The organism is Acinetobacter soli, assembly GCF_000760595.1.
Taxonomy (GTDB): domain Bacteria; phylum Pseudomonadota; class Gammaproteobacteria; order Pseudomonadales; family Moraxellaceae; genus Acinetobacter; species Acinetobacter soli.
In genome coordinates, this window is record NZ_BBNM01000001.1 from 115,344 (window position 1) to 173,014 (window position 57,671).

The 57,671-nt window shown below is 42.3% G+C and carries 48 protein-coding genes (2 of these 48 cut by a window edge); 23 read left to right on the forward strand and 25 right to left on the reverse strand.

Translation table 11 applies throughout. The features are described 5' to 3' along the window. The 3 genes in view from miaA to tsaE are tightly spaced (at most 6 nt apart) and all read right to left on the reverse strand, a layout consistent with a single transcriptional unit that may run on beyond the window. A protein-coding gene (gene miaA / locus Aso01_RS00605; protein ID WP_004938765.1) for a tRNA (adenosine(37)-N6)-dimethylallyltransferase MiaA crosses the window boundary here: on the reverse strand, positions 1-602 show its 5' portion. It extends 343 nt beyond the left edge of the window; only the first 602 of its 945 coding nucleotides appear in the window; its start codon is at positions 600-602; its stop codon lies beyond the left edge, outside the window. A 6-nt stretch (positions 603-608) separates the two neighbouring features. Further along, positions 609-2,573, reverse strand: a complete 1,965-nt coding sequence (gene mutL / locus Aso01_RS00610) for a DNA mismatch repair endonuclease MutL (protein ID WP_004938767.1) — start codon at positions 2,571-2,573, stop codon at positions 609-611. Position 2,574: 1 nt separating this feature from the next. Beyond that, the gene (gene tsaE / locus Aso01_RS00615; protein WP_004938768.1) at positions 2,575-3,042 is read right to left on the reverse strand and encodes a tRNA (adenosine(37)-N6)-threonylcarbamoyltransferase complex ATPase subunit type 1 TsaE; all 468 of its coding nucleotides are present in this window, start codon (positions 3,040-3,042) and stop codon (positions 2,575-2,577) included. A 121-nt stretch (positions 3,043-3,163) separates the two neighbouring features. Here tsaE and Aso01_RS00620 point away from each other — a divergent pair, with 121 nt between their 5' ends. The 3 genes from Aso01_RS00620 (at position 3,164) to Aso01_RS00630 (ending at position 5,070) form a co-directional block, all read left to right on the forward strand. Beyond that, complete coding sequence (locus tag Aso01_RS00620; RefSeq protein WP_004938771.1) at positions 3,164-4,117, forward strand: pseudouridine synthase; 954 nt, start codon at positions 3,164-3,166, stop codon at positions 4,115-4,117. 74 nt (positions 4,118-4,191) lie between these two features. Then, on the forward strand, positions 4,192-4,533 hold the full coding sequence (locus Aso01_RS00625) for a type II toxin-antitoxin system RelB/DinJ family antitoxin (protein ID WP_004938774.1): 342 nt from the start codon (positions 4,192-4,194) through the stop codon (positions 4,531-4,533). A 93-nt stretch (positions 4,534-4,626) separates the two neighbouring features. Then, the gene (locus Aso01_RS00630; protein ID WP_004938777.1) at positions 4,627-5,070 is read left to right on the forward strand and encodes a GNAT family N-acetyltransferase; all 444 of its coding nucleotides are present in this window, start codon (positions 4,627-4,629) and stop codon (positions 5,068-5,070) included. Here the strand turns inward: Aso01_RS00630 and Aso01_RS00635 are convergent. Further along, entirely contained in the window at positions 5,063-5,767 is a 705-nt protein-coding gene (locus Aso01_RS00635; protein ID WP_004938780.1) for a pseudouridine synthase, read from the reverse strand. The two genes, Aso01_RS00630 and Aso01_RS00635, sit on opposite strands and share 8 nt — an antisense overlap. 203 nt (positions 5,768-5,970) lie before the next feature. Between Aso01_RS00635 and Aso01_RS00640 the strand changes: the two genes are divergently transcribed. After that, positions 5,971-6,423, forward strand: coding sequence for a DUF441 domain-containing protein (locus Aso01_RS00640; protein ID WP_004948191.1), 453 nt, complete (start codon positions 5,971-5,973; stop codon positions 6,421-6,423). A 115-nt stretch (positions 6,424-6,538) separates the two neighbouring features. Here the strand turns inward: Aso01_RS00640 and Aso01_RS00645 are convergent, their stop codons facing one another. Continuing rightward, positions 6,539-7,459: a LysR family transcriptional regulator gene (locus Aso01_RS00645; protein WP_004938788.1), complete on the reverse strand. Its 921-nt coding sequence runs from the start codon at positions 7,457-7,459 to the stop codon at positions 6,539-6,541. A 423-nt stretch (positions 7,460-7,882) separates the two neighbouring features. Between Aso01_RS00645 and Aso01_RS00650 the strand changes: the two genes are divergently transcribed. Further along, positions 7,883-9,088, forward strand: a complete 1,206-nt coding sequence (locus Aso01_RS00650; protein ID WP_004938790.1) for an MFS transporter — start codon at positions 7,883-7,885, stop codon at positions 9,086-9,088. 31 nt (positions 9,089-9,119) lie between these two features. Here Aso01_RS00650 and Aso01_RS00655 read toward each other — a convergent pair whose 3' ends face one another. The 4 genes from Aso01_RS00655 to Aso01_RS00670 all read right to left on the reverse strand — a co-directional run bounded on the left by Aso01_RS00655 (position 9,120) and on the right by Aso01_RS00670 (position 13,387). Next, positions 9,120-10,067 (reverse strand): nucleoside hydrolase, encoded by a 948-nt coding sequence (locus Aso01_RS00655; RefSeq protein WP_004938794.1) that lies wholly within the window; start codon positions 10,065-10,067, stop codon positions 9,120-9,122. A gap of 74 nt (positions 10,068-10,141) precedes the next feature. Beyond that, positions 10,142-10,993: a 2OG-Fe(II) oxygenase family protein gene (locus Aso01_RS00660; RefSeq protein ID WP_004938797.1), complete on the reverse strand. Its 852-nt coding sequence runs from the start codon at positions 10,991-10,993 to the stop codon at positions 10,142-10,144. Between the two features lie 124 nt (positions 10,994-11,117). Beyond that, positions 11,118-12,368, reverse strand: coding sequence for a NupC/NupG family nucleoside CNT transporter (locus tag Aso01_RS00665; protein ID WP_004938801.1), 1,251 nt, complete (start codon positions 12,366-12,368; stop codon positions 11,118-11,120). 671 nt (positions 12,369-13,039) lie between these two features. After that, positions 13,040-13,387 (reverse strand): hypothetical protein, encoded by a 348-nt coding sequence (locus Aso01_RS00670; protein ID WP_004938807.1) that lies wholly within the window; start codon positions 13,385-13,387, stop codon positions 13,040-13,042. 266 nt (positions 13,388-13,653) lie between these two features. Between Aso01_RS00670 and rbsK the strand changes: the two genes are divergently transcribed. Together rbsK and Aso01_RS00680 are read left to right on the forward strand one after the other, a co-directional pair. Next, the gene (gene rbsK, locus Aso01_RS00675; RefSeq protein WP_004938810.1) at positions 13,654-14,583 is read left to right on the forward strand and encodes a ribokinase; all 930 of its coding nucleotides are present in this window, start codon (positions 13,654-13,656) and stop codon (positions 14,581-14,583) included. A gap of 273 nt (positions 14,584-14,856) precedes the next feature. Continuing rightward, complete coding sequence (locus Aso01_RS00680; RefSeq protein ID WP_004938816.1) at positions 14,857-15,342, forward strand: Lrp/AsnC family transcriptional regulator; 486 nt, start codon at positions 14,857-14,859, stop codon at positions 15,340-15,342. Between the two features lie 125 nt (positions 15,343-15,467). Here the strand turns inward: Aso01_RS00680 and Aso01_RS00685 are convergent, their stop codons facing one another. From Aso01_RS00685 to Aso01_RS00700, 4 genes are all read right to left on the reverse strand, one after another. Further along, positions 15,468-16,193, reverse strand: a complete 726-nt coding sequence (locus tag Aso01_RS00685; protein WP_004938821.1) for a hypothetical protein — start codon at positions 16,191-16,193, stop codon at positions 15,468-15,470. A 71-nt stretch (positions 16,194-16,264) separates the two neighbouring features. Further along, positions 16,265-18,904 carry a bifunctional aconitate hydratase 2/2-methylisocitrate dehydratase gene (locus Aso01_RS00690; protein ID WP_004938822.1) on the reverse strand — a complete coding sequence of 880 codons (2,640 nt, stop codon included), beginning with the start codon at positions 18,902-18,904 and terminating at the stop codon, positions 16,265-16,267. A gap of 579 nt (positions 18,905-19,483) precedes the next feature. Beyond that, positions 19,484-19,843 (reverse strand): hypothetical protein, encoded by a 360-nt coding sequence (locus Aso01_RS00695; protein WP_004938825.1) that lies wholly within the window; start codon positions 19,841-19,843, stop codon positions 19,484-19,486. A 92-nt stretch (positions 19,844-19,935) separates the two neighbouring features. Continuing rightward, positions 19,936-20,322, reverse strand: coding sequence for a metal-sensitive transcriptional regulator (locus Aso01_RS00700; RefSeq protein WP_004938826.1), 387 nt, complete (start codon positions 20,320-20,322; stop codon positions 19,936-19,938). A gap of 65 nt (positions 20,323-20,387) precedes the next feature. On the opposite strand from Aso01_RS00700, the gene Aso01_RS00705 reads away from it, so the two are divergent. After that, the gene (locus Aso01_RS00705; protein WP_004938829.1) at positions 20,388-22,781 is read left to right on the forward strand and encodes a heavy metal translocating P-type ATPase; all 2,394 of its coding nucleotides are present in this window, start codon (positions 20,388-20,390) and stop codon (positions 22,779-22,781) included. Positions 22,782-22,788: 7 nt separating this feature from the next. Next, positions 22,789-23,001, forward strand: coding sequence for a heavy-metal-associated domain-containing protein (locus Aso01_RS00710; protein ID WP_004938831.1), 213 nt, complete (start codon positions 22,789-22,791; stop codon positions 22,999-23,001). Between the two features lie 54 nt (positions 23,002-23,055). Here Aso01_RS00710 and Aso01_RS00715 read toward each other — a convergent pair whose 3' ends face one another. Beyond that, complete coding sequence (locus tag Aso01_RS00715) at positions 23,056-27,552, reverse strand: translocation/assembly module TamB domain-containing protein (protein WP_004938834.1); 4,497 nt, start codon at positions 27,550-27,552, stop codon at positions 23,056-23,058. 24 nt (positions 27,553-27,576) lie between these two features. Next, a complete protein-coding gene (locus Aso01_RS00720; RefSeq protein ID WP_004938837.1) occupies positions 27,577-30,255 on the reverse strand; it encodes an autotransporter assembly complex protein TamA in 2,679 nt (892 codons plus the stop codon). A 169-nt stretch (positions 30,256-30,424) separates the two neighbouring features. On the opposite strand from Aso01_RS00720, the gene Aso01_RS00725 reads away from it, so the two are divergent. Next, positions 30,425-31,747 (forward strand): MFS transporter, encoded by a 1,323-nt coding sequence (locus Aso01_RS00725; protein WP_004938840.1) that lies wholly within the window; start codon positions 30,425-30,427, stop codon positions 31,745-31,747. 4 nt (positions 31,748-31,751) lie between these two features. Beyond that, positions 31,752-32,387, forward strand: coding sequence for a 2-polyprenyl-3-methyl-6-methoxy-1,4-benzoquinone monooxygenase (gene coq7 / locus Aso01_RS00730; RefSeq protein WP_004938843.1), 636 nt, complete (start codon positions 31,752-31,754; stop codon positions 32,385-32,387). A 140-nt stretch (positions 32,388-32,527) separates the two neighbouring features. Here coq7 and Aso01_RS00735 read toward each other — a convergent pair whose 3' ends face one another. The 4 genes from Aso01_RS00735 to Aso01_RS00750 are packed head-to-tail and all read right to left on the reverse strand — an operon-like array spanning position 32,528 to position 35,475. Further along, the gene (locus tag Aso01_RS00735) at positions 32,528-32,989 is read right to left on the reverse strand and encodes a 2-amino-4-hydroxy-6-hydroxymethyldihydropteridine diphosphokinase (RefSeq protein ID WP_004938846.1); all 462 of its coding nucleotides are present in this window, start codon (positions 32,987-32,989) and stop codon (positions 32,528-32,530) included. After that, a complete protein-coding gene (folB, locus tag Aso01_RS00740) occupies positions 32,946-33,326 on the reverse strand; it encodes a dihydroneopterin aldolase (RefSeq protein ID WP_004938848.1) in 381 nt (126 codons plus the stop codon). The genes Aso01_RS00735 and folB overlap by 44 nt, the downstream gene beginning before the upstream one ends. 18 nt (positions 33,327-33,344) lie before the next feature. Further along, a complete protein-coding gene (locus Aso01_RS00745) occupies positions 33,345-34,643 on the reverse strand; it encodes an ABC1 kinase family protein (protein ID WP_004938851.1) in 1,299 nt (432 codons plus the stop codon). Positions 34,644-34,689: 46 nt separating this feature from the next. Continuing rightward, positions 34,690-35,475 carry a HesA/MoeB/ThiF family protein gene (locus tag Aso01_RS00750; protein ID WP_004938853.1) on the reverse strand — a complete coding sequence of 262 codons (786 nt, stop codon included), beginning with the start codon at positions 35,473-35,475 and terminating at the stop codon, positions 34,690-34,692. Between the two features lie 539 nt (positions 35,476-36,014). On the opposite strand from Aso01_RS00750, the gene mprF reads away from it, so the two are divergent. Together mprF and Aso01_RS00760 are read left to right on the forward strand one after the other, a co-directional pair. Then, positions 36,015-38,585 (forward strand): bifunctional lysylphosphatidylglycerol flippase/synthetase MprF, encoded by a 2,571-nt coding sequence (gene mprF / locus Aso01_RS00755; protein ID WP_004938855.1) that lies wholly within the window; start codon positions 36,015-36,017, stop codon positions 38,583-38,585. Positions 38,586-38,615: 30 nt separating this feature from the next. Continuing rightward, positions 38,616-39,197, forward strand: a complete 582-nt coding sequence (locus Aso01_RS00760) for a flavin reductase family protein (RefSeq protein ID WP_004938858.1) — start codon at positions 38,616-38,618, stop codon at positions 39,195-39,197. Positions 39,198-39,244: 47 nt separating this feature from the next. Here the strand turns inward: Aso01_RS00760 and Aso01_RS00765 are convergent, their stop codons facing one another. After that, complete coding sequence (locus Aso01_RS00765; protein WP_004938860.1) at positions 39,245-40,891, reverse strand: AMP-binding protein; 1,647 nt, start codon at positions 40,889-40,891, stop codon at positions 39,245-39,247. A gap of 141 nt (positions 40,892-41,032) precedes the next feature. Further along, complete coding sequence (locus tag Aso01_RS00770) at positions 41,033-41,803, reverse strand: 3-hydroxyacyl-CoA dehydrogenase (protein ID WP_004938864.1); 771 nt, start codon at positions 41,801-41,803, stop codon at positions 41,033-41,035. A gap of 166 nt (positions 41,804-41,969) precedes the next feature. Here Aso01_RS00770 and Aso01_RS00775 point away from each other — a divergent pair, with 166 nt between their 5' ends. Further along, positions 41,970-42,983: an AraC family transcriptional regulator gene (locus Aso01_RS00775; RefSeq protein WP_171063763.1), complete on the forward strand. Its 1,014-nt coding sequence runs from the start codon at positions 41,970-41,972 to the stop codon at positions 42,981-42,983. On the opposite strand, the gene prmC is transcribed toward Aso01_RS00775, so the two are convergent. Both prmC and prfA read right to left on the reverse strand, forming a co-directional pair. Then, positions 42,968-43,786: a peptide chain release factor N(5)-glutamine methyltransferase gene (gene prmC, locus Aso01_RS00780; RefSeq protein WP_004938869.1), complete on the reverse strand. Its 819-nt coding sequence runs from the start codon at positions 43,784-43,786 to the stop codon at positions 42,968-42,970. The genes Aso01_RS00775 and prmC overlap by 16 nt on opposite strands. Beyond that, a complete protein-coding gene (prfA, locus tag Aso01_RS00785) occupies positions 43,786-44,874 on the reverse strand; it encodes a peptide chain release factor 1 (protein ID WP_004938871.1) in 1,089 nt (362 codons plus the stop codon). Before prfA ends, prmC begins: the two co-directional genes overlap by 1 nt. A gap of 516 nt (positions 44,875-45,390) precedes the next feature. Between prfA and Aso01_RS00790 the strand changes: the two genes are divergently transcribed. Both Aso01_RS00790 and Aso01_RS00795 read left to right on the forward strand, forming a co-directional pair. Continuing rightward, a complete protein-coding gene (locus Aso01_RS00790) occupies positions 45,391-45,837 on the forward strand; it encodes a glycine zipper domain-containing protein (RefSeq protein WP_004938874.1) in 447 nt (148 codons plus the stop codon). 149 nt (positions 45,838-45,986) lie between these two features. Continuing rightward, the gene (locus Aso01_RS00795; RefSeq protein WP_039910090.1) at positions 45,987-46,988 is read left to right on the forward strand and encodes an LLM class flavin-dependent oxidoreductase; all 1,002 of its coding nucleotides are present in this window, start codon (positions 45,987-45,989) and stop codon (positions 46,986-46,988) included. A 46-nt stretch (positions 46,989-47,034) separates the two neighbouring features. Here Aso01_RS00795 and Aso01_RS00800 read toward each other — a convergent pair whose 3' ends face one another. Together Aso01_RS00800 and ppsR are read right to left on the reverse strand one after the other, a co-directional pair. Continuing rightward, positions 47,035-48,477 (reverse strand): putative bifunctional diguanylate cyclase/phosphodiesterase, encoded by a 1,443-nt coding sequence (locus tag Aso01_RS00800; RefSeq protein WP_004938880.1) that lies wholly within the window; start codon positions 48,475-48,477, stop codon positions 47,035-47,037. A 213-nt stretch (positions 48,478-48,690) separates the two neighbouring features. Next, positions 48,691-49,527: a posphoenolpyruvate synthetase regulatory kinase/phosphorylase PpsR gene (ppsR, locus tag Aso01_RS00805; protein WP_004938884.1), complete on the reverse strand. Its 837-nt coding sequence runs from the start codon at positions 49,525-49,527 to the stop codon at positions 48,691-48,693. A gap of 104 nt (positions 49,528-49,631) precedes the next feature. On the opposite strand from ppsR, the gene ppsA reads away from it, so the two are divergent. The 7 genes from ppsA to cyoE form a co-directional block, all read left to right on the forward strand. Continuing rightward, complete coding sequence (gene ppsA, locus Aso01_RS00810; protein ID WP_004938888.1) at positions 49,632-52,061, forward strand: phosphoenolpyruvate synthase; 2,430 nt, start codon at positions 49,632-49,634, stop codon at positions 52,059-52,061. A gap of 64 nt (positions 52,062-52,125) precedes the next feature. Continuing rightward, the gene (locus Aso01_RS00815; RefSeq protein ID WP_004938891.1) at positions 52,126-52,893 is read left to right on the forward strand and encodes an RDD family protein; all 768 of its coding nucleotides are present in this window, start codon (positions 52,126-52,128) and stop codon (positions 52,891-52,893) included. Positions 52,894-53,189: 296 nt separating this feature from the next. Beyond that, positions 53,190-54,242 (forward strand): ubiquinol oxidase subunit II, encoded by a 1,053-nt coding sequence (gene cyoA, locus Aso01_RS00820; protein WP_004938892.1) that lies wholly within the window; start codon positions 53,190-53,192, stop codon positions 54,240-54,242. A 3-nt stretch (positions 54,243-54,245) separates the two neighbouring features. Continuing rightward, entirely contained in the window at positions 54,246-56,237 is a 1,992-nt protein-coding gene (cyoB, locus tag Aso01_RS00825) for a cytochrome o ubiquinol oxidase subunit I (RefSeq protein WP_004938895.1), read from the forward strand. Between the two features lie 4 nt (positions 56,238-56,241). Next, positions 56,242-56,862, forward strand: coding sequence for a cytochrome o ubiquinol oxidase subunit III (gene cyoC / locus Aso01_RS00830; RefSeq protein ID WP_004938897.1), 621 nt, complete (start codon positions 56,242-56,244; stop codon positions 56,860-56,862). After that, positions 56,862-57,188: a cytochrome o ubiquinol oxidase subunit IV gene (locus Aso01_RS00835; protein ID WP_004938898.1), complete on the forward strand. Its 327-nt coding sequence runs from the start codon at positions 56,862-56,864 to the stop codon at positions 57,186-57,188. Before cyoC ends, Aso01_RS00835 begins: the two co-directional genes overlap by 1 nt. Before the next feature lie 10 nt (positions 57,189-57,198). Beyond that, positions 57,199-57,671, forward strand: the 5' portion of a protein-coding gene (gene cyoE / locus Aso01_RS00840; RefSeq protein ID WP_004938900.1) for a heme o synthase. The gene runs 406 nt beyond the window's last position; 473 of the gene's 879 nt are visible here — the first part of the coding sequence; its start codon is at positions 57,199-57,201; its stop codon lies off the right edge, out of view.

Sequence of the window (57,671 nt, forward strand, 5' to 3'; positions counted from 1 at the left end):
AGCAAAGCATAGTTATGAAATGTGTAACGATATGGTAAATTTTTCGGTTGCTCCATTTGTAATTGCGTAATCGGTATACCAGTCAATCGATAGACTTCTAGTGCGCGAATAATACGCTGGCGATCAGATACATTAAACTTTTCACCTGCGGTCGGATCCACTTTGCGCAATTGTTCATGCACAGCTTCCCACCCTTCAAGCGCAGCCTGCTGTTCAATTTCTGCCCGAATATCAGCATTTGCACTTGGAAGATTGCTTGACAGTCCTTCAAGTAAGGCCTTGAAGTACAGCATGGTTCCACCAACTAAAATAGGCGTTTTGCCTTGCTGGTGGCACTGGTCGATCAAGCGCGTGGCATCATCGACAAATTGCGCAGCAGAATACACTTCTAGTGGCGTAATAATATCAATTAAATGATGCGGATATTGTGCCTGCTCTTCTTTGGTGGGCTTTGCTGTACCGATATCCATATCTTGATAAATCAATGCAGAATCTACAGAAATCAGTTCAAATTGACCCTGCTCATACAGTTCACATGCCAAGGCTGTTTTACCGCTTGCGGTCGGCCCCATCAAATTGATTACGGGCAAAGAAGTTGACATGAAAAACTATTCTCCTCGAGCAAAAAGCTTGTCAAGTTGATGAAGTGGAAATGCGCGCCATGTTGGACGGCCATGATTACACTGACTGGCGAATTCTGTCTGCTCCATTTGACGTAACAAAGCATTCATTTCAGACAGACTCAGCATGCGATGTGCACGAACTGCACCGTGACATGCCATGCCAGCCAAAATGGCATCACGCTTATGCATAAGCGCCTGTGCCTGATCATTTGGATCCAGATCATGCAAAAGCTCAGGAATCAGTTTCTCAAAATTAGCTTTATGCAAAATGGCCGGAACTCCGCGCACAATCGCTTGATCATCACCATATTGATCAATATCCAGACCCAATCGCGCCAGCTGATCTTTTAGATCTTCAATCCGTGCCGCTTGCATACGTGTAATTGAAACCACTTTAGGAATGAGCAATTGCTGTGAAATCCAAAACTCGGGCTTATCCCACGCAGATTTCATCTGTTGTAATAAAATACGCTCATGTGCAGCATGCATATCAACAATAATCAAGCCTTCGGTATTTTGCGCCAGAATATAAATACCGTGCAATTGTGCTATGGCAATTCCCAGCGGAAACTCATCTACTTCGGACTCTGCTTGACGTTCTGCCGTATTTTCTACCGCTTCTGTTTGCTCACGCAATGGAGCTAGATAACTTTTAAGGGCATTGTTGAGCCGCTCTGGATCACTCACAGGTTGTGGACGTCGCGAATAATCGACAGAATTGGGCCGACTGGCATTAAATTCGGTTAACAGTTCTGTTGATACGGCTGTAGTTGCCGCATGTGTGTGATCGGCCTCATGCGGTGCTTGAGTTGATGCTGTTTCAGCGCGGTGCAAACTAAATTGTTCTTGATAGTTCGGCTGCGGCATGCGCTCAATAGACAATTGTTCAGGTTTCATGGCCTGAGACAACTCGGCCGCTGCGGTCTGAAATTGTGAGAGTGTTTCTTTGGCATAATGCCGTACAAACTCATGCACTTCACGCTGGTTTAAAAAGCGAATCTCATGCTTGGTGGGATGTACATTGACATCAATTTGTTCTGGATCAACCTCTAAAAACAGTAAATAAGCCGAATACTGATGACCATGCAAAATTCCATCGTAAGCCATGCGCAGTGCATGTGAAATGGTTTTATCTTTGACTATACGGCCATTCACATAGACATATTGCAAATCGGCTTGTGGGCGCGCGTCGGAGGGATGACCCAACCAGCCCGACAATCGCATGGAAATACTTTGCGTATCGAGCCAATAGGCATTTTGAGTAAACTGATGCCCAAGCAGTTGCTGAACACGCTGAAAACGCAGTTGCCCGCTGTCTGCTACAGGTAAATTCAAACGAACCTGATTGTTGTGCTCTAACATAAATCGAATATCAAAATGCGTCAGTGCCAGACGTCTGACAATTTCTTCGATATGTCCAAATTCGGTACTTGGTTTTTTTAAAAATTTACGCCGCGCAGGAACATTAAAAAATAAGTCCTGTACACGAATGTGTGTGCCCTTTCTGAGCGCAACAGGTTGAATCGCTTGATGATCAAAGGCTGTACCATTGACTTCAACCTGATACCCGACGCCATCGTCAGATTGACTACTCATTAGCGTTAAGCGAGATACGGCGGCAATCGATGCCAAGGCTTCGCCTCGAAATCCCAAACTTACGATGGCATGCAAATCGTCGGAAGTCTTGATCTTACTTGTGGCATGACGCATTACCGCCAACGGTAAATCGTCACTATGAATCCCCTGACCGTTGTCGATGATTTCAATGAGCGTAGCGCCACCTTGCTCGACGCGAATGATCAATTCGGTTGCGCCTGCATCAATTGCATTTTCAAGCAATTCCTTCACAACCGATGCAGGCCGCTCAATTACTTCACCTGCCGCAATCTGGTTGGCCAGCGCAGGATCGAGAGTATGAATACGTCGCAGATCGCGGGATTCTTGCAGCATGTTAAATGAGGTCCTTTAATTGTGCGTATTGCTGAGCATCATTCAATTCAATCGTCACATATCGTTCAAGATCATCTTCAGATTTTTCAATTTGAATGATGATATCTGGCTCTGGAATCTCGTTTTCTCCCTTCGATGGCCATTCAAATAAAAACAAAGCATGCGGAACATCCAGATAATCCCGAATTCCCATTAATTCAAGCTCATAGGGATCGTTAAGGCGATACAAGTCGAAATGAAATATCTCTTTTTGCTGGATACGATACGGCTCGACCAAGGTATAGGTTGGACTTTTTACTGCCCCCTGATGACCCAGTGCTTGCAGAAAATGACGAGTAAACGTGGTTTTGCCTGCGCCTAAATCGCCAATTAAATACACCACACCTTCTTGGATCACACCAGAGAGTGCTGTTGCCAGTTTTTGTGTGTCGAGTTCATCCGCCAGGGTTAAACGAAGGGAATACTGCATTACGCTCATACATGATTCAATCGGACTGTGTATAATACCATCCTGAATGTTTAAAAGCCTATGATCAAGTAAAAAGCTGCTTGCTTTTCAAACAGCCTGACTCTCTAGCGATATCTCCAAAATGGCCAACATGACCGCACACGAATTTATCCCTCCTACTCGTCAAGGCGTAAGTGCCAGCAAAGTATTTTTACCCACCATGCATGGCAAACCACCTGAAACAACTTTTGCTTACCTGTGTGCGCATTTTCCTCATATATTAGCCTCAGAATGGCAACAGCGCTTCGATGATGGACTAATTATCGATGCTCAAGGCCAAACGCTGAGTGTAGCTAGCCCCTATTTATCCAACCAGCATATTTTTTATTATCGTTTTTTATCGCATGAAGTTGCAGTGCCATTTCAGCATGAGATTTTATTTGAAAATGAACATCTACTGGTGGTCGATAAACCACATTTTTTAACCATGACACCCACCGGCAAGTATGTACAAGAAACACTGCTGGTTCGCTTAAAACAAAGTGGCCAAACTCCCGATCTAACTCCAATCCATCGTCTTGATCGTGAAACGGCGGGTGTGGTGATGTTTTGTAAAAAACCTGAATCCCGCGGTGTGTATCAATCTTTATTCGCAGCGCGCGATGTGCAAAAAACCTATCATGCCATCGCCCCTTATTATCACACGCTTCAGTTTCCTCGCACAGTTCGACTCAACATGAGCAAAGGTGAGCCGTTTTACACCATGAAAGTCAATCCAGACGCCGAGCCGAACAGTGAAACCTGGATTGAATGCCTAGAGTATTCAAATCATTGGGCAAAATATCGTTTAAGCCCCAAAACCGGAAAACAGCATCAACTTCGTGTGCATTTGGCTCACTTGGGGCTTGCTATCCAGAACGATCCGCTTTATCCATTTTTGGCACACAAAGCCGACGATGACTTTTCCAACCCCTTACAGCTTTTGGCAAAAGAATTAGAGTTTGTCGACCCCATTACACAAACTGAAATGTACTTTTGCTCAAGACAGTCACTTTCTTTGTCATTTGATCGTAATGACAACCACGCTATTTTTTAGTTTTAAGATTGAAATTACAAATTCTTGCTTTAGAATAAGCCATTAAAAATTAAAAAATCGTTTGGTTTTTATTCATGCGAAAAACAGAAGTTTATCAGGTTCGACTTGATTCACACGAAAAGAAGCAGGCCTTTGCTGTTTTCAAACAATTGGGGATTACACCGGCACAAGCCGTGCGTCTTTTTTTCAAGCAGGTGGTTTTAACCAAATCCATCCCCTTTGCAATTGAAAATCAAAACATCGATATGGAACAGCTCCTCAAATTGCGTAAAATCAAGTCGCAATCTGCCGCTGTTACGCCACGTGAAAATGATCAAGCCGATAGCGATCTACTCATGGATGATCATATGGATGATCATGAAGCACTTTTTGATGAGCTGAATGCCTTACTCGGTGAGAGTGATCAAACGCCATAATGTTGCAGTTTTAAACAAGTTTTAACGTTCTTCGTATTTGATTTTGGTTATGCTTCTTCTCTATGACACATAATAATAAAGCTGGAGAATCGCATGATCGTTCGACGAGCCACTGTAGAAGATTTAAATCAACTCGCGGTATTGTTTGATGAATACCGTCAGTTTTATGGCGCATCATCCAACTTAACGCAATCCTATGATTTTTTAAAACAACGCTTTGAAAACAAACAGAGTGTCATTTTTATTCATGTCAAAAATGATGTTTTTACTGGTTTTATTCTACTTTATTTGGGCTTTTCATCTGTCGCCTGCTCGACCTATTATATTTTAGATGATGTGTATGTTACGCCACTTTATCGCCGTCAAGGCTCTGCAAAGCAACTCATCGATACTGCCATTTTGTTTGCACGCCATGAAAATGCGCTCAGAATCTCGTTGGAAACCCAAAAAAACAATATCGAATCAATGCGTTTATATCAAAAAATGGGTTTTGTGCTGGATCAGGAATTTCAAACCTATCACTGTTTTCTTAGGTAGACTGCCTGGCTAAATGAATCTGTGCATCAGACAAATAGATCCAATCCCCTTGTGCTAATTCAGGTAAAACCAACTGCCCGATTTGCTGACGGTGCAGCGATTCAACCTTATTTCCAACCGCAGCGATCATGCGTTTGACCTGATGATATACCCCTTGATGAATCGTCAAGCTTAAATGATATTCATCAAGCTGTTGAACCGCGGTCGCAGCGAAAAGCCCTGTTTCATTACGTAGTTCCACCCCTTGCTCAAGCTGACTCAGCTGAACTTCAGTAATCGGATCTGCCGTGTGTACATGATATACCTTAGGGACATGTTTTTTAGGATGAGTTAAGGCATGCAGAAATTGCCCGTCATCGGTCAACAGCAGTAGTCCAGTGGTATCTTGATCGAGCCGTCCAACTGCTGCTATTCCACGATCGATCAGAATATCTGGCAGCAAGCTGAATACACTCTGATGATGCTGAGGTTGATGCGAACATTCAAAACCTTGTGGTTTATTGAGCGCGATATACACCTTTTCACGATAGATATACGATTCACCAAATACACGGAACTGCAAGTGCTCAGTCTGAACGCGCAACTTTAAATCGGTAACGGTATCCTCGCCTATAGACACATGCCCATTTTTAATTAGCTGCTGGCAATGTTTACGTGAACCGAAGCCTTGTGATTGCAACATTTTTTCTAGAAGCATTGCCGAAATTTACCTGATATATTTTCGGCATAGTCTAACGGATTAGCTAAAAAAGTGAATGCCTTGAATGAGGTTATCACTCAAAATGCAGACGTTAAGGTTTGTTTTAAGTACACCAGCTTTTTTAAATCAAGCGTTTATTTTTATCTTATGATCAAAGCGCGCTACACTATAGCTCCCGCTTAGATAAAAAGATGTTGATGATGTTGTCTCAGCTTGATGTCAATTTAATTGTATTACTGGTATTGCTAGCCTGTGGAATTTTTAGCCAAAATACAGCTGTGACCATTGCTGTAGGCGTTTTAATTTTATTTAAACTCACCCCGCTTAATACTTTCTTCCCCTATTTACAGCAACATGGATTAAACATTGGCATTATTATTTTGACCATTGGTGTACTGACTCCAATTGCAAGCGGTCAGCTCAGTGGCGAAAGTATTTTAAAGTCCTTTTTTAGCTATAAATCTTTGCTCGCCATCGGCGTTGGCTTACTGGTGGCATGGCTAGGCGGTCGAGGCGTCAAGCTCATGAGTAGCCAGCCCGATATTATTGCAGGGTTATTAATTGGTACCATTGCAGGTGTAGCGCTGCTAAGAGGCGTTCCGGTGGGGCCACTGATTGCGGCAGGATTACTCTCATTAGTGTTGTGGAATTAATAAGGCTTGACAGTAAAACTTGCTGCAAATACATCTATATATGACATATTGAATCATCATGGCCTTATACAAAAATCCATGATGATTCAATAAATTCTATCTAGCACTTGAATATTTAGGCAGCATAATAATTGGTGCGTTTTTGCGAAAATTTAGCTAACTGCTTTAAAAACCCTTCAAAATAACTTTTTTCTTTTTCCTCAGTTCTAAAGCCTGCATACAAGGTACGGCGCAACCCTTGCTCTGCCACACACTCCAGACGTCGACTCGTCACCCAGCCCTTTTGCTCGTACTCATTCACCACCCAGTCTGGTAATGCCGAAATACCCCGACCACTTGCAACCAACTGAATCAGCATTTGAGTCAGATCGGTGGTACGGATTTCTTTAGGTTGAATATTTGCAGGCAGAAACAGATGCGCCATGATGTCAAGTCGATGCTTATCGACCGGATAGGTAATCAGTGTTTCCTCTGCTAAATCCTGCACAGTGACTTTTTCAGCACGCACCAGATGATGTGTATTTGACAAGACCAAACGTGACTCATATTCAAAAATAGGAAAATACTCAACCCCTTTGAGAGCAATCGGATCTGCGGTAATGAGCAAATCAAATTCGGCATTTTGCAATAGCTCATGTGGATTGGCTTCAAAGCCCGAGGCAAAATCCAGATCAACATCAGGATATTGCTGGCGATACTGATTCAGTAATGGCATCAACCAATCAAAACAACTATGACACTCAGAAGAAAAAATAATCCGACCGGTTTGTCCATGCACAATACGGGTGATATCACTTTGTGCAATCTGAATTTGCGGCAGAATATCATCTGCAAGTTTCAGCAAACGCTGTCCAACATTTGAAAAGGTGACTGGACGACTGCGCCGATTAACCACCTCGACCCCATACCAATGATCGAGTTCTTTTAATTGATGAGAAATAGCAGATGGTGTCAAACATAAATCATTTGCAGCAGCAACCAATGACCCATGCTCACGTAGTGCTAACAAAGTTTTAAGATGTCGAATTTCGAGCATGAAAATAACCTATATATGACCAACCGTAAGGGAAAACATCTTGTGAACGTTAGCTCCCGACTCAGCATCTCATCTAAATGAAACCGCTTGGATGACAAACAGCCCATGATGATTCTTTAATTCTAAACAGCTAATTTTAAATGTATTTTGATTTATACATCCAGCATTATTTAATGCAATAAAATCGAACAACGCTAAGGCAATAAAAAAACCGAATTATGAATAATACTCATCTTATCATGGATGGCTTGAACCGACCTCAATTCAGCAAGCGTATTTGCACGCACAATAAAGTCAATCAAACACTTCATGCTTAAATTTAAGTTGATATTCGCACTAGCCTCTTGCCCGAGTTCGCTTCGCTTTTATGTTCTTTTTCCATTATAATTTTCACTGTTTTTTCTCCCATTTTGTCTTTTTATTATGTCTTTAAAACCGAACACTTCTGTTCGATCAGCCCGACAATTTTCATTATTCTGGGTCATTCTCGCTTTAGCCAGTGGGGGTTTTTGTATTGGAACCACTGAATTTGTCGCGATGGGTCTGATACAGGAAATTGCGTCTGATCTACAGATTACTGTGCCACAAGCGGGTCATTTTATTAGTGCTTACGCACTTGGTGTGGTAATTGGTGCACCAGTCATTGCAATTTTGGGTGCACGTGTACCACGTAAAACTTTACTGCTTGGCCTGATGCTATTTTACGGCATTGCAAATGCACTGACTGCACTGGCAAAAACACCGGATATGATTTTAGTCTCGCGATTTATCGCAGGCTTTCCGCACGGCGCATACTTTGGTGTGGGCGCTTTAGTGGCGGCAGAGCTGGCAGGGCCAAATCGTCGTGCATCTGCAGTGGCGCAAATGATGATGGGCTTAACCGTTGCAACCGTACTTGGCGTACCGCTGGCAACTTGGGTAGGCCAGCAGTTTGGCTGGCGCTCAGGATTTGAATTTTCAGCGCTCATTGCCCTTGTTACCTTAGTGTCTGTTGCAGTTTTTGTACCTCAAATACAAGTCCGTAGCACGGCCAGTATACGAAGTGAGCTATCCGGTTTAAAAAATATCAACATGTGGCTGACCCTTGCAGTTGGTGCAATTGGCTTTGGCGGCATGTTTTCGGTATATAGCTATGTATCGCCAATTTTGACTGAATATACTAAAGTTAGTATTCAGATTGTGCCGATTGCCTTGGCAATCTGGGGCATTGGTATGGTGATTGGCGGCTTGGTGGCAGGTTGGCTGGCCGATAAAAATCTCAATAGAACCATTATTGGCGTTCTCATCAGTGCGTCACTGGCTTTTATTGCTGCCAGCTTCATGATGCACAACGTATACACCGCCATTGCTGGCTTGTTTATGATTGGTATTACGGTGATGGGTTTGGGTGGTGGATTACAAATGCGCCTGATGGATGTAGCCGGAGATGCACAAGGCTTGGCAGCATCGCTGAATCACTCTGCCTTCAATATAGCCAATGCACTAGGTGCCTATTTGGGTGGTTGGGTATTGAGCCATAATATGGGCTGGATTGCACCTATCTGGGTGGGATTTGTACTCAGCCTAGGTGGGCTGATTATTTTATTGATTGCCTTTGCAGTTGAGAAAAAAACCCGAGCAGTACACTGATCGGGTTTAATCATAGCTGATACAACTTCAATTACGCGTAAGTCGCCAGTCGCTCTGACAGTAATTGAAAGAAGGCATCTCGGTCAATGCTACGTAAAAACTCGGCATTGGCCTTACGCCCAGTCACATTCCACCAATCGGCAACCGTTGCACCCACAGTCAGCGGGCTATCTGTTTCAATTTCAACGTTAATCCAACGGCCTGTAAATAACGCTGGATTAATCATGTAGCCAATCACACATGGATCATGTAATGGCGCACCTTCCGAGCCATATTTTTCCATATCGTAACGCTCAAAGAAGTCAGTCCATGCTGCAACAGCCGGTCCAACCTTATTGTTCATTTTACGCAGACCATCCACCCACTCTTTTGAGGTTAATGCCTGATGAGTCACATCTAATGGAATGACGGTGAGTGGAATGCCCGCTGCAAACACAACTTTTGCTGCATCAGGATCGACAAACATATTAAATTCAGCTGATGGTGTAATATTTCCGCCTTCAAAGAAACCACCACCCATGAGGACAATTCGCTCAATACGCGTGGCGATATCAGGGGCTTTGAGCAGTGCCTGAGCCGTGTTGGTCATTGGGCCTAACGAGCAAATCGTAATCGATTTTTCTGGTGCACGGCGAAAGGTTTCAATCAGAAAGTCGACTGAATGCTCAGGACGAAGCGGCATTTTCGGTTCAGGTAATTCAATTCCATCTAAACCCGTTTTGCCATGCACATTTTCTGCAGTAATTAATGGACGTTTGAGCGGACGATCACATCCTGCAAATACAGGAATGTCTGGACGACCAGCCAATTCACACACTTTTCTGGCATTTACGCTGGTCAAACTTAAAGGTACATTTCCAGCAACTGTCGTAATTGCCAAAACATCAAGTTCCGGGCTGGCCAGCGCCAGTAAGATCGCAACTGCATCGTCTTGCCCTGGATCTGTATCAATAATAATTTGACGAGGTGTATTAGTCATTCCACTACCTTTTTTTTAAAAACAGCCTGAACTCGTGCTCAAGCCTAAACGCAATATATAAATCGATCTAAACGTTATAGCAAAATTTTGCCATCTTGGATTACTTTGAGTTCGCGCATTCGCTCTGCATGATATTCACCGGCGGTATAGCGTGACGAGAGCACCACATCACCGCGTGGTTGTAAAAAGAATGGCATCGAAATTCGTTCTTGCTGTGCATCTTGATCTTTGAATTTCACCACACGATGGGTGGTCGACGGGTAAAAGAACTGGGACGCTTCTTGAAGCATATCGCCAATATTAATAACCAGTGAATTCGGCTCGACAGGCACATCGTACCACTCACCTGCTGCATTTTTTACCTGAAGCCCCGGTGCTGTCGCAGCGGGCAAAATGGTAATGAGATTAATATCTTCATGCGCAGCAGCACGAACATAATCTTGATCTGTCGCTACAGGTGTATAACGTAATACGCGCAATAAACCCTCCGCACCCTCAATCATACTTGGCAACGGCTCACTATAGGCAGCGCGAATATGCTCGGGTGTAAATTCTTGAATCCATTGTAAAAGATGTTTAGCCAAGCCGAATGCTTGTTGATAATAATTTAAACTCAGCGCTGATAATTCGGAAGGAAATACACCAGAAGGGAAAATATGAAAAAATTCTTTTAAATCTTTGACCGTTTCACCTTTGGCTGTTTCGGATAAGTCGGTTGGAAAAAATCCGCCTTTTTGTTCGGGGCGAACACGGTAATTGTTTTTATACTCAGATTTAAAAAATGTCAGCCACTCGGTGTAGATCGACTGGATTAATGACCAGTCCAGCGGATGATTGATAATCACAGCAAAACCAGTTTCACGTAACGACTGTGCGAATGCAGCCCCTGCTTCGGGATGCGTATAATCAATGGTTGCAATGTGCATAAGAACTCCATGTTATTGTGTTTATGGAAGCAAAAAATAAGCCGTATTTATAGAATGAAATACGGCTATTTTTGTCAGTATTTGGTCAAAACTGAATGCATTAAAACTATCTGCGACAACGCAATTAGAGCGCAAAGCCTAGACAAATACCGGCAATTGTTGCGCTCATCAAGTTTGACAAAGTCGCGGCCAACAACGCACGGATGGCAAGCTTAGATAATACGGGCGTCAGTTTTGGTTCTACCATACCAAAAGCACCGAGTACTACACCAATCGAGCTGAAGTTGGCAAAACCACACAACCCAAAAGAAATAATGGCTGCGGTATGTGCCGAAATGGTCTGATCTGCCAGATGCGGCGCTAAGTTTAGGTAAGCAACAAACTCATTAATGACCAGCTTTTGCCCAAGCAAAGAACCTGCTAACTGCGCTTCATTCCAGTCTACACCCATCACATAAGCTAAAGGAGAAAGGACATAACCAAAAATGGCATCTAGACTCAAGCCTGAATAGCCAAACCATCCACCCACGAAACCGAAGATACCGTTCACTAGACTGAGCAGGCCAACAAAAACCATAATCACGGTTCCGACACCTGCTGCAATTTTAAGCCCCATCATGGCGCCATTCGCAGCGGCCTCAATGATATTGGATGGACGTTGTTCACCAAATTCAAGATCCGATACTTCAACAGTTGAAGGCTCAGTGGCTGGACTCAATAAACGTGCAAACAGAATACCGCCAGGAATCGCCATCAGCGAAGCCGCCAATAAGTATTCCATGGGTACGCCTAATCCGGCATAGCCAACCAATACCGAACCAGAAACAGCAGCCATACCACTACACATGACGGTAAACAGTTCATTTTTATTCATACGTAACAAAAATGGACGCAACGCGGCTGGTAATTCGTTTTGACCAATAAAGATGGTCGTCACCGCAGCAAAGGACTCAACCTTACTGATACCCAGCGCTTTTTGAAACAAACCACCCAGTACTTTAATAAATACCGTCATGATTTTTAAATAATACAAAATCGAAATCAGGGCAGTAACAAAAATAATGGTTGGCAGTACTTTCAGTGCAAAAATAAAACCTGCGCCATTAAATACTGTGTTCATCTGATCGCCGACCAAGGCACCGAACAAGAAAGCGCTACCTGAATCTGCATAACCAATCACATGGTTTACGCCATTGGCAAGCTGTTCAAAAATGTATTTTCCTAATGGAACATACAAAATGATAATTCCAAGCAGGAACTGCAAGCCCAAAGCCGGTAAAATCGTTCTCACTTTAATCATGCTTCGGTTATTGGAAAAAATATATCCAATCAACAAAAGAATAAAAATACCGATCAATCCACGATATTCAAACATTTTCATCTCCGTAACCTGAGCACACCCCATTCCAGCAACTCATGTCAACATCGTTGTACCTGCTGTATAAACAAACCAAGATGTCGTTACTGATCGCCCTGTACTCGAATTACCTTATCGCGCCATTCAGTGATGCTTCATAATCACTGATTTGTAAAATGAGGAATTGGAGACAATACAAAGATCATGCCATCTCAAAAAACAGCATGAATCTGAAAATTATCTTACCAATCATGATTTTGCCAGCTTTATACAAGGGGCAAATAATGCAAAAAGCCTAAAAATAAGCATTTGTTTTTAAACAAATATTTAATTGGGCTATTTATCGGGCGGTAAATTTAACAAAATTTTGCAGAGATTTCGAATGTTTTTTTTAGACTGCCCGATCAATTTTGATCAAATTAAAAAGCAGTATCGCATTTTTTTATTTTTTTCTTTTTATAATCGTGACTTAATTATATCAAACTCATAATAAAAATTTATAGCATTACAAAATTCTGCTTATGAATACCAGTGATGGTCTAAGACGTTGCCTTTTTTGAACTAACGGTAAAAAACAGTGCGTATTGAATCGTTTTTATACATTTAATTTTATGAATTTAGCGGAGTACAGCACTAAGATTCAAAAAAAACAAGCACGAAATGTGCTTGTTTCATGGAGAATTCATTTGTTATGCCGCCTTTGGATAGGTAATCACTTTACCCTGTGCCAGATGCGCAATTGCGTTACTGTTAAAATCGATAGTTAAAATATGGTTGTCATGGCTGATATGGTAAGATTTCACCAATGGTTCATTTCCATTATTGGTTTCAATCACGTATTCGTCCACGATATTGAGAATACCTTCTAAGTTGGTACTGCTCGAAGCGAAATCATGATCAAAGAGATCATAAATCGTATTTAGGTTGAAGGTTTCTTGCACATGATTTGGATGATGCTTGATGTAGTTTTCTAGGAACAAAACAAGTTTGTGTGCAAAGAAATAGTAGTTCGGCTTATGAGTATAATGCAGATTCATCTCTGACTCCTTCAACAGTCTAGAATATCATTGTTTGTATGCCACTCATTCGTTTTAGGATTTCTATCTTAAATTAGTCTTAAAACACCTCCTTATGCATATCATTCTCACAATACGATAACATTATTAATTTTTGTTACTTTGCTTAAAAAAGCTGAATAACTAATCAGCAATATGGGCCACTTTTTTTAAGCGCTTGTTTGTTAAATTATACATCGCTTAAAATTAAAGGCATAATACGCCGCTTTTTAAATTTAGAGTTTCTAATGAGTTCAACCCGTCCTTTGCTTACTGTAATTGGCAGCATCAATGTTGACCATATCCTTTCTCTTGAACACTTCCCTCATCCGGGACAAACCCTGAATGGTCAGGAGTATCAGGTCGCGTTTGGTGGCAAAGGTGCAAATCAGGCAGTAGCAGCAGGCCGAAGTGGCGCCAATACCAGTTTTATTGCCTGTGTAGGTGGCGATGCCGTGGGCGAACAAATTCGTCACCAGCTCATCAAAGACCACATTGATACTCAGGCAGTACGTGCCGTTGAAGGTTTCACCACAGGTGTCGCACTGATTTTTGTTAATCAGCATGCAGAGAATTTTATTGGTATTCATGCCGGTGCCAATGCTGCGCTAGATATTGCGTATATCGATCAGCATGCAGAGCTAATTCAACGCTCAAGCGCAATTCTTTTACAGCTTGAAACACCGTTAGCGACTATCTTGCACGCTGCAAAGCTTGCCAAAGCTGCTGGCGTAAAAGTGATTTTAAATCCGGCGCCAGCTTGTGAGTTGCCAGAAGAATTACTACGTTTGGTCGATATTATTACGCCCAACGAAACTGAAGCTTTGAGCCTTACTAATGTGATTGTGCATGATGATCACGACGCTGCCGAAGCGGCAAATGTGTTGCATCAAAAAGGCATTAAAACTGTAGTCATTACTATGGGCTCTCGTGGTGTTTGGCTGAGTGAATACGGTCAGGGCAAACTGATTGAAGGGTTTAAAGTAAATGCAATCGATACCATTGCCGCAGGCGATACCTTTAACGGTGCATTTGTGACGGCACTTCTTGAAGGAAAAACCGCACAAGACGCTGCACGCTTTGCCAATGCAGCCGCCGCTATTGCCGTTACCCGATCTGGTGCCCAGCCGTCTGTGCCATGGCGTCAAGAAATTGATGACTTTTTGGCATCTCGATAAATGTATTTTGCATAAAAAAACGCAGATATTTCTGCGTTTTTTTATGCTTATTTTACTATTTCAGCGCGTGAAGCAAGCCTATTGAAAAGCACCCTTCTTTTCAATAGACTCGCTGCACATCAAAATCACTACCCATATGACTTTGATTGAATAAAAACATCTTAACTTGAACGCTCTCAAAAATTTTTCCGAATATTCAATTTTTTTTAGTTTTAACAGCATAAAATTTATGTATATTGAAAATATACAGCATAATTTTCTTTGGTTTAAATTTTGAACAGCACAGAATACACATTAGACCGTACAGATCGGAAAATTTTATCTGCCCTTCGTGGTAATGGCCGACTCACGATTGCACAACTCTCCGAAGAGGTCGGTTTATCATCCTCACCCTGCTGGACACGACTAAAGCGGCTTGAATCACTTAAAATTATCGATGGTTATACTGCTAACATTAATCCCAAAGCCATTGGAATTAATGAATTATTTTTTATTGAAATTACACTCGAACGGCATGACGATGAAATGCTCGAAAACTTTAGCGAAGCACTTGCAGAAATTCCAGAAGTGATTGAGGCGCATTTGGTTACCGGAGAATATGATTATCTTGTAAAAGTTGCGGTGAAGGATTCAGAACACTATGAGCGGTTTTTAAGAAAGAAACTTTATTCCATTAAAGGAATTCGGCATACACGTTCGACTTTTGCACTACGCCCATTAAAATTGGCGCATACCGCAGATTTTATGCTGATTGAATAATGTTGAAGATAGTTGCTGCAACTGACAGCTAAATATGATTTAATACGCGCAGTTTGAGATGAGCCTCATACAGTATACGACTTGATTCGTATACGACTAGCCCCGCTAATATGCGGGGCTTTTTATTATTTTATAGGTAACAATTCAAGCAACTTAACACGAGCTGCTTTAGCTAAACTCTTTCCACGAATGGTAGATGGGTGTTGTATTTTATAGCATATAATTTTCTTCTTGTAGATAAATTGATAAAGCTGATTTTTACTGATGCCCTGATCAGCATAATGCTTTCCCTCTGAGTAAAAACATGGATTAAATAATTCTCTTCGATAAACTGTATTTTGACTACCATTTGCAAAAATAATAATATGAGGTTCAAAATAATTTATCTGCGCATTTAAAAGCTCGAAAGAGAGATCTTTAATGAAAGAAAAGTATTTAGAGTTTATTGGACTTTTTTCTTTCCAAGAAAAGCAAAATAAGTTGCAATAAACTAGCCCATCACTCCCCGAATGATCTGCAATAGATCTAGTAAAGTCATGGAAAGTGATTTTTTTACTTCTAGGCTCACTCAACATTTTTTTAAAAAAATTTTTATTCTTTTTTATTGATTCTGATAAATATTCATTCAGGGAATAATCTTGCTGTAAGTTAATATTCCATGCTCTAGTCTCTGCACCTATTATCATAATTTTATTTTTAGCATTCCAATAGTTATCTGGTTCACTAGCTAGAAATAAACCCGATAAACCTTCTGTCACTTTACTATTTTCATGATTTGTATTGAAGAAAGATTCATCTATTTTTCTTAATATATCCAGATATTCTTGTCTTAAACAATCGAAATTTTTCATTTTTTCTAAAATAATAAGGGCTGATTTATCAGCCCTTATTATTAACTCATTTAAACTCAATCATCAATCGATTAAGTTAACTGAGCCGCAGCAATTTTCTTGGTATCTACTTGATCAGCAGCATTGGTATATTCGCCCATTTGGTCGAAATTCAAATACTTGTAGATATCGGCAGACATACTGTCGATTTGTGCTGCATATTGTTGGTACTCTTCTGGCGTTGGTAATTTACCAAGTACAGCAGCAACAGATGCAAGCTCGGCAGATGCCAAGTATACGTTAGAGCCTTGACCCAAACGGTTCGGGAAGTTACGTGTAGAAGTCGATACAACTGTAGTATTTGGTGCAACACGTGCTTGGTTACCCATACATAGTGAGCAACCTGGCATTTCAGTACGCGCACCAGCACGACCATAAGTATTGTAAAAACCTTCTTCCATTAACTGATGTTCGTCCATACGTGTTGGTGGTGCCAACCATAAACGAGTTGTTAATGAACCACTTGGTACTTTCTCAAGCAACTGACCCGCTGCACGGAAGTGACCAATGTTGGTCATACAAGAACCGATGAACACTTCATCAATTTTGTCGCCTTGAACGTCAGAAAGAAGTTTCGCATCGTCTGGGTCGTTCGGGCAGCAAAGAATCGGCTCTTTGATGTCTGCAAGATCAATTTCATACACTTTGGTGTATTCAGCATCCGCATCCGCTTTAAGAAGTGATGGATTAGCCAACCATTTTTCCATGTTTTCAACACGGCGCGCCATTGTACGTGCATCGCCATAGCCTTGTGAAATCATCCATTTCAACATGGTAATGTTTGAACGCAAGTACTCAGCTACTTTCTCTTCAGAAAGAGTGATTGCACAACCCGCTGCCGAACGTTCAGCAGACGCATCAGACAATTCAAATGCTTGCTCAACGGTCAAGTCTGTTTCCATTTCCGACAAGTCGATTTCTAAGATACGACCAGAGAAAATGTTTTTCTTACCTTTCTTCTCGACAGTCAAATCGCCTTCTTTAATTGCGTAGTAAGGAATTGCATGTACAAGGTCACGTAGCGTGATACCAGGCTGCATTTTACCTTTAAACTTCACAAGTACAGATTCAGGCATATCAAGTGGCATAACCCCAGTCGCTGCCGCGAACGCAACAAGGCCAGAACCCGCTGGGAACGAAATACCAATTGGGAAACGTGTATGTGAGTCACCACCAGTACCGACTGTATCTGGAAGCAACATACGGTTCAACCAAGAGTGGATAATACCGTCACCTGGACGAAGCGACACACCACCACGGTTCATGATGAAGTCTGGCAATGTGTGTTGCATTTGTACGTCGACTGGCTTTGGATAAGCAGCAGTGTGACAGAACGATTGCATAACCAAGTCAGCAGAGAAGCCCAAGCAAGCCAAATCTTTTAACTCGTCACGTGTCATTGGACCAGTGGTATCTTGAGAACCAACAGTCGTCATCTTAGGTTCACAGTAAGTACCCGGAATAACGCCTTGACCTTCTGGAAGACCACAAGCGCGACCCACCATTTTCTGAGCCAAAGTAAAACCTTTGCCTGTTGCAGCAGGTTGTACTGGCGTACGGAATAATGTAGATGGCTCAAGACCTAAAGCTTCACGCGCTTTCGCAGTTAAACCACGACCTACGATCAAGTTAATACGACCACCCGCACGTACTTCGTCTAGAAGTACTGGCGTTTTAAGTTCAGATTCAGCAATTTGCTCGCCGTTTTTGAACGCAGTGACTTTCGCCGCTGCATGATCAATCTTAAGAACGATTTCGTCGCCCATGTTCATGTTGGCAACATCAATCTCTACAGGTAACGCACCAGCATCTTCCATGGTGTTGAAGAAAATCGGCGCGATTTTAGAACCTAAGCAGTAACCACCGTCTTTCTTGTTTGGAATGTGCGCGATTTCGTCACCGAAGAACCAAAGCACAGAGTTTGTTGCAGATTTACGAGATGAACCTGTACCCACAACATCACCAACATAAGCAACTTGATTGCCTTTCGCAATAAGTTCTTTAATTTGGCTTAGTGGACCAATTTCACCTTGTTTTTCAGGGTTGATGCCATCACGCTCGTTTTTCAACATTGCATTTGCGTGTAATGGGATATCCGGACGGCTCCAAGCATCTTGCGCTGGAGACAAGTCGTCAGTGTTGGTTTCACCCGTCACTTTAAATACGGTTAATTTGATTTCTTCTGGTACGTCTTTGCGGCTGGTAAACCACTCAGCATCTGCCCAAGATTGCAAAACTGCTTTCGCGTTAGTGTTACCCGCTTTTGCTTTGTCTGCCACATCATGGAATGCATCAAATACAAGAAGTGTTTTTTTCAGTGCATCTGCTGCTAAAGCACCGAGTTGGGCATCATCCAGTAGCTCAACCAATGGTGCAACGTTGTAACCACCAAGCATGGTGCCAAGTAAATACACTGCACGTTCTTTCGAAACGAGTGGAGAGGTCGCTTCACCTTTTGCCAAGGCTGCCAAGAAAGCAGCTTTAACATATGCCGCTTGGTCGACACCTGCTGGAACGCGATTTTCAAGCAAGTCGACGAGGAACGCTTCTTCACCTGCTGGCGGGTTTTTAAGTAATTCGACTAAGTCAGCAGTTTGAGCATCATCAAGTGGCTTCGGTGGTACACCGAGTGCGGCACGCTCTTCAACGTGTTGGCGGTAAGCTTCTAGCACAGTGTTATTCCTCTTTTTAAAAATTTACTTGTGAATTCCTGCTTATTAAAGCTTCACAAGTAATATGGACAGCAAAATTTTACTAAAAATCAAGTGAAAAGTTAATGCAAGGACCGTATTTCTCCGTGATTCTCGTTATTTTATAGCGAAATAGTAGTACACCCTAAACAGCGCTTAAAACCATTCAAAATACTTTTTGTTCTTGCAATTGCTTCCTGATTTTTTGCTCCCTTTTGCATTCATCAAAATGCAGATGCATCATGCATGATTTAATCATGAAATGCGATATCCACCTTGCAGATCCTTTAAAAGAAATCATCTATTTATCTACACGAGTGTGCCAATAAAAAGAGTGAATTTTTAGCAAACACAATGTCAAATATGAGGAAAGCCGTGTTAGACATGATGCAATAATCAAAATTGTTTTAAACTGTAGAATTGTCAGGCCCAGTGATCTGAATTAATCAGAATTCCAATCGATCATGTGGTTGCTTTATTTTATTCAAAGACGATTCGCCAACATGGGCGAATCAATCATATGGCATTATTTTATAAAGTAATTAAGCTTATCTCTTAAAATTAGAACTGCTTGTAATTTGGCACTTTATCGTGTGGAGTTACCAAACATTTTTGCGTCACTTCAGTTCGGATCTGCTCACGGATTGCATCTGGCTTATCCGTCACTTGCTGTTGTGGCAGTGCATACACCTGTTCAACAATACTTAAAATAAAAGTTTTGGTGAACGGCTCTTCAATTTTATTGGCATGTTCAACGGCTTGTGTTTTCTGAATGCCATTTTGACGATCGAGCAAAATTGAACGCGCCGCATTGCCCATGCTGGTACAGTAGCCATGCCACTGTTCTTCAGGGGTAAGTGGTTTTTTTTCGCCACAGCCAACCAGTGCAACCAAGACAGTCAACGGTAGAAATTTTTTCATGAACGCTCTCCTTTGCAAATCATGATACTGAAATTTAGTTATTTTCCCAACTAGAACTTGGTTATGTTTTTCATAGCGATACGATCAATTTTCTAGCGCATTTTTTTAATGAGCGTTAAAAGCTCATCCATGACCTCGTCTGTATTGTCATCTAACACCGCACGGCGCACACAGCCTTTAACGTGATCGTCAAGTAATTGCCTAGACACTGCGTCAAGCGCAGATCGAATGGCAGAAATTTGAGTGATGATATCGACACAATAACGATCATTTTCAATCATTTGGCTGACGCCATTGACTTGCCCCTGTACGCGACTCAATCGATTCAGCAATGCTTTTTTATGCGGTTGAATCACCTGCTTCGGACTTTGGCCAGTTTGAGTTTCAGATGTCTCACATTGCATACAAGCTGAAAGCTGAGTACTTGAATCAGCCTCTGATGTGTTGTGCTTCGAGGTGCCGGATTGAGGTTTTGACATATTGAGAGTCCTTCACAAATATACCCCATTGGGGTATTATTGATTTTATTTTACAGGAAATTAAAATGTCAGTACATACACATCAAGTGCGTCACTTTAATCTTCCTGTTCACGGCATGTCGTGCACAGCTTGTGCCATGCGGATTGAAAAAGTCCTGAATCGCTTACCAGATGTTCACGCCGAGGTCAGCTTCGCCAATGAGCGTGCACAAGTACGTTTGCAAGGCAGCGCCAGTTCGATAGAAGACGTGATTCAGGGGATTCAAAAGGCAGGTTTTGCCCTTCATGAAAACACGCTTGAATTAAACATTGAGGGCATGAGTTGTACGGCTTGCAGCCAACGTATCGAGAAAGTTCTCAAACGCCAGCCAATACTGGATGCTCAGGTTAATTTTGCCACCGAAACGGCATCTGTGCGTTATGTAGAGGGCTTGATTACGCCACAAGAGATTATCTCGACCATTGAGAAAGCTGGATTTTCAGCTCAGCAAAAAAAGACAGGTATTGATACCGAAAGTGCCAATCGATCTGCCCAGTTTAAACAACAAAAATGGCTATTTTTAACTGCTGCATTATTTACTCTTCCGTTATTCATTGAAATGCTGGCGATGATGCTGGGCTACCATGAAATTATTCCGCGAGGTATACAGTGGCTACTGGCTACTCCCGTACAGTTTTGGTGTGGTCGTTTTTTTTATAAGCATGCCTTGAATGCAGTACGAGGCGGTTCTGCCAATATGGATGTATTGGTGGTTTTAGGTACCAGTGCCGCGTATTTGTTTAGTAGTGTTGTTTTGTTTTTCAACTTATCAGAGCATGTCTATTTCGAAGCCAGTGCCAGTATTATTACCCTTGTGTTATTAGGTAAATTACTTGAAGCACGTGCCAAAGCCAAAACTGGAGCAGCCATTGAGCAGCTGTTAAATTTACAGCCAAAACAGGCACATCAAGAGATCAATGGTCAAATTATTGATGTGGATGTCGATCAGCTTGCGCTTAATGATATTTTTATTGTTCGTGCTGGAGAAAGCATTCCGGTAGATGGAATAATTATTGAGGGCAATTCTGAAGTAAATGAAGCAATGCTCACGGGTGAAAGCATGCCGGTTTCCAAGCAGCCCGATGATTCACTTTTTGCAGGAACAGTAAACCACCATGGCGTACTGAAAGTTCGTGCCACTGGTATTGGTCAACACACCATGATTGCCCGAATTGTGCACATGGTGGAGCAGGCTCAAGGTTCAAAAGCAGAAATCCAGCGCCTTGCCGATCAAATTTCTTCAATTTTTGTTCCTGCTGTTCTTACTATCAGTGTACTCACCTTTGGCTTTACATGGTGGTTTACAGATACATTTACAACCAGTCTGATCAGTGCAGTTGCTGTTTTGGTGATTGCCTGCCCTTGCGCACTCGGACTCGCAACACCCACAGCGATTATGATGGGCACAGGCCGCGGGGCGCAATCAGGTATCTTGTTTCGTAATGCACAGGCACTTGAGCATGCTCAGCGCATCACCACGCTCGTGCTCGATAAAACAGGTACACTCACGCAAGGTACGCCAGTGGTGGCCAGCACCACCATACAAGCGTCTATTACAACCAAAGTGTTTTGGTCAGTTATCAGCGCGCTTGAAAGTCATTCCGAACATCCTATTGCTCGCGCATTGGTTGATCATGCCCAGCAGCTGAATATCGAATCAAATCCTGTGCAAAATATTGAAATTTTACCGGGTCACGGTATTCAAGCTGAACTTGATTCACAGCGTGTTCTACTCGGATCGCCTCGCTTATTAGCTCACCATGATGTTCAGCTTGATCAAGCATTGATCGAAAAATTTGAAGCGCAAGGGCAAACTGTAATTGGTCTTGCCATAAACGGCCAGATTCAGGGGTATGTCGGATTACACGATTCAATTCGTCCAGATGCAAGATCAACAATTGCCGCACTGAAGGCCCGTGGTATTGACGTCATTATGCTGACTGGTGATACCGCACGTGTTGCACAAGTGGTTGCTGAACAACTTGAGATTCAACATTATATCGCAGGCGTTTTACCTCAAGATAAACTCAGTGAAATCGAGCGTTTGAAGCAACCAGGTAAATGGATTGCAATGGTTGGTGACGGAATTAATGACGCACCAGCACTTGCTACAGCAGATGTTGCTTTTGCAATTGGTGCAGGTTCTGAGATTGCAATTGAAGCGGCCGATGTGGTGCTGATGCGCAATCAACTCAGCGGCTTGATTCACGCAATTGACTTGTCTCAAGCCACCTTATCTAAGGTTAAACAGAATCTTTTCTTTGCCTTTATTTACAACTCGCTTGGTATTCCTCTGGCAGCACTGGGTTTACTAAATCCAGTGCTGGCAGGCGCTGCGATGGCACTCAGTTCGGTTTCGGTATTATCGAACTCTCTGCTTTTGCGTCGCTGGAAACCACGCCCTTTTCCTTCGGAGTGAAGTGATCATGTCGCATTATATTTTTCATGTTGAAGGAATGTCCTGTGGTGGATGTTCAAGTAAGATCAAGTCTGCTCTCTCTGCACTTGAGCACGTTCAAAATGTTGAGGTCGATCTCGCTTTGGCCGAAGTTAAGGTGTATAACGATGCCGCACAGGAACTCAATCGAGATACCCTTGTAAGTACAATTGAAGACTTGGGTTTTGATGTGGTGAGCTAAATGCATCTCAATAAAAAAGGGCAATCCATTGGATTGCCCTTTTTTATTCTGGCTTTAGAAGCGCCAGTTGTAGAAAATATCGAGCGATCGTTCCAGTGCCTGACTCGCTTCAAGGTATAAGCGCTTATTCACCTGATAACGCAAGGTCAGTTTATTGACTGGCGTAAATACGCCTACACCATATCGAATAAATAAATCTGGTGTGATGTAGCCCGTCAGGCTGACTTGGGTATCATCGCCTGTGCCTTGTGCGTCTAGAGCCAAACCGCTCAAACCGAAGGTCCGACCAATCTGATTCGTCAGTGCACGCGTTCCACCCAAGCCCATACTGATCCCTGCTGCTGCAATGGTATTGTTCACATCCGATTTAAAGCCGGCCGTATTGCTTAAACTACTACTTCCTTCATTGATTCGGCCTGTCACCAAGGCATTGAGTGCCTCTTGTTCAGACAACCCTGCATCGTTGTAAATCTGAATATTCGGTACCGAAGCTGTTCCCGTGACACGTACACCGACCGTACTGCCCTGCACGCTCTTATTGGCATCGACATCAAGGGTTGGGTTTGAAACCGGTCCATTAAAACGGGCAATTGCACGATTTAAATCTAGACTCTGCCCATAGGCTTCAATTTTAACTTTCTGACTCACCCCAATTGCCCCTGAGGCATTCATTGCAGTATCTAAACCACGCTGGGTAAGGTTTAAACGACCAACCAATGGTATACGGCTATTAAAACCTTGGAAAATGACTTGATTGCCAATCGAAACGCCAATATCCGCACGAATTTGCCATGGTTTTGCCGCACGCAAAATCGCCAGCTGATCTTGGCCTTCACGCACCACGCGAACATCCGAAGAAACACCAACCACAGGTTCAGTCGCTTCAGGCATCGAAATTAGTGCACGTGGTACATCGACTTTTCCTTGCACCGTTAAGCGCTTACTTACAGGATACGCTTCCATCGAGATGTCCGGTGTCACCAGTGCCGTAATTAATGGCGCCTGACGAACCAGTAAATTTTCACCTTTAAGATTTAACTTGATACGCGGATCATCTTTCCAGTCGATATCTCCGGTAAGGGTGCCCGCACCACGACCACTGTTAAACGCACCGTTAATACTTGCAGAATCTTGGCGAATAGATGAATACAACTGAATGTTAGTGAGATTGACAGGTAGCGAAATCATGCTGATTGCACCGTCTTTTAGTCGCATTTCTCCAGTTATTTGTGGCTGTGTCAGTGTTCCATTAACTTTACCCGCCAACGACAAGGTGCCTGCCATTGAGCGCACATCACTAATAAATGGTTTGAGTACTTTGAGTTGCACATTGTTAAATGCGACCTCACCCGACATCGGCATTGGTGTCTGATACGGATTAATGACAACTTTGGCATAGCCTGTACCGATTGCATCTGTTTGTACATCTAAACGCATCAGCAAACCTTGCGGAACACTTTTGGCAATCACACTTAACTGGTTATAGCTCAACGTCGATGCTGGATCTTGCGGATCAGACGCTGCTAAACCAATTTCACCATTACGCGTAACCAGCTGTGCATCGACTTGAGGCTTGCCGCCGTTGGCCCAATTGGCCTTGGCGTAACCATTGAGCTTACCAGTAATGGCCAGCCCCTCTGGCATAAATGCGGCAAAGTCATTTAAGTCTAAGTTACGAGTTGCAAAGGATACATTACCACGCTGCTGACTCACCCGTAGCGGCTGATCAAAGCATAGCTGGCTTTGCTGGCTGGCCCAGCAATGCTGCCCCACAAATAACTCTTGGCGAGCGCGATTAAAGATTACAGCCGCATTTTGCTGCTGCTTTAATACCGCACGACGAGAATCAAATACACCTTGCTGAATCTGGCCAAACCAGTCATTTGAGGCATTAAAGCCACCCGCCAGTTGTACATAAAACTTAGAATAGTAATTCCAGCCTTGAAGTTGAACCAGATGTGCCTTACGCGTACCAGACAAGGTAATGCCGGCATACTGGATTTGACGCGTGCCACTTTGCAAATCATTTAATGTGGCTTTGAGTGATGTTGGAACGCTCTCAGATGTCGGTAATTCACCTTGAATCAGAATTTTTTTGATGCTGATGGTGTTCAGACCAAAATTATCTACAGCCAGATTCGCCGTCGCTTTAAGCCGTGGCTGCGCCTGTAGATTTAAATAACCGTAAGCACGACCACGCAGCGGTGCATAAATCTCATTGAGTGCAGGTGCATTTACTTTTAAACGTAAATTTTGTGCATTTCCTGAGGCTTGAACTTGGTTCTTCCCATAGGCTAAAAAGAGATTATTGGCTTCAAACTGCTGCGGTAATAAGCCTTTCTGATTTGCATTGATCACCAACGCAAGATTCCCCATTCCACGAACCAGTTTATTATTGATATAGCCCGCGAGATTAAGTTTTTCCAGATTGATACGTTTGCTTTGCTCAGACCACAGCCCTTGCGTCTTTAGATTACCCGATACTTCACCACGAACGCTCGAAACAAAATAATGTGGCTTGAATCGCACCAGAGAAGCATTGATATCCCAAGCAATTGCATTTTTTAGATTCACCAGCCCGCTGGCAAAAATTTTACCTGCGACACCATCGTGCTGAAGCTGTGCGATTTTGATCAATTCAGGCGTACCTGAAATATTAAATTTGAGTAACCCTTTGCCTTGATTCAGCGCATTTAAGCCGCCGTCATATTGAACAGCGAAGCCTTTAAAACCACCACCCGATTTTTCATCGTGAAAAACCATGGCAGCCGTACTGGCACCCGTCAGTTCAATCACATCATTTGGCCCAGAATTTGCCAAGTGTCCTTTTAAATCAATCGCATCAAGCTGAATAATCTGCTGGTTGGGTTTGGCATAGCCATTGGCTTTGACTTGTCCATTCAAACGATCGACAGGCGCAGCAGTCGAGATCGATTGCGGATTGAAGTCTTTTGCCGTTAGAAATGCATTCCATTTAAGCTGACGCTTTTCAGTTGGCAACTCAACTTTCGCTTGTCCACTTAAACTACCAGTTTGCGTGGCTTTGTAAGTAAATGCCGGTATATTTAAAATATTGTCTTTTAAATCTAGTCGTGCATCGTATTGACCGGGAGGCAACGTTGCCTGTTCATGTGCTTTAATGACTGTCGCAACATGAATGTCTTGTTTATTGTCAACCAACGCCAGATTAACTTGCCCGGAATCACTACTGAGCCAACCAATGTATGGCATGGCACGATCAATTTTACTCCATGAGATATCCAGCAATAACGGCTGTGGTTTTGCCTTGGCTTCTGCCTGATTCAGCTTAACCGACCACGCTTCATATTTGTCAAAATCAAGATTGGCAGTGAGTGCCATTCCATTTTCAAGCGTTCCTTTCGAGCTGATATTGGCATCGAGTGAAGGCGGTAGAAAATCTTGAATCGCTTGCGGAATCACTTCATCTTTAGGATTTAATCGATTCAGACGACCATTCACATCCCATGTCACACGATCATGCCATCCCACATAACCGGCTAAATTGACAGACCCTTTCATGAGCTGACCATTGAAATCCTGAATGGTTAATCCATTGACCAAATCCGTTTGCATATTGGCAGTATATTGCCCTTCAGGGATGTTTTCGCCCTTCAAGTCTGTATCAAGCGTAAGGGCCAATGACTGGACATCCCCTTTAAATTTTGCAACGCCGTTTTTGGCAAAAAGCTTTTGCTCGGCCAACAATGGAAGATGATAGTTCTTAAACTGAAGCTCACCAAACATTGGCACATGATCACGCACAGGATGCACCACGACCCATCCTGTAAGTAAATCTGGTGTATTGGTTGCAACACCTGCCTGAATCGTGTCTAAAGTCCCTTTGGCCGCCACTTTAATGGTTTTAATATTCAGGCTATTTAAGGACGGTAAACTTAGATCACCTGTAAGCGACAGCGGATATTTCCCGCTAAAGGTCATTTGGCCTGTGGCATTTTTTACCGCCAGATAGCCCATATCGAATTCTGAATCTTCAAACTTTAACTCTGTGCCCGACCATAATGCATCTTTGAGATAGATATCATTAAAATCAACATGAGTTCCGCTGGTTTGAATGCGCAAGTGATCCACATTGGCTTCATTCACACGCAAAATAAACGGCAGTTTGATTTCGCTAAATTTAAATGGTTCTCCGGTAGGCTTGGCATAGCTGATAATCTGCAAATTTTTCACATCAGCATGGCTTAAATGCACCTCTTTATTGATCAGTGCACGCCAACCCAGCCCAATATCGGCATGATCTATTTTTATATCGAGTTCTTTGAGTTTGACTAAGATATTACGCAGAATAATACCGTTGAGCAGATTTCCACCTTCGTATTCGTAGCGAATAATTTGCTGGCGTTCCATCACCCGATCAAGCAAAAATTTACTCCCACGGTCCGTCGATACCATGATGGTCAAGGCAGACACTAAAAACAGCAGAATAATGCCGAACGTAAATAAAACACTTCTTAAAATACGGCGTTTTTTTTCTGGTTTTTGAGCTGGTTGCTGTTCGAATTCACCCATAATGATCCTAGTACAAATTTTGTTTTAAAGTTGTGGGCCAATAAAGAAATGTAAACGAATCGGATGGTTTGGATCGGAAATCCCCGATGCCACATCGATACGAATTGGTCCAACAGGTGATTTCCAGCGAATCCCCACCCCTACACCATATTCTGTTGGTGTATTAAAATCTTTATCGTAAGCATTACCAAAGTCAGAGAATACCGCAGCTCGCCAACCCTCTTTGAACTGATAATTATATTCAAGTGATCCAACAGCCAAGGCTTGCCCACCCACCTTATAGCCAAATTCGAGTGGTGCAAGGCTCTTATAATCGAAGCCGCGTATGCTTTCATCTCCACCGGCAAAGTAGCGCAAATTGTATGGTACTTTCTCGAAGTCATTGGTGAAGATATAGCCTAAATCTGCTCGTCCGACAAATTGGTGATCGTCATTTTCACCTACTGAATAAATAGCACGCCAAGCGGCAGCTGGCATAATAATATTGGCATCTGAAATCAGGGCATCACTTGCCACCTGAAGCTTATAGGTTTGCTTAAAACCCTTGGTCGGATTGATATTGTTATTGCTACTGGTTTTAGAAACTGAATAGCCAAATAGCAAAGCTTGTTGATTTGGATCGGAACCAGGTACCTTAAATGCATCTGGCAGACTAGATTCATCAACCGTACCACGCTGGTTAAGTGAATCTACGCGATAGCGAACGCCATAGGTTTGTTGCCAACCGCCCAGTGGATTTTTGATAATTCGCTCTGCACCAATCACAGCAGTCTGAGTTTCAAGGGTGACGTTTGGTCCAATATCATTGTCAAGTTCACGCTCAAACCCACCCACAATACTGATGTAATCATTGAGCGGATGTTTATAGGGAATGTTATAACGCACATCGACCGCTTGACGAATTTGCGAGACTTCCATGTTGGCATCGAATGAGTGGCCACGGCTATTTACGATCGCACGGCGATACTGACCACGCACTCGAAATCCCGTATCGGTTCCATAACCAAAACCAGTTTCGATACTGTTTAAACGATCTGCATTGAGTGTCACAATCACAGGAATTTTCTTTTCTTCACGCGCTTTATTTTCAAGCTGATTACGCTCAGACTCTTGTTCTTTTTGCTCGCTACGCTGTAATCGTAATGCTCGATCTTGATTGTCAGACGCTTGTGTGCCAGCAAACTCTGCTTCATCTACAACATTTTGCGTCACTTCATTTGCAGACACAACTTTTTTACCCTGTTGAGGGCTTTGTTGTAACGTTTGTGATTGATTATCTTGATCCACCAAGGCCTGTAAATCTGGCGGCAGCTCTAATGGCTTTTGAATCGGGTCTGGTTTAATTGTATCGACCAAGGTGTAGTTAAAGTAACGGGAGTTGGTCAAGTTGTTGGCCAGTGCATTGACACGCCAGAAAGTGTAGTCGTCTCCCTCTTTCCAAGGTGTCATGCTGAGCAATACATCCATATCGAGGGGAATTTTCTTCGAAGGATCACTCATTCGAAATTCAACATTACCCAACTGATAACGCTCGCCTGTTTCATACTTTAAATTGATGTCGGCTGTATTTTGAGGTTGATTAACACGCACATCATGCAAGCGCCAATAACTATCAAAAAATCCGTTATCTGAGGCCACTGTCGCAATACGTGATTTTGTTTCTTCGTATTTACCGTGATTTAAAATATCGCCCACGTCTTGTTCAGGAACAAGTCGAATCACTTGGAATTGAGGCAGCGATGCACCTGGGCCAGTGAAGTCGATATTTTGCTCTTCAATTTTAACTGGCTCATGCGGTATAACATTGACACGAACTTTGGAGTCGCTCAACTTTTCAAATTTAAACTCGGCGTTGTAATATCCCACCGCCTGCGCAGCCTGATTCGATAAGTTACGAAGTTGCGGTAATGAGCTATTAAAATCTTGAAAAGCTTCTTGAGAATAACTCGATAACTTCGCCTTAATATTTGCAGCCAGCTCAGTTGGAGCACCTTTTACCTCTGCCGTAATACGAGGAATGGATTGTCCGCCAAGGTCTCGCTTTGGCTTAATCTTATCGATAATTCGTTTAAAAAATCCCTTTTTTTCTTCGGGTTGGCTGGCTTGTTGCAGACTGGTTCGTTCAAGCGTTTGACCAGTGGTATTGGCCTGAACATTAATCTGGCTATCCGAGCGGATTTGCTGCATCAGATTATCAACATTAACGGGAGCCTGATTAATCTGTGCCAGATCTTGCGATGGATTGGTCGTGGCAGATGTCGCTGTAGTCGGTGCTCTTGATGCAGTGGCCTGAGCTTCTGCTTTGGCTTGCTCTGCAACACGGTAAATTTCGTTGGCCATTGCCGAATCTACGGTAGTCGATGGTAAATTTTCAAGATCTTCAAACTCTATTGGTTTGAATTCTGCAATTGTTTTTGAAGATTGCGCTTGTTGTTGCAAGATTGCCAAACTATCCTGCTGGTTAGGTGCTGTTGTTAATACATTCGTGGCAACGTTATTAAGATCATTAGAGTCGATTGTAGGCTGAGTCTGCGATGAACTCGATACAGCAACAGATGGGTTTATTTCTTGAGCGTAACTGGTCGACACCGTCAAACCCAATAACATGCTCGTGTAGATGAGTTTATTCAGGTCATGTACATTTAATATAAAACGTACAGACTGGGCAAGCGCGGACTGTTTAAATTTTTTGGTCGCAAGCATGTACAATGAACTCTAAACTTATTTTATTAATGGACTGCACAAATGTACCGATAATACTGATAAATCAATTGATTTTTCACTCGATCAACTACCGAAGTATCATACATGATTTTGAAGCAAACTTAACAAGGCAATGACACTTCTTAATAAAACGCAATGAAATATACACATGATGAAAAACAATGAACATCTCCTGAGCACTCGTCGTTTTTTGCCGATGTTTCTCACCCAGTTTTTTGGCGCATTGAATGACAATGTGTACAAACAATCCTTGTTGCTGGTTATTACCTATGGCTGGATCAGCCAACAAAATGCCAGTGTGAGTACCTTAAACAATCTTGCTGCGTTATTGTTTATTTTGCCTTACTTTATTTTTTCTGCAACGGCTGGGCAAATTGCAGATAAATATGAGCGCGCTCAGTTGGTTAGAGCCATTAAGATTCTTGAAATTGTGATCATGCTAATCGGTATGGCAGGCTTCTTAACGGGTCATTTGTATTTACTGATGATTGCGCTTTTTATGATGGGCATTCACTCCACTTTTTTTGGGCCGATCAAATACGCAATATTACCAGAGATTTTAAAACCCAATGAACTCATGTCTGGAAATGCGCTGTTTCAGTCGGGCACTTCAATTGCAATTTTACTCGGTATGATTTTGGGCGGTGCAGTGATTGCGTCGTCAGATGGCAATTTACTATGGATCAGCCTAATGGTGGTCGGCATTGCCCTGATTGGGTACATTTGCAGTCGCTTCGTACTTAAACAAAAAGTATCTGCGCCTGATATTAAAATCGACTGGAATTTTTTTAGAACCAGTTTGCAAACCATTCGTTATGCCAAAAGTCTACCGCTGATTTTCACCATTTTACTTGGAAACTCATGGTACTGGTTTTATGGTGCGACCTATCTTACCCAGATTCCCCAAATGACCCAACAAAACCTGCATGCTTCTGAAAATGTTGTGAGTCTTTTGCTCACCTTTTTTTCGGTAGGCATTGGGGTAGGATCATTGCTGTGCCGTAAAATTGGTGGGTCTGAGCTTAACATCAAGATGGTTCCGATTGGTGCGGTTGGCCTGACTGTATTTGCCTTTTATCTGGCCGCAAGTTTGTCGTTTGTTCCAGAACGAACCGGCGCCTTGCTCAGCCTTAAAGAGATATTCACCTCCGGACAAGTGTATTATCATGTCATGCTGGCTGTCACTTTACTGGGAATTAGCGGTGGATTTTATATTGTACCGCTCTATGCCATGATGCAAGCCTATTCTCCTCGCTCTCACCGCGCGCGCGTAGTCGCAGCCAATAATATTTTAAATGCCGCATTTATGGTGAGTTCTGCCATTTTTTCCATTGTCATCTTAAGTATTTTAAAAATAGACATTAAAATATTATTTATAATTACAGCCATATTCAGTGCAGTATTCACATTCTGGCTCTTACGTAAACTTCCACCCATGCTGCATAATGCTCAAGATACTTTAGAGGACTAATCCTATGCGTCAGTACAATGGTGTTGATCGACTCATTCAATCTTTTGATCAGGCGTTGCGCAGCTTAGTACCAGGCGCAACAGCCGCCCAGCGCAGCAATCCGGCAGACAACGCATCGACCCATTTAAGTGTCAGCGATGCACGCCATGTCGCAGGTTTGATGCGAGTTAACCATACTGGTGAGGTCTGCGCGCAAGCGCTGTATCATGGGCAGGCACTGACCGCAAAATTGCCAAATGTCCGTGATGAAATGAAACAAGCTGCGCTAGAAGAACAGGATCATTTGGCTTGGTGTGAAGACCGGCTTAAAGAACTAGACAGTCTGCCAAGTTTATTAAACCCAGTTTGGTATGGTCTTTCATTTGGTATGGGTGCTATTGCAGGAATTGCAGGCGACAAATATAGCTTGGGCTTTGTTGCCGAAACAGAACGTCAGGTAAGTCTGCATTTGCAAAGCCATCTAGACCAGCTACCTGCTCACGATGATCGTTCTAAACGTATCTTAGAGCAAATGAATCAGGATGAACTACATCATCGCGAATCGGCACTTGAGGCTGGCGGTGTTGAATTGCCATTTGCAGTCAAAATTACCATGACTGCGATTTCCAAACTCATGACGACAACCAGTTATTATATTTAATTTGCATATCAAGCAATCGATTAAATGCCCCTTTAGTTCGTAATCATTCGTGCGATACTAAAGGGAATCGATGTTAATCAAGCTTGATTTCTTATATTTAAATAGATGTTTGAAGATAAATAACAACTAAAAAAAATCGATCAATGCGTCGATGCATAAAAATGATCAGTTTTAAAATCAACCACTGGAAAATTACACACTTCAACCGCAAGGGCAGGATTTTGCCACAGCGTAGAAAGTGGAATTTTCACATCAAGTGCCAACGGCATTTTTTTAGGATTAAACTGCATTTGATCGAGCTGCTTACCCCATGCGATTAAGTCGATATCTAAACTGATCTGGTGTGAAGGTCGGATACGCCCCGCTTGTGCCTCTAAATGCTTAAGCTCGACTTCAATCTCGGCAGATGTCTTGTTTGAGATGAGCAAACAGGCCGAATTCCAATAATCTTGACCGACATCATCTCGGCATGGAATGAGATAAACATCTGAAAACTGCACCTCACCCCACGACTGAATCACCCGATAAGCCTGCGCGAAATGCTGCTCTGGCAGATGATTACTCGCCAGTGCGAGCGCAAAAATGTTTTCGTTGGCGTTCAAGGCGAATTCCTACCGACTGAGCTTCTGCAATAATCGCAGGTTTACGAATGGTAATAATGATAGATTCAATCGTGGGAAAAGTCTCAAACAATTTTTTTAAGACCAGATGGGCGGCATGCTCAATCAATTTAGGCTGAGCATGCTCGATTGCATGTGCAGCTAATTCACAAATCAATGCATAGTTAAGCGTATCATCTAGCTCATCAGATTGTGCTGCCCGTTGCAGATCGTTATGAATGGTTAAATCGAGTAACAAAGGTTGCTTGATTTGACGCTCCCAATTAAAACAGCCTACGACGGTATTGACCTTTAGGCCTTCAATAACAATGGCATCCATAACGAACGAACTCGACACTTAATGCTTTAACAACGATTGTGGCTCCATAGTTTGAACCATTTTCAAACGCTGGTCTGCATAAATATCGGTATAAGGTGCAAGGATGCGCATAAACCGATCAAAATACAGCATTTGTTTAAATAGAAGCGCAAAGTCACGCGGAAATTTAATGCCGTGACGCTCACCCACAGCCACCACATCCAGCATGATGTCATTTAAATCAGAGGGTTTCGACGCGAGAATATCTTGTGGATCGGCAAGTAATACACCACTAAATAGTCGTTCAAGATCTTGCGCGAGCACCGTCGTATCGACTTGAGTATCGGTCATGCCCATTTTGAGCATATTTTCAGCCATGGCCGTATAGTCGGTTTTTTGTAAGGCATCCATAAAAGCCAGACATGCTGTCCAGACTTGTGGGTTGAGTTGACCTACAATACCAAAATCGATAAACCCGATACGTCCGTCTTCAAGCAGCATCAAATTCCCTGCATGTAAATCGGCATGAAAGCTTTTGCACAGCATCAAACTACCAAACCATGTGTTCATGGCAGTAATCAGCACTTGCGAAGGATCTTTGGAGTATTGTTTTACAACATCAAAATCCGTAAGTGAAACGCCGTATAAACGCTCCATGGTCAACACGCGACGCGTCGAGAATTGATGATAAACTTTTGGGGCAGTTGCGGCTTGATTGTTGGTGAGTTCGAGATAAGCAGTAAAGTCATCTAAGTTTTGCGCTTCTTCGATAAAATCGACTTCGCGAATCATCCGAATTTTGATTTCTTCAACAATGTCAGATAGCGATGCAAACTTCACCTTAGGAATTGCACGTTCAAACATACGTGTTGCCCAATGCACCACATTGAGATCGGTATACAAGATGGTTTCAACACCCGGCTTTTGTACCTTTATGACCACATCTTCACCAGTGATCAGCTTGGCAGCGTGAACCTGCGCAATAGATGCCGAAGCAAGCGGTTTTTCATCAATCGATGCAAAAATTTGCCCTAAATCGCGCCCCTCGAACTCGCTGTCGAGTACACCTTGAATATAACTAAAAGGGAGCGTTGGCGTTTGATCTAGGCATCCTTGAAACTCTTCGACATACTCACGAGGAAATAACGATGGCGTACTGGCAATAAACTGACCCAATTTAATATACGTCGACCCTAGTGATTCAAAGGTTTCACGCATCAATTTTGCATTACTCGGCTTTTCAACTGCATATTTATAGCCAGCTTTGGCTGCAAAAAAAGCGGTTTCGCCAATTCGTGCAACCGAGCGCAGTCCATCAAACAGAATATTTTTTTTCATATGATTCAATGTTATTTAACTCATTGGACAGTGTATCAAACTGAGTTTAGTTTACAGACAAACTTGCCTGACAAGTGGAACAATTTGTATCTTTTTCAAAATGTAAAATACGCTGTTTCATGCTGAGTCCATCCCAAAGCAATAACTTTTCTTTGAGTGGGCTTTTGTCTAACCCCAGATATAGCAGCGCATGATGCGCCTGAAGTGAGGCCATGACTACGGGTGTGGTGGCGAGCACTCCTGAATCTGCGCAGCGTAAGCCTTCATCTGTCATTTGCTCTTTTGGAAACAAGCATTCGTAACAGGCCGAATCCGCATCGACCATAAAGAGTTGACCTTGAAATCCAATCGCAGATGCACTAATTAATGGTATTACATTTTTTTTACATGCTGCATTCACCACATAACGCGTTGTAAAATTATCACAACCGTCTAATACCAAATCTTGCTGTCGAACGAACTCATCGGCATTGCTTTGGTCAAGCTTACCCACATAAAACTCTACACGGATATGCGGATTGATTTGCATCAGACGTTTTGCCAAAGTATCGGATTTAAACTGCCCGATATCGGCAGGTGTAAATGCGATTTGACGTTGCAAATTACTGGTTTCAATGGTGTCGGCATCAATCAGCGTGATTTTGCCTACGCCTGCTCGAGCCAGCAGCTCTGCTGTTGTACAACCGATTCCACCCGCGCCTACAATCAAAACATTGGCAAACTTTAGTTTTTCTTGAGCATCTAAATCCCATCCATCGAGTAAAATTTGTCTGCTATACAAATGCATTTCGGCATCATTTAGCTCTAAATCCAGATTGTCCTGATCGTTCACTCGTGATTATCCCAATTTATCAATACCAAATTCATCGCCATGATTATAAAGACAAGCTTGTGTTGTGAGATGTTTTATTTTGACAAAAGTGAACTTTTACCCCAATATTTTACTTACTCTTTAACAATTAAATAAAATCAAAGACTTAGTTAGAGCTAAAATAAAATAGGTCTTTTTATTTTATTTGCTTTAGTATATTGTTTTTAATATATATTTTTATATTTTATTACTCTTCACTACCGCACAGGTAGCTTAGAAATGAGCTGCTCATGGGCCTACGCTCATCTGAGGCTTCACTACCGCATAGGTAGCTTAGAAATCTTTGCCCGCATTGGAATCCTGGGAAGATATCTTCACTACCGCACAGGTAGCTTAGAAAAAGACTATTCTGATATCAATGCAATGCACATGCTTCACTACCGCACAGGTAGCTTAAAAAGTTTGACGACTCAAAATCATCAATATTCAGGTAGGTATTTGATTAAAAATGCATATACTGAAATCAACAACAATAGTTTAGATTTTGGCACTTTTTTCTTATGCTCAAACAGCCCTTCCTCAAAAAGATAATTCAATATGCGCCAGTCATTTTATTTTGCATAGCATTATTTATCATACATAAAGAACTAGAGACCCATGAGTTTTCAGGCTTACTTAAACACTGGAACAATATTCCTTGGTCAATCGCGCTAATGGCATGTGGTTTGACATTAGCCAGCTATCTACTCCTTACAATTTATGATGTTTTGGCTTTAAGGTCATTAGGATATCGCAACATCAAATATAGATATATTCTATTCACTTCGTTTGTCAGCTTTGCTATCAGTAACAACACTGGGCATGCATGGGCCTCTGGAGGTTCAATCCGCTATCGTTTTTATCAAAAAATGGGCGTTCAGGGCTGGGATATTGCAAAAATCTCGGCTTTTTTAAGTCTGACTTTTTTTATTGGTCTGATGACACTTGGACTAATTTCAATTGTGCTTGCACCAGCAAATGTACTCGATCATCTAAATCAGCTACATCTCTTTTATATTTTAATCTTGTTAAGTGCAGGATTTTTGATCATGTATTGGAGCATCGTTGTTCTTGTCAAAAAGCCAATAAGAATTAAAAACCTCAGTATCGATCTTCCTTCCCCCAAAACTGCTTTTTTACAAACTTTACTGGCCTGTTCAGATCTTATCTTGGCCTCTACTGTGCTCTGGATATTGCTAAAAGATATTCCAGGCATCAACTTTGAAAGCTTTATCGTTATTTTTATCTTGGCTCAGCTTCTAGGTTTAGTTTCTCAAGTACCCGGTGGTATTGGCGTTTTTGAAGGTTCTTTTTTGTGGCTTTCCAGCAATGTATTGGCAACAAGCCAACCCGCGATTGCAATTGCATTGGTTTTGTATCGGGTGATTTATTACTTTTTACCTTTGTTCATTGCTGGAACCCTACTGGTTTTAAAAGATTTTTATCAGCATCGAAGTAAACTTATTCAGGCAGAAAAACTCGCAACACGAATAATTCCTTCTATAGTGCCGCAAATTTTTGCCTTATTTTTATTTTTAAGCGGTGCTTATCTATTGGTTTCAGGGGCTTTACCCACTTTACCCAATAATCTGCACTGGCTGAGTAATTTCATCCCACTGCCAGTACTGGAACTGTCGCACTTAATGGGCTCACTCGTTGGGGTATTATTGCTATTTCTAGCACGGGGTATTTATCTCAAACTGGATGCAGCATGGTACGGCGCTTTAATTCTTTTGGCATTGGCAATTTTAAGCTCAGTTTTGACAGCAAGTGGCTGGGTTAAAGTTGTTGCATTACTCATTATTTTTGTTTGTATTTTAATTTCTCATCGTTATTTTTATCGAAAATCATCACTGTTTGAGCTATCACCAGAGCCTTTTTGGCTCATCAGTATCGTTCTTGTAGTCGCCGGTAGTACATGGCTAGGCTTTTTTGCCTATCATCATGTTATCTACTCTGATGATCTATGGTGGCAGTTTTCCTATAAAAACGATGTTTCACGATTTTTACGTTCATCTATCGTAATTGCAGTACTTCTAGTTGCAATATTTATCTGGCAATTATTTGGAATTTCTCGACCTGAACATATTGAACAACTTGATGAATCCGAACTTAACGATATAGAAAATATTCTCCATCAGACTCATGATACCCAAGGCTTTTTAGCATTACTGGGAGATAAAAAAATCTTCTGGTCAGAGGATCGATCCGCATTTATTGCCTACGCAACGACCAAAAAATACTGGATTGCAATGGGAGATCCGGTAGGCACTTCGTCGGCATTTGGCGAACTCCTTTGGAAATTCAAAGAACAGGCCGATCGGTTTGGTGCCAAAATTGTTTTTTATCAAATTAGTGAAGAATATTTACCGATTTATCTTGATCTTGGACTAAGTTTACTCAAATTAGGCCAAGAAGCTCGCGTTGAATTATCACAATTTGGACTGGAAGGAAAAAAACGAGATAACCTGCGCCGAGGTCGAAATAAATTAATTAAACAAAACTATTACTTTGAAGTACTTGAACGAGATGCTGTGGTGGCCAATATTAATCGACTGAAAGAAATTTCTGATGCTTGGCTGACACAAAAACAAGTTCGTGAAAAACGATTTTCGTTAGGTTTTTTTAGTGAAGCCTATATCTGTCGAACGCGGGTTGCGGTTGCACGATCACCTGAAGGTCAAATTATGGCTTTTGCCAATCTGTGGGAAACTTTTTCACATGAAGAGCTTTCTATAGATTTAATGCGTTATGACCCATTGGCTCCAAATGGTGTGATGGATTTTATATTTGCGGAGCTAATGCTATGGGGAAAAACGCAGCAATATGTCTGGTTCAACTTAGGTGTAGCTCCATTGTCTGGTTTAGAGCGGCATCCTCTTGCGCCACTTTGGCACAAAATTGGCACCACGATTTTTGATCTTGGTGAAGAATTTTACAATTTTGAAGGTCTTTATGAATATAAAGCTAAATTCAATCCGGTGTGGCAATCACGTTATTTAGCAACACCCGCTGGCTTGTCTGCTCCCTTTACCCTGTTAACCATCACGCGTTTAATTGCAGGCGGATGGAAAGGAATTATCAAAAAATAGCCACATCTCCATTAAAAGGTAAAAATTTTTATGCATCATAATACACACATTCAATCGGTTGAATTACCTAAATCATATCGCTTGCTAAATCATGGTCCAACCGTATTGGTGTCTGCAAAGTCGGGAGATACAGAAAATGTCATGGCTGCCTCATGGGCCTGTGCACTTGAATTTTCACCCGCAAAAGTGACTGTGGTCTTAGATAAAAGTACACGAACGCGTCAACTGGTTGAGGAAAGCGGTTATTTTGCCTTACAGGTTCCTTGTCTTGCTCAAATTGATATGACCAAAGAACTGGGAACATTAAGCTTATTTAATGAACCCAATAAACTCGAGCAATGTGGAACCAAACTTTTTTATCAGGATGGGCTAGATGTACCACTTGTTGAAGGTTGTATCGCCTGGTTAGTGTGTAAACTTATTCCAGAACCCCACAACCAGCAAGAACATGATCTATTCATTGGCTCAGTGGTAGGTGCATGGGCAGATGATCGTGTATTTCGCGATGGACATTGGTATTTTGATGATGCCGATCCACAACTGAAAAGTTTACATTACATCGCTGGTGGAACGTTTTACACCATTGGCGATGAAGTAAAAACCGATAAATAAATACTTCAAAGCAGGTTGAGCCACGGCGCAACCTGTTTTTTTTAAACCTAACTGATTAAAGCATGCATCTGCATTTTGTCGATTTCTTGCTGTTTGAGCACGCCACGTTGAATTTTTCCGCTAACGGTTTTGGGCAAAGCTGCCATAAATTCAATCTCTTTAGGATAGGCATGCTTTGATAATCGACCACGAACATACATCTGAAGCTTTTCTTTCAAAGCATCTGAAGCAAGGTGCTGTGGTTTAAGCACCACAAACGCTTTCACAATTTCAGTGCGTGCAGCATCAGGCTTACCAATCACTGCAGACTCAAGCACTTCTTCACATTCGAGCAAGGTACTTTCGACATCAAATGGGCCAACACGATAACCCGACGTTGTAATGACATCGTCTGCACGCCCGACAAAATCGATTCCTCCCAACTCATTGAGTTGAACAGTATCTCCAGTTAAATAATAATTACCTTTAAATGATTTTCGATTTGTACCTGCATAACCTTTAAACCACATGAGCGGCGATTGTGTCCAATCAATCGCCAACATGCCAACACCACCCTTTTCAAGTTCTTGCAATTGTTCATTTAAAACAGCAAAACGATGTCCAGGTATCGCAAAACCAGCCGATCCGATCTTGACGTCATGTTGAAGTGCATGATGATTACCAATCACCATACCCAATTCAGTTTGCCCATATTGGTCATAGATATCGACCTGAAGATATTCTTTAAACCAGTGAATCACTTCAGGCGTCAGCGGCTCTCCTGCACTACTTACCACTCTTAAATGTTGTGCAATTTGTGCATCAAATTTTTCTTTAAAGCCAAAGAACATCCGAAATGCTGTAGGAGAGCCTGTTAAATTGTTAATCTGATATTTGTGAAGTAATGTTACTGCACGATCGACACTAAACGGCTGTTCATCCAAGAGGATGCGATGTCCCATACTTAACGGACCCGTAATTCCATAATACAATCCGTAAGCCCAGCCTGGATCTGCTAAATTCCAAAATGCATCTTCCGCTCTCAAATCTACAGCATGTTGCAAATAACCTTTAAATGCCAAAATGGCTTTAAGTGGTACAGGAACCGATTTGGCTAGCCCTGTGGTTCCCGAAGTGAACATGAGTAAAAAGTCATCTTCAAATGTTCGATATTCAACCGGACAGACCGACTCAAAGCGATTCAGCGTTGTCCAGAAATCTGGCAGATTTTGATTTGGCTCATTACTTGCATCGACTACCAGTATCGAGTCCAAATTGAGCTGATTCAATTTATGCAGATGTTCGGCATGTGTAACGATTAGCTGAGTATTTGCAGTTTCGATTCGATGCTGTATGGCTTTAGATTCAAATGCAGTAAATAAGGGCTGATAAATCGCACCAATTCGCCATGTGGCCAAAATTGTGATTAAAAGCTCGGGCGTTCGAGGCAACAACCCTGCAATACTGTCACCAACACGAATATTTTGACTTTTAAAAAAATTGGCCAATTGTGCTGAACGTAGATCGAGCTGCTCAAAGGTATAGTGTTCAACTTGGCCATGTTTTCCTTCCCAAATCAGCGCTGTTTTGTGTTGTCCAATATATCGGCCACAACATTCATCAAAGGCATTGATGTATTGTGCCGAGCCATGAAGCTGTTGCTCTATCAGTTGATCTAGATCAAATTCTGCATATGCCTGTGCTAATGTTTTCATTTTTATCGTCTCGCTCTTCCATTTTGCTGACAGATATCAATCTGTTTTCCATACGGCTTTTTTGTTTTTGTTGTCGTGGTTAAGAAGTGTATGACTCCCTCTTCACTCACCCACTAAATCGTTTCCTACCTAGCTTAGGCTCTACTTTGGAGCCATTCGAATCGCGCCATCGAGTCGAATCACTTCACCATTGATATAGCTATTTTCTATAATATGACCAGCCAGTGCTGCAAATTCCTCTGGCCGCCCGAGTCTTGAGGGATACGGTACCATCTGGCCCAGCGCATCCTGTACCTGCTGAGGCATTGCTTTTAGCATGGGTGTTTCCATAATGCCGGGAGCAATCGTGACTACACGTATTGCATGTCGTGCAAGTTCACGTGCAATCGGCAAGGTCATGGAAACAATTGCACCTTTTGATGCCGCATAAGCAGCTTGTCCAATTTGACCATCAAATGCAGCAACAGACGCTGTATTAATAATCACGCCACGATCTTCATCATGCAGCGGATCGATCTGTTTCAGCATGGCATCTGCCGCAAAGCGCAACATATTGAATGAACCCGTGACATTAATATTCATCACTTTTTGAAATAATGCGAGATCATGCAGGCCGTCTTTTCCCACCACTTTGGCTGAAGGGCCAATCCCTGCGCAATTGATCAGACCATGTAGCGCGGCATGCTGGTGAAGATACTCCTCAAAAAAACGTTGTACTTCATTTTCACTCGTTACATCGAGCTGAAAAAACTGAGCACCTTTACCCAGACGGGCTGCTGTGGCCTCTCCGGCGTCGAGATTCATATCAATCAAACTCACATGGGCTTGCTGAGCAATTAAATACTCTGCCGTTGCAGCACCTAAACCAGAAGCCGCACCCGTCACAATAAAATGCTTATCCTTAATTTTCATTGCTATTTTTACCTACTGAATGCTTATTGCGAATTCACACTTACAGGTTAAAATCGAACGAACCGAAGTACAATTTCAAAACACCTCAATTCTACTGAGGTATTTGGCCAGTGAATTAGAACGTTCAATGTGGCTTTTTCAGATATGGGATATTCAAAACGTGACGATGCAACACACCAAAGGTACTATTTCAATCGCACTCGTCAATGAAGCCCTGAGTGTCGCCCTCGCACGTGGCATTTTTATCGATCAAATTGCTCTACGTGCAGGTATTTCACCTGAATTGCTGGCATATCCTAAGGCGCGTATTTCAGTATCGGCTTATGCGCAGCTCTGGATTGAAATTGCCAAATGTCTGAATGATGAATTTTTTGGCATGGACTCACATCCAATGCGTTATGGAAGTTACAAACTTCTTTGCTACCTCATCATCTCGACAGATACAACAGAAATGGCGCTTCGTACTATTTTAGATTATTTTAATTTACTTCTCGATGATACTCGCGCACGACTCGAGATAGACCAGCATAAGGCTTATATTTATCTCGATGACCAGATACACATCAAACGGATGTTTACCTATGCCACCTATATCATGTTGGTTCATGGCTTGCTGTGCTGGATTTCAGATCAGCGTATTCCGATTCACCAGATCCGTGTGAAATGCGCTCAACCTGAATATCCGCAAGATTATTATGTGCGATTCTGTGAAAATATCGTATTTGATGATACGGTCAACTGCATTGAAATTGATCTCAGTTATTTAACGCTAAAAGTAAAAAAAGATAAAAAAGCTGCACATGCCTTTTTAGAACAGGTACCGCATAATTTGCTGGTCAAATATAAAAATGAAAATGCGCTGAGTGTTATTATTCGCAGGCAATTGATACATCTACATCCTTCGAGCTGGCCTGAACTCAAAATACTGGCACAGCAGCTATGCTTATCAGAAGCCACCATTCAACGGCGATTAAAAAATGAAAATACCAGCTATCAGCAGCTGAAAAATGATATCCGCTGCGATATTGCGATTGATCGATTGACCCATACACAACAAAGCATTCAAGAAATTAGTGATGCACTTAACTTCCATGAAGCCAGTGCATTTCATCGTGCATTCAAAAAATGGACTGGTGTGAGCCCAGGAGCCTATCGGCAGCAGACTCAACCCTTCATCTGACCCAAACTGATACGGTCATTTCCACCATAATCTTTTACTGTTTGCACCTGCGCAAACCCTGCTGCACTAAAAATCTGCCGCACCGCATTACCTTGATCATAGCCATGTTCGAGCACCAACCATCCATCAACATTGAGCCACTGAGGTGCCTGCTTGATAATATGCTCAAGATCAGACAAACCCTGATGATCTGCAACCAAGGCACGACGTGGTTCTGTAGCCAAGTGCTGCATGTGCACATCATCGGCATCAATATAGGGCGGATTAGATACAATCAAATCAAATCGCTGTGCGGGAATTGCCTCATACCATGCACCGCACACAAACTCCACCCGATCTAGCTGATGCTTCTGGGCATTTTTTGCGGCGATGTCTAATGTAGGTTGATAAATATCTGTCGCCAATACGCGCCAGTCTGGGCGCTCTTTTGCCAGAGACAGCGCAATCGCGCCAGTTCCTGTACCTAAATCAACCACGTTACTGTGCTTGGGCAAGGTCAATTCGAGTACCGTTTCAATCAGGATTTCGGTGTCTGGTCGTGGTACTAGCGTATCTTTAGTCACGATCAGATCCAGACTCCAAAATGGCTGCGAACCCGTGATGTAGGCCAATGGCTCACCTTGTGCCAAGCGGACTAAGCCTTCAAGGTAAGCTTGCTCTTGCTCTGAACTCAATACTTGTAACGAACGCATTCTAAGCTCTAGCGCATTAAGGTGAACAATATGTTCAAGCAGCCAGATTGCCTCTTGCCGTTCATAGCTGTCAGGCTCACCACGCAAATTTAGTGCTTGCGCAATATTCATCAACCACCATTCTCTTGTGCCAACATGGCCAATTGATCAGCCTGATATTCACGATGCAAACTATCGAGTAATTCTGTCAAATCACCTTCCATAATGGCATCCAATTTATAAAGCGTTAAATTGATACGATGATCCGTCATTCGACCTTGCGGATAGTTATAGGTACGAATACGTTCTGAACGGTCGCCCGATCCCACCAAGTCACGTCGCATTTCCGAGGTCGCACTTTCTTGCGCAGCACGTTTTGCATTTTCTAAACGAGATGCCAATAGTGCTAACGCCTTGGCTTTGTTTTTATGCTGTGAACGTTCTTCTTGACACTCAACCACAACACCCGTTGGAATATGCGTAATACGCACTGCCGAATCGGTTTTGTTGACGTGCTGACCACCGGCACCCGACGCACGATAGGTATCGATACGTAAATCGGCTGCATTAATTTCGACGGTAGTGTCTACATCGACTTCAGGCAAAATCGCAACTGTACAGGCAGAAGTATGCACACGGCCTTGAGATTCAGTTGCCGGAACACGTTGTACGCGATGCGCACCACTTTCAAATTTTAAACGGCCATATACGCTATCGCCATCGACACGGCAAATCACTTCCTTATAGCCGCCATGTTCGCCTTCATTTTCAGACAACACTTCAATACGCCAGCCTTGAGTCTCGGCATATTTGCTGTACATACGGAACAAGTCGCCAGAGAAAATCGCAGCTTCATCACCACCCGTGCCTGCACGAATTTCGAGATAAGCCGCATTGGCATCGTTTGGATCTTTAGGGATCATCAAAATATTTAACTGGCCCTCGAGCGTTTCAATCAAAGCACGATTTTCTTTGATCTCCTCTTGTGCCATATCCTTAAAATCAGGATCTTCCAGCATTTCTTCTGCTGTTTTGATGTCTTCTTCAGCCTGACGATACTGTCCCCAAACCTGCACAATCTCATTTAAGTCACTGTGCTCACGCGATAATTTTCGAAAGCGTTTATTGTCTGAAATAACTTCGGCGTCGGCCAACAATGCATTCAGCTCTTCATGACGATCACACAATTGATCTAAACGTAAACGTAGCGATTCTTTCATAAGAAGAACAATCTCAATAAATCTGGTTGGTTAGCTTTAATCTGACTAAGACTTGACAAACCATCTAAGAATAAAAAATTGCGCATAGTTTACAGACTCTCCTATGCAAAAGACATAGCGATTGCGCAGTAAGGAAAAAACCAAGTTGTTTTTTTAATGATTCACAAGGCTGATAAAGGAATGTCGAGGGATTTAAATAAGTCAAAAACGAAAAGCAATCCCTCAAAACTTTAATTTCTTATTAATGAAAAATTAATCAAACTATGAATAAAATGATTAAATTTATATAAATCAATTTCTTGAAACAAAAAATGCTTCTTTATTGCGTATATTTCCATCAAATAAAATAAATAAGTTCTTCATATTTTGGGGTAATGACACAAAACATCACAATCTGCACACCAAATCGCAATAGTCTGGATGATCGTCTTCACACTTTTTGACTCATCTCTTGTTACATTTACTTCAACGAAATATAGAAGGTCCTGTATCCACACACGGGGCATGGAGTTAAAAATGAAAATTAAAACTTGGTTAATGAGTGCCGTGATCGCGAGTTCATCAATGATGGCCATTTCAGCGCATGCAGACAATACCACACGTGTCGCTGCAACATCTGCTTTGGGTAGTGTCGTGGGTACTGCATTGGGTAAACAAATGGGCGGTCAGTCTGGTGCCATGATTGGTTCTGCATTGGGTGGCGCTGGTGGTGCTGCTGTCGCAAGTAACCGTCGTGACCGTACCTCTTCTGCTATTGGTGGTGGTTTAGGTGGTGTTGGTGGTTATACCGTAGGTCGTAATGTCGGTGGTACAAATGGCGGTTACATTGGTGCAGCTTTAGGTGCAGCAGGTGGTTCAGCTTTAGGTAACAAGATTTCTAAAGATCGTGCCGAAGAGCGTTATTACGACAATGGTAATCATCGCGGCTGGAAAAAACATCACCGTCACCACCGTCGCTACTAATTTATCTTTACTGATACCGAAGGCAGCATTTCACATGCTGCCTTTTTTGTTTGTAAAAATTTACAAAGTCAATTTTATTTATCGTTTTTTATCGATATAAAATATCGTATAATATCGAAAAACATCGATATATGAGAGTAGATATGTCTATCACGTCGCTTAAAGATACACAGTTTTCCATTCTCGAATTAGCTTCTGTGCGTGACGACAAAAGCATTCAGTTTACTTTGCAACATGCCCTGCAACTTGCACAACATGCAGAACAGCTGGGTTATCGTCGTTTTTGGCTTGCCGAACATCACAATATGGATGGTATTGCTAGCTCTGCAACGGCCGTCATGATTGGCTATATTGCAGCAAACACACAATCTCTTCGACTCGGTTCGGGCGGTATCATGCTCCCCAATCATGCTCCTTTGGTTGTTGCAGAGCAGTTTGGAACCTTGGCAACGCTTTATCCAGACAGAATTGAACTCGGACTTGGCCGCGCTCCCGGTACCGACCAAATGACCATGCGTGCGCTGCGCCGTGGGCACAAGGAAACTGAAGAGCAATTTCCACAAGATGTTGCAGAGATTCTTCGCTACTTTGATACGCCAAAACCAGACCAATCCATTATTGCCACACCCGGACACAGTACCCATGTTCCCGTCTGGCTGCTCGGATCGAGTTTATTTAGTGCTCAATTGGCCGCAAAATTAGGCTTACCGTATTCATTTGCATCCCACTTTGCACCGCGTATGCTCGGACAGGCGATCCAACTGTATCGTGATAATTTTCAGCCTTCAAAATATTTAGACCAACCGTATGTATCGATGGGTGTGCCGACTGTTGTGGCAGAAACGGATGAAGAAGCAAACTATCTTGCAACCAGTGCTTATCAACGTATATTAGGACTGATGCGAGGTCAAAGTCTGCGCCTTAAAGCACCTGTGGATTCAATGGATTTACTTTGGGGGCCAGCAGAAAAACTCTCTGTAGAAAACTTTTTTGGTATGGCTCAAATTGGTTCGGTCGAACGAGTTAAAGCTGGTCTTGAACAACTTGTCGATCAATACGCCGTGGATGAGTTTATTTTTACCTGCGATATTTACGATACGCAAAAACGCTTGGATAATTTCAGTTATCTAATGGACATCAAAAACGCGTAGCCTAATATGCATGGCTTGACGCGCCAAATAAGCAGCTTAAATTATATTATGATAAAAGTGCTTTGGCTTCAGCAGGAGCCAAAGCATGGCTAAACAAAAAGCCCTGCCCGATTTCACAGCCTTGTTGTTTGAGTAATTCTAGCTGGTGAACATTCTCAATACCTTCGGCAACCACATCGATCCCCAAATTTGAGCTCATACTGATGATCGATTGAACAATCGCAAAAATGAGTTTTTCTTGCTCCATACGCTGCACGAAATCACAGTCTATTTTAAGGCAATCCACAGGTAAATTTGCCAGACGAGTCAGAGATGAATGCCCTGTACCAAAATCGTCTAATGCGATTCGTATTCCCTCGTGTTTGAGCTTGTTCAATGCACGCGAAATATAGGCTTTGCCATGTTCATCTAAAAGATGCTCAGTAATTTCAATTTCTACCAAAGAATGCGGAATGTTGAAACGATCTAACCGATCAAGCAAAAGTTCAGCATAATTATCTTTTAAAAATTCCACGGGTGCGGCATTAATCGAGACAGGCACCATATCTAAACCTTGATCAATCCATTCGGCCATATCTCGAAAAACACGTAGCTGCATGATTTCACTCAAGCGGCTAGCAAGGTTATAGTCTTCAAAAGCATTTTTAATGCGTCTGGGCAGTTGAAGCTGATCATGCTGATCATACCAGCGCAGTAATGCTTCAAAACCGGTGAGTTGACCATTTTTTAAATTAAATTTTGGCTGATAAAAAGGACAAATTAGATTGTGCCTTAAGATATAACGGGCACAATTGAATTGTTGTGCAATCACATTTTGCTCAATTTGCATTTCACGTTTAAAAATACAGTATCCACCACGCCCTGAAAGTTTTAAGCGACACAATGCGATATTGGCAGCTTGTACAACGTTCATGGTATCTGTCACATCACGAGGATAAATGGCACATCCTGCACTAATATTACTTTCTATAATTTGATCTAAATATTCAATTGGTCTCGAAATTTCTTGATGAATCAATGCATAGGTTTCAATGAGGTAAGCATCAGAATGAATATGAGGAATAAGTAATGCAAACTCATCACTACCCAATCGTGTGAAGAAAACTTCTTGCGGTAAAACGCGTTGAACTCGTTCTGCAAGCGTTTTTAAGATTTGATCGCCAACCAAATGTCCATGATTACTATTAATTTGATTAAAATAATCGAAATCAAACAAAATTAATCCAAACGACTCATCAAGTTTGATCTGACACTCTCTCATCATCAGATTAAGTTTCTTATTAAATCCCGATTGATCTGGCAAACCGGTTAAGGCGTCTATTTCAGTGCTGTGTTCTGCGACGTCTTCAATATGAACATTGTGCTGGTGTGAGATATTTTCTGACAAGGGATGAACCGCAAGGTGATGAGCGGTCTTGTGCAAGCGAATACGATCAACTTTCGAATCAAGTTCATAACAGCCAAGATGACGTGGAGTCATAAGATTCATACGCATCTCTCCTACTTACGAATGAAAAAAGTCAATGTAACTGCCACCCTTGATAGATTATAAAACTAAAATGTGACGCAATTTACATTTGGTTTGTACACTTATTGTCATAATTTTTCAAGTTTTAATTTTAGTACTCAATGAGTAAAGTCAAACAAAACAACGATAAAGAGAAATACATTTTTTGTATTTCTCTTTTTAAATCAAAATAAATTAGCCAATTCGGCGTTTTAAACCCGTCGTTTGAAGAATGCGAGTTGAAATTTCCTCAATCGACATTTCAGAAACATCTAAATACGGAATGCCTTCCGAAATGAAAATTCCCTCCACCGCACGCAGCTCCATCTGACACTGACTATAGCTGGCATAGCGACTATTGGCTTTACGTTCTGTTCGGATAGCGACCAAACGTTCCGCATCAATCATTAAACCAAAAAGCTTGTTCTTATGCTCTTTGAGCACTTTAGGTAAGCGGTTATCGTCGAGATCTTCTTCTGTCAATGGATAGTTGGCAACTCGAATACCAAATTGCAAAGATAAGTAGATCGATGTAGGCGTTTTACCTGATCGCGATACCCCGATTAAAATAATATCTGCTTTATCATAATGTCGTGTCAATGCGCCATCATCATTGTCTAGTGCAAAATGCACTGCATCGATACGTGCCTTATAATATTCCGAGTCAGTGACTGCATGCGTCTGACCCACTAAAGTGGTAGGTGACGTTCCGAGTTCTTGCTCAAGCTTACTGATCAGCCCTTCAAAAACATCTAGATTGACGGCTTTGGCCGTATTAATAATTTCACGTACATTGGGATCGACTAAAGTATCAAATACCAATGGCAGGGTTCCATCACGCGACTGGCACTGATTAATCGACTCTACAATGTTCATAGCCGCTTCTTCTGTTGCAATATACGGCATGATATGAATATCAAAGTCTACGTTAGGAAATTGTGCAAGCAATGAATGTCCGAGAGTTTCTGCTGTAATGGCAGTTCCGTCCGAAATAAAGAACACACTGCGCTTAATTTGTTTTCCTTCAGACATCAAAATTCTCCTCACAGATTTGTCTTAGTGCTATATAATCTTTATAGTAAACTGATCTTATATAACTGTCGCTTAGTAAAATCAAAACCTAAGGACATTTAATCATGTCTTCATGCCAAGATAGTACTAAATACTGGAAATGTGGAGTAGAAACATTGGAAGCGCGCGTAATCGGTCTAGAAAAATTAGGGAAGCACGACGTCGAACTTGTAGGTGGGAAAAACTCATCTCTGGGTGAAATGATCAGCCACTTATCCAATGCTGGCGTATCAGTACCAGGTGGCTTCGCGACAACGGCTGGCGCTTATCGTGAATTCCTCGATCAAAGTGGACTCAACGCTAAAATTCAAGCAGAACTTGCCCAGTTAAATGTAGAAGACGTGAATGCCCTAGCGCAGTCAGGTGCTAAAATTCGTCAGTGGATTATTGAAACTCCTCTGACGCCAGAATTTGAAAAAGAAGTCCGCGAAGCATTTAGTGCTTTGTCAAACGGCAACCCGGAAATCGCGGTTGCCGTTCGTTCTTCAGCTACAGCTGAAGACTTGCCTGACGCTTCTTTTGCAGGCCAACAAGAAACCTTCCTGAATATCCGTGGCATTGACAATGTTCTGATTGCCATCAAAGAAGTTTTTGCTTCATTGTACAATGACCGTGCAATTGCCTATCGTGTTCACCAAGGTTTTGATCACGATGTTGTGGCATTATCTGCTGGTATTCAGCGCATGGTTCGCTCAGAAACTGGCGCTGCAGGCGTAATGTTTACCCTAGACACAGAATCTGGATTCAGAGATGTCGTATTCATCACAGCCTCATATGGCTTAGGTGAAATGGTTGTACAAGGTGCTGTCAACCCAGACGAATTTTATCTTTCTAAACCATTAATACGTAACGGCAAACATGCTGTATTACGCCGTAATCTTGGTTCTAAACACCAAAAGATGATTTATGGTGACGAAGGCGCTGCAGGCAAGTCTGTAGTTGTGGTTGACGTCGAGAAACAAGAACGTCAGCAATTTGCACTGAATGATCACGAACTACAAGAATTAGCCAAACAAGCACTTATTATTGAATCTCACTATGGCGCACCAATGGATATTGAATGGGCCAAAGATGGAGATGACGGTCAGATTTATATCGTTCAAGCGCGTCCTGAAACGGTTAAAAGCCGTCAAAATGTAGGCACAATGGAGCGTTACTTACTCAAACAACGCGGAACAGTTGTATGCGAAGGTCGCTCGATTGGTCAGCGTATTGGCGCAGGTAAAGTTCGCATTGTGACGTCGATCAAGGAAATGGATAAAGTCCAAGACGGTGATGTTCTGGTTTCAGACATGACAGATCCAGACTGGGAACCAGTGATGAAACGCGCAGCGGCGATTATCACCAACCGTGGTGGTCGTACATGTCACGCAGCAATTATTGCACGTGAATTGGGTGTACCTGCAATCGTGGGTTGTGGTAATGCGACCGAAGTCTTGAACGATGGTCAGGAAGTGACTGTTTCATGTGCTGAAGGCGATACAGGCTTTATCTATGAAGGCGCACTAGACTTTGAAGTACAGCGCAACTCGATTGAGTCAATGCCAAAACTACCGTTTAAAATCATGATGAACGTGGGTAACCCAGACCGCGCATTTGACTTTGCTCAAATTCCAAACGAAGGTATTGGTCTTGCACGTCTTGAATTCATCATCAACCGTATGATTGGTGTTCACCCGAAAGCGTTGCTGAATATCGACAGCTTGCCACGTGAAACACGTGCTGCTGTGCTGGCGCGTACTGCGGGTTACACCTCACCAATCGATTTTTATGTCGAAAAACTGGTTGAAGGTATTTCTACTTTGGCAGCTGCATTTGCTGAAAAGCCAGTCATTGTGCGTATGTCAGATTTTAAATCGAACGAATATGCCAACCTTATTGGCGGAAAGCTTTACGAGCCAGAAGAAGAAAACCCAATGCTGGGCTTCCGTGGTGCAAGCCGTTATGTATCGGACAACTTCCGCGACTGCTTCGAGCTTGAATGCCGTGCATTGAAAAAAGCACGTGATGAAATGGGTCTTACCAACATCCAGATTATGATTCCGTTTGTTCGTACTGTTGCAGAAGCAAAACGAGTGATCGAACTCTTGGCAATGAATGGTCTTAAGCGTGGTGAAAATGGTCTTAAAGTGATCATGATGTGCGAATTGCCAACCAATGCCCTACTTGCCGAGCAATTCTTGGAGCACTTTGATGGTTTCTCGATTGGTTCAAACGATTTAACTCAATTAACGCTCGGACTTGATCGTGACTCTGGTATTGTTTCTCATCTGTTTGATGAGCGCGATCCAGCAGTTAAGGCGTTGTTATCAATGGCTATTCATGCGTGTCGTAAAGCAGGCAAATATGTGGGTATTTGTGGACAAGGCCCATCTGACCATCCAGATCTAGCTAAATGGCTTATGGAGCAAGGTATTGAGTCTGTTTCATTAAATCCAGACTCTGTTCTTGATACATGGTTCTTCTTAGCAGAAGAAAAAATCAAGCAAGCCTAATTATTCGTAAAAAAGGCCCATTCGTGGGTCTTTTTTCATCATTGGATGTTGAGATTAAAGACTTATGCAAATTTATTTGGCGCGCAATAATCAACAAGCTGGCCCATACACCTTAGAACAACTGAATCAGATGTTGGCGAGTCAACAGGTGCTCTTGACCGATTTGGCTTGGCATGAAGGTATGACCGAATGGAAAGCCTTAGGTGAGTTAACGCAAGGTAAACTTTTTTATCAGCCACAAATGCCACAAACTCAAGCGTATGAATTACCGTCAGCAGAAATTCATCACAATGATGTGATCAAACACGTTCAAGTGAATAACAAAGCGATCATCACGCCAGCCAAAGTAGGAAAGCGTATTTCTGCGAAGTTGGTTGATCTCTTACTTTTTACGTTGCCACAGATTTTAGTGACACTGGCTTTTTTACCTCGTGACCTGATCCAGCAAGCACAAAGTTTTGATGTGAACGAACAGATCAAGATCGCAGAAGCCATGTCCAACAATATGCCATCTTGGGTTCCGATGGTCTTACTCGCCTACACCCTCGGGCTGCTGTTTGTTCAAAACTTTTTGATCTCAAAAAGCGGTCAATCGATCGGCAAGAAACTTTTCAAATTACAGATTGTCGACGCCACAACCAACAAGTTAGTGGGCCAATTCCGTGGATTTTTTATTCGCTCTTTTTTGTTCATTATTCTTTCACAATTCGTGAGCCTATTTCCGTTAATCGCCATCGTGTTTATTGCCGATCTCGTTTTGTTTTTCTCAAAAGGAAACAACAGCTTACATGACCGTCTTGCAAAAACAAAAGTGATTGATATTTCTAAATAATTGTCGCTTAAAATTTACACTGCGCAGTTCATTTCTTGAGCTTGATGTGCCTGCTGTCAAACCGCTAGAATAAGCTAAACCGAGTGAAAAACTCAGGTTTATCAACAGGCATATAAAGCGACTTTTGTATAGCTTAGTTTGTCGTTATCAGGCATAATGCCCTACAACGTAGCAGTGTCTCATGATCGAGAAATATGTTCTATTTTACATAGAAATTATTCTTCTCAATCATGCGACACTTTTATCGCTATCCCGTTTTTTCAAACGGGAATGGGACTCTTCACCGAGGTTGTAAAATGAGACAAACGATTTTAGCTGTATTGTCTTTATCTACGATTGCCGCACTTTTAACAGGGTGTGGTGGTGATATGGTACTTCTAAACTCAAAAGGTCCAGTGGGTCAGGGTCAAGGCGACCTCATGATGACTGCGATCTACCTAATGTTATTGGTGGTTATCCCATCAATTATCATGGCACTGTGGTTTAGTTGGAAATATCGCGCGTCGAATAAAGATGCAGACTATAAACCTACATGGGCACATTCAACTGCAATCGAGATTGTAGTATGGGGTGTTCCAGTCATTATTATTGGTATTCTAGCTTGGTTAACTTGGTGGGGTTCCCACAAGTATGACCCATACCGCCCTCTGGATTCAGATAAAGCACCTTTGACTATTCAGGTTATTGCTGAACAGTTTAAGTGGATTTTTATCTATCCTGAACAAAATATTGCAACGGTTAATGAAGTACGTTTCCCAGAAAAAACTCCATTAAGCTTCAAAATCACCTCTAACTTTACGATGAACTCGTTCTTCATTCCACAGTTAGGCGGACAGATTTATGCAATGGCGGGCATGCAAACTCATTTGCATTTGCAAGCTGATGAAACTGGTGTATTCCGCGGTATATCATCAAACTACTCAGGTTACGGTTTCTCACAAATGCGTTTTAAAGCGCACAGTGTAACTGACGCTGAATTTGCTCAATGGGTTGAAGCAGTAAAAGCTGGTAAGGGTAATACAATTAATCCTGCCGCTGTTCAAAAAGGTCTTCTTGATCAGCCTGAACTTGCTGCGCTTAAAGACGGTGACCGCTCTAAACACCAGATCGAAGCTTTAGTCAATCGTGCCAAAGCTGCTGGTGATGAAGAAGCTCTTGCGAAAGCTGAAGCGATGAAGCCGTTCCCGAACAAGCCACACCCTGTGACATACTACTCTTCGGTTGAACCTAAATTGTTTGAAACAGTTATCAATCGTTACATGAGTAACTATCATGGTGCTGATCACTCTGCTGGACATGCAACGGCAGACACTCATGCTGCAGCTCCACACGCTGCTCAAGGGGAATAAGACATGGATATGATTTTTGGCAAACTGGGTTGGGATTCTATTCCAACAGAGCCGATTGTACTCGTTACCATGGTCATTATGGCAATTGGTGCAATTGCTGTTTTTGGCGGGATCACTTACTTTAAAAAGTGGGGATACCTCTGGAATGTATGGTTTAAAACTGTAGACCATAAAAAGATTGGTATCATGTATATCATCGTATCCGTGATCATGCTTTTGCGTGGTTTCGCAGATGCGATCATGATGCGTCTTCAACTTTTCCTCGCCCGTGGCGGTGGTGAAGGTTACTTGCATCCAGACCACTACGATCAGATCTTTACCGCACACGGTGTGATCATGATTTTCTTCGTGGCAATGGGTCTTGTAGTGGGTATGATGAACATTTCTGTTCCACTACAGATTGGTGCACGTGACGTAGCATTCCCTTTGCTTAACTCTTTAAGCTTCTGGTTATTTGCTGGTGCGGCTGGCCTGATGATGGCTTCGCTTGTACTTGGTGAGTTTGCTGCAACAGGTTGGATGGCTTACCCGCCTCTATCTGGTATTCAGTATTCACCAGGCGTGGGTGTTGATTACTATATCTGGGCGCTTCAGGTTTCTGGTTTAGGTACACTTTTATCTGGTGTTAACTTCTTTGTTACCATCATTAAAATGCGTGCACCAGGCATGAAACTTATGGACATGCCAATCTTTACCTGGACATCTTTGTGTACTGCGGTACTGATTATTGCTGCATTCCCTGTGCTAACAGCAACCCTAGCTATGCTAACGCTTGACCGTTACTTTGGCTTCCATTTCTTCACAAACGAGCTTGGCGGTAGCCCAATGCTGTATGTGAACTTGATCTGGACATGGGGTCACCCTGAAGTATATATCTTGGTGCTTCCAGCATTTGGTTTGTATTCAGAAATTGTTGCAACGTTCTCCCGCAAGACACTTTTTGGTTACAAATCAATGGTGTATGCAACAATTGCAATTACTGTGCTTGCGTTCGTCGTTTGGTTACACCACTTCTTTACTATGGGTGCTGGTGCCAACGTTAACGCATTCTTCGGTATCATGACCATGGTCATTGCAATTCCGACTGGTGTGAAAATCTTCTCATGGTTATTTACCATGTATAAAGGTCGTATCACTTTCGAAACGCCAATGCTTTGGACAATCGGCTTCTTGGTTACCTTTGGTATTGGTGGTCTGACCGGTGTTCTTATGGCTGTACCGCCAGCAGACTTCTTGGTTCACAACTCCTTGTTCCTTATTGCTCACTTCCATAACGTTATTATTGGTGGTGTGGTATTTGGTATGTTTGCAGGTATCATTTTCTACTGGCCAAAAATGTTTGGCTGGAAGCTTAATGAAGCTTGGGGTAAAGCAGCGTTCTGGTTCTGGTTCTTTGGTTTCTATTTTGCATTCATGCCGCTTTATATCCTTGGTTTCATGGGTATGACTCGTCGTTTGAATACATATGACAACCCTGAATGGGACCCGTACTTGGCTATTGCACTCTTTGGTGCCGTGCTTGTTGCAATCGGTATTGCATGTTTCTTGATGCAAATTATTGTAGGTTTCCTACAACGTCATCAAAACATGGACCATACAGGCGATCCATGGGATAGTCGTGTGCTCGAGTGGTCTACCTCTTCTCCTGCTCCGTTTTATAACTTTGCTAAAATTCCTGAAATCCGTGGTATTGACACGTTCTGGACTGACAAAGAAAACGGTGTAGCGTATGCACGCCCGACTAAATATGAAGACATTCATATGCCAACAGACCGTGCAGCTGGCTTTGTTATGGCGATGTTTATCAGCGCTATGGGCTTTGCACTTATCTGGCACATCTGGTGGCTAGTAGCAGTAACGTTTATTGCTTCAGTTGTAAGCCTGATTCGCAGTTCATTCACAAAAGAAGTGGATTACTACGTACCTGCTGCTGAAGTTGAGCGTATCGAAAACGAACGTTACGCGTTACTTGAAAAACACTTGAAGAAGGACTAAGTAAATGGCTGAAGTACTTCATCACGAAAACCATGGACACGACGATCATCATGAACATGATGATACGGACTTAACGGTCTTTGGTTTTTGGACATACTTGATGAGTGACTTGATTTTATTCGGTACACTCTTCATCGCGTTCGCTGTATTGAGCAGCCATGTTCCACCAGGCACACCAACAGCACACGATTTGTTCAGTGAATCATTAGGCTTTGTTTTAACTGAAACATTTGCTCTCTTGATCTCATCTGTAACGTTTGGTTTTGCGGTTCTTGCATCATACAAAAAGAACGTCAACCAAGTGATTGTATGGCTTTTTGTCACCTTCATTTTTGGTGCATCGTTCATTGGTATGGAACTTTATGAATTTCATCATTTAGTTCACGCTGGACATGGTCCGAGCACAAGTGCGTTCTTATCTGCGTTCTTTACCTTGGTAGGTACGCACGGTATTCACGTAACTTCTGGCTTGGTGTGGATGCTTGTTTTGATGTATCAAATCAAGACACAAGGCCTCACTTTACCAAACACCCGTCGTCTTGCTTGTCTAAGCTTGTTCTGGCACTTCCTTGATATCGTATGGATCTGTGTATTCAGTATCGTTTACCTAATGGGAGTTCTCTAATGAGTCATGATCATAATGCTTCTGGCGCTTCACATGGTAACTTCAAGCAATACACGATTGGATTCATCCTATCAGTCGTGTTAACCATTATTCCGTTTGGAATGGTTATGGCTGGAGGGTTTGGTCGTGGCCTACTCATGACTGTAATCGGTATTACTGCCGTTGCTCAGGTATTGGTTCAACTTGTGTTCTTTTTACACATGAACACCTCATCTGAACAACGCTGGAATCTTATTGCATTTATCTATACCATTTTAACGATTGCTATCTTGCTAGTCGGTTCGGTATGGATCATGAATTACCTTCATTTCAACATGATGATCTAAACTGATTGTCATGCTGAAAAAGTATTTATTCCTGACAAAACCAGGAATTCTGTTTGGTAATTTCATTACCACCTTGGGCGGCTTCTTTTTAGCCGCCCAAGGCCATGTAGATTTCCTTTTACTTATCCTTACTCTTCTAGGAACCACTTTTGTTGTCGCCTCTGGTTGTGTGGTCAATAATGTGATTGATCAAGATATCGACCAGAAAATGGAGCGTACACAAAATCGTGCCTTAGTGAAAAAAATCATTTCTCCTACTACTGCACTCATTTTTGCCTTGGCTTTAGGTTTAATTGGGTTTGGTATTTTATGGTTTTGGGTAAATCCGTATTCATTTGCATTTGCTTTAGTTGGTTTTGTTGTTTATGTGGTGCTTTATAGTCTTTGGACGAAGCGCACATCTATTCATCAGACTATCATTGGCAGTGTCTCTGGAGCATGTCCGCCGGTTATTGGTTACACGGCAGTGAGTCAGCAATTTGA

What these genes read in the sequence shown, in the direction of transcription:
- mutL (WP_004938767.1), bottom strand. Translation starts at nt 2,573, where the DNA reads ATGCTGCAAGAATCCCGCGATCTGCGACGTATTCATACTCTCGATCCT.
- tsaE (WP_004938768.1), bottom strand. Translation starts at nt 3,042, where the DNA reads ATGCAGTATTCCCTTCGTTTAACCCTGGCGGATGAACTCGACACACAA.
- Aso01_RS00620 (WP_004938771.1), top strand. Translation starts at nt 3,164, where the DNA reads ATGGCCAACATGACCGCACACGAATTTATCCCTCCTACTCGTCAAGGC.
- Aso01_RS00625 (WP_004938774.1), top strand. Translation starts at nt 4,192, where the DNA reads ATGCGAAAAACAGAAGTTTATCAGGTTCGACTTGATTCACACGAAAAG.
- Aso01_RS00630 (WP_004938777.1), top strand. Translation starts at nt 4,627, where the DNA reads ATGATCGTTCGACGAGCCACTGTAGAAGATTTAAATCAACTCGCGGTA.
- Aso01_RS00635 (WP_004938780.1), bottom strand. Translation starts at nt 5,767, where the DNA reads ATGCTTCTAGAAAAAATGTTGCAATCACAAGGCTTCGGTTCACGTAAA.
- Aso01_RS00640 (WP_004948191.1), top strand. Translation starts at nt 5,971, where the DNA reads ATGTTGTCTCAGCTTGATGTCAATTTAATTGTATTACTGGTATTGCTA.
- Aso01_RS00645 (WP_004938788.1), bottom strand. Translation starts at nt 7,459, where the DNA reads ATGCTCGAAATTCGACATCTTAAAACTTTGTTAGCACTACGTGAGCAT.
- Aso01_RS00650 (WP_004938790.1), top strand. Translation starts at nt 7,883, where the DNA reads ATGTCTTTAAAACCGAACACTTCTGTTCGATCAGCCCGACAATTTTCA.
- Aso01_RS00655 (WP_004938794.1), bottom strand. Translation starts at nt 10,067, where the DNA reads ATGACTAATACACCTCGTCAAATTATTATTGATACAGATCCAGGGCAA.
- Aso01_RS00660 (WP_004938797.1), bottom strand. Translation starts at nt 10,993, where the DNA reads ATGCACATTGCAACCATTGATTATACGCATCCCGAAGCAGGGGCTGCA.
- Aso01_RS00665 (WP_004938801.1), bottom strand. Translation starts at nt 12,368, where the DNA reads ATGTTTGAATATCGTGGATTGATCGGTATTTTTATTCTTTTGTTGATT.
- Aso01_RS00670 (WP_004938807.1), bottom strand. Translation starts at nt 13,387, where the DNA reads ATGAATCTGCATTATACTCATAAGCCGAACTACTATTTCTTTGCACAC.
- rbsK (WP_004938810.1), top strand. Translation starts at nt 13,654, where the DNA reads ATGAGTTCAACCCGTCCTTTGCTTACTGTAATTGGCAGCATCAATGTT.
- Aso01_RS00685 (WP_004938821.1), bottom strand. Translation starts at nt 16,193, where the DNA reads ATGAAAAATTTCGATTGTTTAAGACAAGAATATCTGGATATATTAAGA.
- Aso01_RS00695 (WP_004938825.1), bottom strand. Translation starts at nt 19,843, where the DNA reads ATGAAAAAATTTCTACCGTTGACTGTCTTGGTTGCACTGGTTGGCTGT.
- Aso01_RS00700 (WP_004938826.1), bottom strand. Translation starts at nt 20,322, where the DNA reads ATGTCAAAACCTCAATCCGGCACCTCGAAGCACAACACATCAGAGGCT.
- Aso01_RS00705 (WP_004938829.1), top strand. Translation starts at nt 20,388, where the DNA reads ATGTCAGTACATACACATCAAGTGCGTCACTTTAATCTTCCTGTTCAC.
- Aso01_RS00710 (WP_004938831.1), top strand. Translation starts at nt 22,789, where the DNA reads ATGTCGCATTATATTTTTCATGTTGAAGGAATGTCCTGTGGTGGATGT.
- Aso01_RS00715 (WP_004938834.1), bottom strand. Translation starts at nt 27,552, where the DNA reads ATGGGTGAATTCGAACAGCAACCAGCTCAAAAACCAGAAAAAAAACGC.
- Aso01_RS00720 (WP_004938837.1), bottom strand. Translation starts at nt 30,255, where the DNA reads ATGCTTGCGACCAAAAAATTTAAACAGTCCGCGCTTGCCCAGTCTGTA.
- Aso01_RS00725 (WP_004938840.1), top strand. Translation starts at nt 30,425, where the DNA reads ATGATGAAAAACAATGAACATCTCCTGAGCACTCGTCGTTTTTTGCCG.
- coq7 (WP_004938843.1), top strand. Translation starts at nt 31,752, where the DNA reads ATGCGTCAGTACAATGGTGTTGATCGACTCATTCAATCTTTTGATCAG.
- folB (WP_004938848.1), bottom strand. Translation starts at nt 33,326, where the DNA reads ATGGATGCCATTGTTATTGAAGGCCTAAAGGTCAATACCGTCGTAGGC.
- Aso01_RS00745 (WP_004938851.1), bottom strand. Translation starts at nt 34,643, where the DNA reads ATGAAAAAAAATATTCTGTTTGATGGACTGCGCTCGGTTGCACGAATT.
- mprF (WP_004938855.1), top strand. Translation starts at nt 36,015, where the DNA reads ATGCTCAAACAGCCCTTCCTCAAAAAGATAATTCAATATGCGCCAGTC.
- Aso01_RS00760 (WP_004938858.1), top strand. Translation starts at nt 38,616, where the DNA reads ATGCATCATAATACACACATTCAATCGGTTGAATTACCTAAATCATAT.
- Aso01_RS00765 (WP_004938860.1), bottom strand. Translation starts at nt 40,891, where the DNA reads ATGAAAACATTAGCACAGGCATATGCAGAATTTGATCTAGATCAACTG.
- Aso01_RS00770 (WP_004938864.1), bottom strand. Translation starts at nt 41,803, where the DNA reads ATGAAAATTAAGGATAAGCATTTTATTGTGACGGGTGCGGCTTCTGGT.
- Aso01_RS00775 (WP_171063763.1), top strand. Translation starts at nt 41,970, where the DNA reads ATGCAACACACCAAAGGTACTATTTCAATCGCACTCGTCAATGAAGCC.
- prmC (WP_004938869.1), bottom strand. Translation starts at nt 43,786, where the DNA reads ATGAATATTGCGCAAGCACTAAATTTGCGTGGTGAGCCTGACAGCTAT.
- prfA (WP_004938871.1), bottom strand. Translation starts at nt 44,874, where the DNA reads ATGAAAGAATCGCTACGTTTACGTTTAGATCAATTGTGTGATCGTCAT.
- Aso01_RS00790 (WP_004938874.1), top strand. Translation starts at nt 45,391, where the DNA reads ATGAAAATTAAAACTTGGTTAATGAGTGCCGTGATCGCGAGTTCATCA.
- Aso01_RS00800 (WP_004938880.1), bottom strand. Translation starts at nt 48,477, where the DNA reads ATGAATCTTATGACTCCACGTCATCTTGGCTGTTATGAACTTGATTCG.
- ppsR (WP_004938884.1), bottom strand. Translation starts at nt 49,527, where the DNA reads ATGTCTGAAGGAAAACAAATTAAGCGCAGTGTGTTCTTTATTTCGGAC.
- ppsA (WP_004938888.1), top strand. Translation starts at nt 49,632, where the DNA reads ATGTCTTCATGCCAAGATAGTACTAAATACTGGAAATGTGGAGTAGAA.
- Aso01_RS00815 (WP_004938891.1), top strand. Translation starts at nt 52,126, where the DNA reads ATGCAAATTTATTTGGCGCGCAATAATCAACAAGCTGGCCCATACACC.
- cyoA (WP_004938892.1), top strand. Translation starts at nt 53,190, where the DNA reads ATGAGACAAACGATTTTAGCTGTATTGTCTTTATCTACGATTGCCGCA.
- cyoB (WP_004938895.1), top strand. Translation starts at nt 54,246, where the DNA reads ATGGATATGATTTTTGGCAAACTGGGTTGGGATTCTATTCCAACAGAG.
- cyoC (WP_004938897.1), top strand. Translation starts at nt 56,242, where the DNA reads ATGGCTGAAGTACTTCATCACGAAAACCATGGACACGACGATCATCAT.
- Aso01_RS00835 (WP_004938898.1), top strand. Translation starts at nt 56,862, where the DNA reads ATGAGTCATGATCATAATGCTTCTGGCGCTTCACATGGTAACTTCAAG.